The organism is Methylorubrum podarium (genome assembly GCF_040270385.1).
GTDB lineage: Bacteria > Pseudomonadota > Alphaproteobacteria > Rhizobiales > Beijerinckiaceae > Methylobacterium > Methylobacterium podarium.
The window spans coordinates 1-53,684 of the sequence record NZ_JBELQE010000131.1 but is presented as its reverse complement, the minus strand read 5'-3'; the positions used below and the strand labels follow the sequence as shown (position 1 = coordinate 53,684).

General features: G+C 70.0%; 58 protein-coding genes, 1 pseudogene and 1 riboswitch (1 of these 60 running past the window's edge). Of the genes and pseudogenes, 27 read left to right on the top strand and 32 right to left on the bottom strand.

Translation table 11 applies throughout. From position 1 onward, the window contains the following. Positions 1-698: the 3' portion of a metal ABC transporter substrate-binding protein gene (locus ABS772_RS25275; RefSeq protein ID WP_350397431.1), read on the top strand. Its footprint begins 229 nt before the window's first position; 698 of the gene's 927 nt are visible here — the last part of the coding sequence; its start codon lies off the left edge, out of view; it ends in the stop codon at positions 696-698. Positions 699-702: 4 nt separating this feature from the next. Here ABS772_RS25275 and moaD read toward each other — a convergent pair whose 3' ends face one another. From moaD to ABS772_RS25255, 4 genes are all read right to left on the bottom strand, one after another. After that, complete coding sequence (moaD, locus tag ABS772_RS25270) at positions 703-954, bottom strand: molybdopterin converting factor subunit 1 (RefSeq protein ID WP_350397430.1); 252 nt, start codon at positions 952-954, stop codon at positions 703-705. Positions 955-975: 21 nt separating this feature from the next. Then, positions 976-1,575: a CDP-diacylglycerol--glycerol-3-phosphate 3-phosphatidyltransferase gene (gene pgsA / locus ABS772_RS25265; RefSeq protein WP_238256470.1), complete on the bottom strand. Its 600-nt coding sequence runs from the start codon at positions 1,573-1,575 to the stop codon at positions 976-978. An 85-nt stretch (positions 1,576-1,660) separates the two neighbouring features. Continuing rightward, positions 1,661-3,718: an excinuclease ABC subunit UvrC gene (gene uvrC, locus ABS772_RS25260; RefSeq protein ID WP_350397429.1), complete on the bottom strand. Its 2,058-nt coding sequence runs from the start codon at positions 3,716-3,718 to the stop codon at positions 1,661-1,663. A 56-nt stretch (positions 3,719-3,774) separates the two neighbouring features. Further along, on the bottom strand, positions 3,775-4,500 hold the full coding sequence (locus tag ABS772_RS25255; RefSeq protein ID WP_350397428.1) for a protein phosphatase CheZ: 726 nt from the start codon (positions 4,498-4,500) through the stop codon (positions 3,775-3,777). Between the two features lie 228 nt (positions 4,501-4,728). Between ABS772_RS25255 and ABS772_RS25250 the strand changes: the two genes are divergently transcribed. Further along, positions 4,729-5,445, top strand: a complete 717-nt coding sequence (locus tag ABS772_RS25250) for a L,D-transpeptidase (RefSeq protein ID WP_350397427.1) — start codon at positions 4,729-4,731, stop codon at positions 5,443-5,445. 79 nt (positions 5,446-5,524) lie between these two features. Here the strand turns inward: ABS772_RS25250 and ABS772_RS25245 are convergent, their stop codons facing one another. The 5 genes from ABS772_RS25245 to lgt all read right to left on the bottom strand — a co-directional run bounded on the left by ABS772_RS25245 (position 5,525) and on the right by lgt (position 10,560). Beyond that, positions 5,525-6,271 (bottom strand): DUF2076 domain-containing protein, encoded by a 747-nt coding sequence (locus ABS772_RS25245; RefSeq protein WP_350397426.1) that lies wholly within the window; start codon positions 6,269-6,271, stop codon positions 5,525-5,527. 221 nt (positions 6,272-6,492) lie between these two features. Further along, positions 6,493-7,386, bottom strand: a complete 894-nt coding sequence (locus tag ABS772_RS25240; RefSeq protein ID WP_238256693.1) for an outer membrane protein — start codon at positions 7,384-7,386, stop codon at positions 6,493-6,495. Positions 7,387-7,783: 397 nt separating this feature from the next. Beyond that, entirely contained in the window at positions 7,784-8,551 is a 768-nt protein-coding gene (gene pgeF, locus ABS772_RS25235; RefSeq protein ID WP_350397425.1) for a peptidoglycan editing factor PgeF, read from the bottom strand. A 24-nt stretch (positions 8,552-8,575) separates the two neighbouring features. Continuing rightward, a complete protein-coding gene (locus ABS772_RS25230; protein ID WP_350397423.1) occupies positions 8,576-9,667 on the bottom strand; it encodes a class I SAM-dependent methyltransferase in 1,092 nt (363 codons plus the stop codon). Positions 9,668-9,669: 2 nt separating this feature from the next. Next, a complete protein-coding gene (lgt, locus tag ABS772_RS25225) occupies positions 9,670-10,560 on the bottom strand; it encodes a prolipoprotein diacylglyceryl transferase (RefSeq protein ID WP_238256690.1) in 891 nt (296 codons plus the stop codon). A gap of 139 nt (positions 10,561-10,699) precedes the next feature. Between lgt and ABS772_RS25220 the strand changes: the two genes are divergently transcribed. The 4 genes from ABS772_RS25220 (at position 10,700) to ABS772_RS25205 (ending at position 14,392) form a co-directional block, all read left to right on the top strand. After that, positions 10,700-11,380: an MgtC/SapB family protein gene (locus ABS772_RS25220; RefSeq protein WP_350397422.1), complete on the top strand. Its 681-nt coding sequence runs from the start codon at positions 10,700-10,702 to the stop codon at positions 11,378-11,380. A 103-nt stretch (positions 11,381-11,483) separates the two neighbouring features. Beyond that, positions 11,484-13,115 (top strand): alpha-D-glucose phosphate-specific phosphoglucomutase, encoded by a 1,632-nt coding sequence (locus ABS772_RS25215; protein WP_350397421.1) that lies wholly within the window; start codon positions 11,484-11,486, stop codon positions 13,113-13,115. Next, complete coding sequence (locus ABS772_RS25210) at positions 13,112-13,267, top strand: hypothetical protein (protein WP_350397420.1); 156 nt, start codon at positions 13,112-13,114, stop codon at positions 13,265-13,267. The genes ABS772_RS25215 and ABS772_RS25210 overlap by 4 nt, the downstream gene beginning before the upstream one ends. A 255-nt stretch (positions 13,268-13,522) precedes the next feature. Continuing rightward, complete coding sequence (locus tag ABS772_RS25205; RefSeq protein ID WP_350397419.1) at positions 13,523-14,392, top strand: hypothetical protein; 870 nt, start codon at positions 13,523-13,525, stop codon at positions 14,390-14,392. Positions 14,393-14,459: 67 nt separating this feature from the next. Here ABS772_RS25205 and ABS772_RS25200 read toward each other — a convergent pair whose 3' ends face one another. The 5 genes from ABS772_RS25200 to ABS772_RS25180 all read right to left on the bottom strand — a co-directional run bounded on the left by ABS772_RS25200 (position 14,460) and on the right by ABS772_RS25180 (position 19,766). Beyond that, positions 14,460-15,365, bottom strand: a complete 906-nt coding sequence (locus ABS772_RS25200; protein ID WP_350397418.1) for a cell wall hydrolase — start codon at positions 15,363-15,365, stop codon at positions 14,460-14,462. A 107-nt stretch (positions 15,366-15,472) separates the two neighbouring features. After that, positions 15,473-15,730 carry a hypothetical protein gene (locus ABS772_RS25195; protein ID WP_350397417.1) on the bottom strand — a complete coding sequence of 86 codons (258 nt, stop codon included), beginning with the start codon at positions 15,728-15,730 and terminating at the stop codon, positions 15,473-15,475. A 190-nt stretch (positions 15,731-15,920) separates the two neighbouring features. After that, positions 15,921-18,587 carry a pyruvate, phosphate dikinase gene (gene ppdK / locus ABS772_RS25190; protein WP_350397416.1) on the bottom strand — a complete coding sequence of 889 codons (2,667 nt, stop codon included), beginning with the start codon at positions 18,585-18,587 and terminating at the stop codon, positions 15,921-15,923. Between the two features lie 242 nt (positions 18,588-18,829). Further along, complete coding sequence (locus ABS772_RS25185; RefSeq protein ID WP_012454889.1) at positions 18,830-18,982, bottom strand: DUF3096 domain-containing protein; 153 nt, start codon at positions 18,980-18,982, stop codon at positions 18,830-18,832. A gap of 91 nt (positions 18,983-19,073) precedes the next feature. After that, complete coding sequence (locus ABS772_RS25180; RefSeq protein ID WP_350397415.1) at positions 19,074-19,766, bottom strand: L,D-transpeptidase; 693 nt, start codon at positions 19,764-19,766, stop codon at positions 19,074-19,076. Between the two features lie 189 nt (positions 19,767-19,955). Here ABS772_RS25180 and ABS772_RS25175 point away from each other — a divergent pair, with 189 nt between their 5' ends. After that, positions 19,956-20,399: a VOC family protein gene (locus ABS772_RS25175; protein WP_350397414.1), complete on the top strand. Its 444-nt coding sequence runs from the start codon at positions 19,956-19,958 to the stop codon at positions 20,397-20,399. Between the two features lie 13 nt (positions 20,400-20,412). Here the strand turns inward: ABS772_RS25175 and ABS772_RS25170 are convergent, their stop codons facing one another. Further along, complete coding sequence (locus ABS772_RS25170; protein WP_238258570.1) at positions 20,413-20,862, bottom strand: Crp/Fnr family transcriptional regulator; 450 nt, start codon at positions 20,860-20,862, stop codon at positions 20,413-20,415. A gap of 228 nt (positions 20,863-21,090) precedes the next feature. On the opposite strand from ABS772_RS25170, the gene ABS772_RS25165 reads away from it, so the two are divergent. Beyond that, on the top strand, positions 21,091-21,342 hold the full coding sequence (locus tag ABS772_RS25165; RefSeq protein WP_350397413.1) for a hypothetical protein: 252 nt from the start codon (positions 21,091-21,093) through the stop codon (positions 21,340-21,342). A gap of 13 nt (positions 21,343-21,355) precedes the next feature. Beyond that, complete coding sequence (locus ABS772_RS25160; protein ID WP_350397412.1) at positions 21,356-21,652, top strand: con-10 family general stress protein; 297 nt, start codon at positions 21,356-21,358, stop codon at positions 21,650-21,652. 117 nt (positions 21,653-21,769) lie between these two features. Here ABS772_RS25160 and ABS772_RS25155 read toward each other — a convergent pair whose 3' ends face one another. Beyond that, entirely contained in the window at positions 21,770-22,243 is a 474-nt protein-coding gene (locus ABS772_RS25155; protein ID WP_350397411.1) for a MarR family winged helix-turn-helix transcriptional regulator, read from the bottom strand. A 122-nt stretch (positions 22,244-22,365) separates the two neighbouring features. On the opposite strand from ABS772_RS25155, the gene ABS772_RS25150 reads away from it, so the two are divergent. Further along, complete coding sequence (locus ABS772_RS25150; protein ID WP_350397410.1) at positions 22,366-23,145, top strand: DUF1499 domain-containing protein; 780 nt, start codon at positions 22,366-22,368, stop codon at positions 23,143-23,145. Positions 23,146-23,175: 30 nt separating this feature from the next. Here the strand turns inward: ABS772_RS25150 and ABS772_RS25145 are convergent, their stop codons facing one another. Both ABS772_RS25145 and ABS772_RS25140 read right to left on the bottom strand, forming a co-directional pair. Then, positions 23,176-24,108 (bottom strand): MBL fold metallo-hydrolase, encoded by a 933-nt coding sequence (locus ABS772_RS25145; protein ID WP_350397409.1) that lies wholly within the window; start codon positions 24,106-24,108, stop codon positions 23,176-23,178. A gap of 87 nt (positions 24,109-24,195) precedes the next feature. Further along, positions 24,196-25,086: a DUF2865 domain-containing protein gene (locus tag ABS772_RS25140; RefSeq protein WP_350397408.1), complete on the bottom strand. Its 891-nt coding sequence runs from the start codon at positions 25,084-25,086 to the stop codon at positions 24,196-24,198. An 865-nt stretch (positions 25,087-25,951) separates the two neighbouring features. Between ABS772_RS25140 and ABS772_RS25135 the strand changes: the two genes are divergently transcribed. Then, complete coding sequence (locus ABS772_RS25135; protein WP_012454900.1) at positions 25,952-26,128, top strand: DUF1328 domain-containing protein; 177 nt, start codon at positions 25,952-25,954, stop codon at positions 26,126-26,128. A 75-nt stretch (positions 26,129-26,203) separates the two neighbouring features. Here the strand turns inward: ABS772_RS25135 and ABS772_RS25130 are convergent, their stop codons facing one another. Beyond that, entirely contained in the window at positions 26,204-26,425 is a 222-nt protein-coding gene (locus ABS772_RS25130) for a NepR family anti-sigma factor (RefSeq protein ID WP_238257899.1), read from the bottom strand. 179 nt (positions 26,426-26,604) lie between these two features. Here ABS772_RS25130 and ABS772_RS25125 point away from each other — a divergent pair, with 179 nt between their 5' ends. Beyond that, positions 26,605-27,408 (top strand): response regulator, encoded by an 804-nt coding sequence (locus ABS772_RS25125; protein ID WP_017486160.1) that lies wholly within the window; start codon positions 26,605-26,607, stop codon positions 27,406-27,408. A 417-nt stretch (positions 27,409-27,825) separates the two neighbouring features. After that, complete coding sequence (locus ABS772_RS25120) at positions 27,826-28,188, top strand: hypothetical protein (RefSeq protein ID WP_350397407.1); 363 nt, start codon at positions 27,826-27,828, stop codon at positions 28,186-28,188. Between the two features lie 65 nt (positions 28,189-28,253). Here ABS772_RS25120 and ABS772_RS25115 read toward each other — a convergent pair whose 3' ends face one another. Further along, positions 28,254-28,793, bottom strand: coding sequence for a hypothetical protein (locus ABS772_RS25115; protein ID WP_350397406.1), 540 nt, complete (start codon positions 28,791-28,793; stop codon positions 28,254-28,256). Positions 28,794-28,913: 120 nt separating this feature from the next. Here ABS772_RS25115 and ABS772_RS25110 point away from each other — a divergent pair, with 120 nt between their 5' ends. The 3 genes from ABS772_RS25110 (at position 28,914) to ABS772_RS25100 (ending at position 31,797) form a co-directional block, all read left to right on the top strand. Next, the gene (locus ABS772_RS25110) at positions 28,914-30,302 is read left to right on the top strand and encodes an aminotransferase (RefSeq protein WP_350397405.1); all 1,389 of its coding nucleotides are present in this window, start codon (positions 28,914-28,916) and stop codon (positions 30,300-30,302) included. A 331-nt stretch (positions 30,303-30,633) separates the two neighbouring features. Beyond that, positions 30,634-30,849: a hypothetical protein gene (locus ABS772_RS25105; RefSeq protein ID WP_350397404.1), complete on the top strand. Its 216-nt coding sequence runs from the start codon at positions 30,634-30,636 to the stop codon at positions 30,847-30,849. 33 nt (positions 30,850-30,882) lie between these two features. Next, complete coding sequence (locus tag ABS772_RS25100; protein WP_350397403.1) at positions 30,883-31,797, top strand: metallophosphoesterase; 915 nt, start codon at positions 30,883-30,885, stop codon at positions 31,795-31,797. A gap of 15 nt (positions 31,798-31,812) precedes the next feature. Here ABS772_RS25100 and ABS772_RS25095 read toward each other — a convergent pair whose 3' ends face one another. From ABS772_RS25095 to ABS772_RS25070, 6 genes are all read right to left on the bottom strand, one after another. After that, positions 31,813-32,031 (bottom strand): hypothetical protein, encoded by a 219-nt coding sequence (locus ABS772_RS25095; protein WP_238254918.1) that lies wholly within the window; start codon positions 32,029-32,031, stop codon positions 31,813-31,815. Between the two features lie 49 nt (positions 32,032-32,080). Then, positions 32,081-32,524 carry a GNAT family N-acetyltransferase gene (locus tag ABS772_RS25090; protein ID WP_350397454.1) on the bottom strand — a complete coding sequence of 148 codons (444 nt, stop codon included), beginning with the start codon at positions 32,522-32,524 and terminating at the stop codon, positions 32,081-32,083. A gap of 8 nt (positions 32,525-32,532) precedes the next feature. Further along, positions 32,533-33,459, bottom strand: a complete 927-nt coding sequence (locus tag ABS772_RS25085; protein WP_350397402.1) for a DNA-3-methyladenine glycosylase family protein — start codon at positions 33,457-33,459, stop codon at positions 32,533-32,535. A gap of 49 nt (positions 33,460-33,508) precedes the next feature. Further along, on the bottom strand, positions 33,509-33,796 hold the full coding sequence (locus tag ABS772_RS25080) for a hypothetical protein (protein ID WP_238254920.1): 288 nt from the start codon (positions 33,794-33,796) through the stop codon (positions 33,509-33,511). 189 nt (positions 33,797-33,985) lie between these two features. Beyond that, positions 33,986-35,137 carry a ribonuclease D gene (rnd, locus tag ABS772_RS25075; protein ID WP_350397401.1) on the bottom strand — a complete coding sequence of 384 codons (1,152 nt, stop codon included), beginning with the start codon at positions 35,135-35,137 and terminating at the stop codon, positions 33,986-33,988. A 94-nt stretch (positions 35,138-35,231) separates the two neighbouring features. Beyond that, complete coding sequence (locus ABS772_RS25070) at positions 35,232-35,621, bottom strand: hypothetical protein (protein WP_350397400.1); 390 nt, start codon at positions 35,619-35,621, stop codon at positions 35,232-35,234. A 212-nt stretch (positions 35,622-35,833) separates the two neighbouring features. Between ABS772_RS25070 and ABS772_RS25065 the strand changes: the two genes are divergently transcribed. After that, entirely contained in the window at positions 35,834-37,060 is a 1,227-nt protein-coding gene (locus tag ABS772_RS25065) for a D-alanyl-D-alanine carboxypeptidase family protein (protein ID WP_350397453.1), read from the top strand. A gap of 30 nt (positions 37,061-37,090) precedes the next feature. Here the strand turns inward: ABS772_RS25065 and ABS772_RS25060 are convergent, their stop codons facing one another. Beyond that, positions 37,091-38,992, bottom strand: a complete 1,902-nt coding sequence (locus tag ABS772_RS25060) for an AsmA family protein (protein ID WP_350397399.1) — start codon at positions 38,990-38,992, stop codon at positions 37,091-37,093. Positions 38,993-39,357: 365 nt separating this feature from the next. Here ABS772_RS25060 and ABS772_RS25055 point away from each other — a divergent pair, with 365 nt between their 5' ends. The 4 genes from ABS772_RS25055 (at position 39,358) to ABS772_RS25040 (ending at position 43,811) form a co-directional block, all read left to right on the top strand. Further along, entirely contained in the window at positions 39,358-40,095 is a 738-nt protein-coding gene (locus ABS772_RS25055; protein ID WP_238254939.1) for a CoA transferase subunit A, read from the top strand. 107 nt (positions 40,096-40,202) lie between these two features. Further along, on the top strand, positions 40,203-40,862 hold the full coding sequence (locus ABS772_RS25050; protein ID WP_238254924.1) for a 3-oxoacid CoA-transferase subunit B: 660 nt from the start codon (positions 40,203-40,205) through the stop codon (positions 40,860-40,862). Positions 40,863-41,212: 350 nt separating this feature from the next. Then, positions 41,213-43,180 (top strand): methyl-accepting chemotaxis protein, encoded by a 1,968-nt coding sequence (locus ABS772_RS25045; RefSeq protein ID WP_350397398.1) that lies wholly within the window; start codon positions 41,213-41,215, stop codon positions 43,178-43,180. Between the two features lie 250 nt (positions 43,181-43,430). Then, positions 43,431-43,811, top strand: coding sequence for a hypothetical protein (locus ABS772_RS25040; protein ID WP_238254926.1), 381 nt, complete (start codon positions 43,431-43,433; stop codon positions 43,809-43,811). A gap of 17 nt (positions 43,812-43,828) precedes the next feature. On the opposite strand, the gene ABS772_RS25035 is transcribed toward ABS772_RS25040, so the two are convergent. Beyond that, positions 43,829-44,785, bottom strand: a complete 957-nt coding sequence (locus tag ABS772_RS25035) for a DUF6925 family protein (protein ID WP_350397397.1) — start codon at positions 44,783-44,785, stop codon at positions 43,829-43,831. A gap of 37 nt (positions 44,786-44,822) precedes the next feature. After that, positions 44,823-45,021: riboswitch (cobalamin riboswitch) on the bottom strand. Between the two features lie 176 nt (positions 45,022-45,197). Here ABS772_RS25035 and ABS772_RS25030 point away from each other — a divergent pair. Both ABS772_RS25030 and ABS772_RS25025 read left to right on the top strand, forming a co-directional pair. Next, positions 45,198-45,488 (top strand): type II toxin-antitoxin system RelE/ParE family toxin, encoded by a 291-nt coding sequence (locus ABS772_RS25030; protein WP_350397396.1) that lies wholly within the window; start codon positions 45,198-45,200, stop codon positions 45,486-45,488. A 1-nt stretch (position 45,489) separates the two neighbouring features. After that, entirely contained in the window at positions 45,490-45,792 is a 303-nt protein-coding gene (locus tag ABS772_RS25025; protein WP_350397395.1) for an addiction module antidote protein, read from the top strand. Positions 45,793-45,855: 63 nt separating this feature from the next. Here the strand turns inward: ABS772_RS25025 and guaA are convergent, their stop codons facing one another. Continuing rightward, on the bottom strand, positions 45,856-47,421 hold the full coding sequence (gene guaA, locus ABS772_RS25020) for a glutamine-hydrolyzing GMP synthase (protein WP_238254929.1): 1,566 nt from the start codon (positions 47,419-47,421) through the stop codon (positions 45,856-45,858). Between the two features lie 361 nt (positions 47,422-47,782). On the opposite strand from guaA, the gene ABS772_RS25015 reads away from it, so the two are divergent. Further along, positions 47,783-48,010 carry a hypothetical protein gene (locus tag ABS772_RS25015; RefSeq protein ID WP_238254930.1) on the top strand — a complete coding sequence of 76 codons (228 nt, stop codon included), beginning with the start codon at positions 47,783-47,785 and terminating at the stop codon, positions 48,008-48,010. 55 nt (positions 48,011-48,065) lie between these two features. On the opposite strand, the gene ABS772_RS25010 is transcribed toward ABS772_RS25015, so the two are convergent. Then, positions 48,066-49,094 (bottom strand): alpha/beta hydrolase, encoded by a 1,029-nt coding sequence (locus tag ABS772_RS25010; RefSeq protein ID WP_350397452.1) that lies wholly within the window; start codon positions 49,092-49,094, stop codon positions 48,066-48,068. Positions 49,095-49,228: 134 nt separating this feature from the next. Beyond that, positions 49,229-50,521: an RsmB/NOP family class I SAM-dependent RNA methyltransferase gene (locus ABS772_RS25005; protein ID WP_350397451.1), complete on the bottom strand. Its 1,293-nt coding sequence runs from the start codon at positions 50,519-50,521 to the stop codon at positions 49,229-49,231. A gap of 164 nt (positions 50,522-50,685) precedes the next feature. Here ABS772_RS25005 and ABS772_RS25000 point away from each other — a divergent pair, with 164 nt between their 5' ends. Further along, the gene (locus ABS772_RS25000) at positions 50,686-50,853 is read left to right on the top strand and encodes a hypothetical protein (RefSeq protein ID WP_238254942.1); all 168 of its coding nucleotides are present in this window, start codon (positions 50,686-50,688) and stop codon (positions 50,851-50,853) included. A 35-nt stretch (positions 50,854-50,888) separates the two neighbouring features. On the opposite strand, the gene panE is transcribed toward ABS772_RS25000, so the two are convergent. After that, positions 50,889-51,827, bottom strand: coding sequence for a 2-dehydropantoate 2-reductase (gene panE / locus ABS772_RS24995; RefSeq protein ID WP_350397394.1), 939 nt, complete (start codon positions 51,825-51,827; stop codon positions 50,889-50,891). 207 nt (positions 51,828-52,034) lie between these two features. On the opposite strand from panE, the gene ABS772_RS24990 reads away from it, so the two are divergent. Together ABS772_RS24990 and ABS772_RS24985 are read left to right on the top strand one after the other, a co-directional pair. After that, on the top strand, positions 52,035-52,940 hold the full coding sequence (locus ABS772_RS24990) for a hypothetical protein (RefSeq protein ID WP_350397393.1): 906 nt from the start codon (positions 52,035-52,037) through the stop codon (positions 52,938-52,940). Positions 52,941-53,158: 218 nt separating this feature from the next. Then, positions 53,159-53,684 (top strand): annotated as a pseudogene (locus ABS772_RS24985) (hypothetical protein); the annotation flags it as partial.

Here is a 53,684-nt window from a genome sequence, read left to right as displayed (position 1 = left end):
TGGCCGAGGCCGACCTCGTCGTCGTCAACGGCCTCGGCTTCGAGGGCTGGCTGGAGCGCCTCATCAAGGCCTCCGGCACCAAGGCGCCGGTCATCGTCGCCTCGAAGGGCGTGAAGACCATCGCCGGCCGTCACGATCACGACGACCACGGGCATTCTCACGGCGAGGACGACCATGCCGATCCGCATGCGTGGCAGAACGTGGCGAACGCCAAGCTCTACGTCGCCAACATCCGCGACGGCCTGAGCGCCGCCGATCCGGCGCATGCGGGCCTCTACGCCGCCAACGCCGCCGCCTACACGCAGAAGCTCGACGCGCTCGACGCGGAGATCCGCGCGGCGCTGGCCAAGATCCCGGAGGAGCGGCGGCGCATCATCACCACCCACGATTCCTTCGGCTATTTCAGCGCCGCCTACGGCATGCGCTTCCTGGCGCCGCAGGGCATCTCCACGGACAGCGAGGCCGGCCCGAAGGACGTCGCCCGCATCATCCGCCAGATCCGCCGCGACCGGGTGCCGGCGGTGTTCGTGGAGTCGATCGCCGATCCGCGGCTGATGCAGCAGATCGCCCGGGAGAGCGGCGCCAAGGTCGGCGGGCGGATCTATTCCGACGCGCTGAGCGCGCCGGGCGGGCCGGCGCCGGGCTATCTGGAGATGATGCGCTCGAACCTCGACGCGTTCCGCGACGCGCTGAGCTGAGGGATCACCCGCCGGTCATCGGCGGGAAGAAGGCGATCTCCTGCGCCCCCGCGATGGCGCTGCCGGGCTTGGCGTGGACCCGGTCGATCGCCGCCCGCACCACGCCCTCGTTCTCGAAGGCGTAGGCGTATTCCTCGCCCCGCGTCCTCAGCCAGCCGATCAGGTCGGCCACGGTGGCGACGCCCTCGGGCGGGCTCACCGTCTCCTCGGGCTTGCCGACGCGCTCGCGCACCCAGGCGAAATAGACGAGCTTCATCTCACACCACTCATCGCGCCGTCAGCGCGGATCGTCGATCACGTGCCGGATCCCGGCCCTCAGATAGTCCCAGCCGGTATAGAGCGTGAGGGCGGCGGCGAGCCACAGCAGGACGATGCCGGCGGTCAGGCTGCCGGGAAGGACGCTCTCGCCGGCTGGACCGGCCACGAGGACGCCGAGCGCGATCAGCTGCACGGTGGTCTTCCACTTGGCGATGCGGCTCACCGGCAGGCCGACCTTCAGCTCCGCCAGATATTCCCGCAGGCCGGAGACCAGCACCTCGCGGCACAGGATGACGATGGCCGCCCAGAGCGACATCCCCGCGATGGTGCGGTCGGCGGCCAGCATCAGCAGGAGGGCCGAGACGAGGAGCTTGTCGGCGATCGGGTCGAGCATCCGTCCGAGCGCGGAACTCTGCGCCCAGGCGCGGGCGACGTAGCCGTCGAGATAGTCGGTGATGGCGGCGGCCACGAACACGCCGAAGGCGGCCCAGCGCGCGGCGATCTCGTCCGGCCAGAACAGCAGGACGACGACCACCGGGACCGCGACGAGGCGGCCGTAGGTGAGGCAGTTCGCGAGCGTCCAGGCCTGCGACCGGCGGCGGGGAAGGACGGCGTTCATCGGCGCGGTGAAATCACGGGCCGCAGGGGGCGTCAACTGCGTCGGGACCGCGTCGGGCACAGGCTCTGTGGGCACGGGGCTCGGCTCAAGCGTTGGCGTGGAAGAAGTCGTAGACCGCCCGCGCGGTGGCGGCGTTGACGCCCGGCGCCTTGGCGAGATCCTCCAAGGCGGCCCGCTGGATGGCCTTCACGGTGCCGAAATGGTGCAGAAGCGCGCGCTTGCGAGTGGGGCCGATGCCGGCGATCTCGTCGAGCGGGTTCCGGGTCATCTCGCGCTTGCGCCGCGCCCGGTGGGTGCCGATGGCGAAACGGTGCGCCTCGTCGCGCAGGCGCTGGACGAAGTAGAGCACGGGATCGCGCGGCGGCAGCTTGAACGGGCTGCGGCCGGGCACGAAGAAGGTCTCGCGGCCGGCATCGCGGTCGCGGCCCTTGGCGATGCCGACCAGCGGCACGTCGATCACGCCGATCTCGGCGAGCGAGGCGCGAGCGGCCTCGAGCTGCCCGGCGCCGCCGTCGATCAGCACGAGGTCGGGCCAGGCGGGGAAGGCATCGGGATCGTCCGCCATCTCCTCGGTCGCCGCCGGAACGGCCTGACCTTCGACGGCGGCCAAGGGCTCGCCGACCTCTCCCTCGCGCGGCGTGCGCGGCGCCTCCTTGGCGAGCCGCTTGAAGCGGCGGGTCAGAACCTCGCGCATCATCCCGAAATCGTCGCCCGGCGACAGCTCCTCCGACTTGATGTTGAAGGTGCGGTAATGCGTCTTCATGAAGCCGGTCGGGCCGGCGACGATCATGCCGCCGACGGCGGCGGTGCCGGAGATGTGCGAGTTGTCGTAGACCTCGACCCGGCGCGGCGGCTTGTCGAGGCCGAATGCCTGCCCGAGCGCGGTGAGAAGCTTGCCCTGCGAGGCGGTGTCCGCGAGCCGGCGGCCGAGGGCCTCCTTGGCGTTGCGCTGGGCGTAATCGACGAGGTTCTTGCGCTCGCCCCGCTGCGGCCGGTGGATCTCGACCCGGTGCTCGACCCGGCTCGACAGGGCGGCGGCCACGAGTTCGGCATCCTCGATCGCGTGGCTCACCAGCACGAGGCGCGGGGCGGGCTTGTCGTCGTAGAACTGCGAGATGAACGAGGCCAGCACCTCGTCCGCGCTCATGGAGCGGTCGGCCTTGGGGAAGTAGGCGCGGTTGCCCCAGTTCTGGAAGTTGCGGAAGAAGAACACCTCGATGCAGAACTGGCCGGCCTGCTCGTCGAGGGCGAAGACGTCGGCCTCCTCGACCCCTTGGGTGTTCACCCCTTGCGTCCCCTGGATCGCTGAGAGCGCGGCGATACGGTCGCGGAAGCGGGCGGCGCGCTCGAATTCCATCGCCTCGGAGGCGCGCTGCATTTCCTCGCGCATCCGGTCCTTCACCGCGTTCGACTTGCCCGAGAGGAAGGCGCGGGCGCTGTCGGCGAGTCCGTCGTAGTCCTCCTGGGCGATCTCGCCGGTGCAGGGGCCGGAGCAGCGCTTGATCTGGAACAGCAGGCAGGGCCGGGTGCGGTTCTCGTAGTAGCTGTCGGAGCAGGTGCGCAGCAGGAAGGCGCGCTGGAGCGCGTTCACCGTGCGGTTGACCGCCCAGACGTTGGCGAAGGGGCCGTAATAGTTGCCCTCGCGCCGCCGCGCGCCGCGGTGCTTGACGATCTGCGGCGCCGGCCCGTCGCTGGTGAGCAGGATGTAGGGAAACGACTTGTCGTCGCGCATCAGCACGTTGAAGCGGGGCTTCAACTGCTTGATGAGGTTGGCCTCCAGCAGCAGCGCTTCCGTCTCGGTCGCCGTGGTGACGAACTCCATCGCCGCCGTCTGGGCGATCATGCGGGCGATGCGGTTGGAATGCGCCTGACCGCGGGCGTAGGAGCCGACGCGGGCCTTCAGGTTCTTGGCCTTGCCGATGTAGAGGACGTCGCCCTTGTGGTCGAACATCCGGTAGACGCCGGGCGAGGTCGGCAGGGTCGTCCAGAAGCGGCGGATGATCTCGGTGCCGGCCTGGACCGCGCCGGGCTCGAAATCGAAGTCGATCTCGGGCGCCTCGTCGAGGGAGGCGGCCTCGTTCTCGTCCTCGTCGAACCCGTCGGGCGGGACGTCGTCGAAGGCGGATCGGGTCGCGCGGCTCATGAACCCGATGTAGGCCGCGGCGATTCCGGTTGAAAGAGCCGCGGCGCCGCGGAGCCTCAATCGAACAGGGCGTCGATGTCCGACTGGTCGACGTGGCCCGGATCGTCCTCGAGCTTCGGCCCGTTGAGCAGCGAGCTCTCGTCGTTCTCGTCCACCGCGGCCGTCTCGACCGCCAGCAGGTCGCGGAAGCCGTCGAGACCGCTCCAGGCCTCGATCACCCGGTCGAGGTGCTCCTCGACGAATTTCAGCACGCCGACGATCTTGCTGATGCGCTGGCCGGTCAGATCCTGGAAGTTGCAGGCCTCGTAGGCCGCGATGACGTTGTCGAGGATGCCGTCGACATTCTCCTGGGCCGCCTTTGGCAGGCGCAGGCCGCGCATCATGTTGGCGTTGGTCTCGATCTTCTCGATGCTGCCGAGGATCGTCGAGGTGGCCTGCTCGGTCGAGTCGACCACCGCGTCGAGCTCGCCCGCCACGCGCCGCATGCCCTTGCCGGTGGTCTCCGAGCGGTGAAGGCTCGCGATCTCCGACTTGGTGCGGGTGATCGCCTCCTTCATCACTTCGAGCTCGTGGCGCATGGCGAAGGCCTCGCCGAGCTCGCGGCGGCAGGCTTCGATGGTCTCGCCGGCGCTGGCTTGGGTGATGCGGCGCAGATCGTTGATCGCCGTCAGGATCTCGTCGAGACGCGGGTTGGGTGCCGTCTCCGGGGCCGCCGCCGAGAGGCCGGCCGCCGGAACGGGCAAGCCCAGGCTTTCCTCGATGCGGTAGCGCTTGGTGATCATCGTTCGGACGGGCCTTCGGGGACGGATCTCGTCCGTCACAATCCCGCGCAGTGGTTTCGATTTGCTGAAAGTTTTCGGGAGGACGGAGCCATTTACCGCCCGTTGACGACGAGTCGGAGTTTGCGGGGGCCGGGCCGACGGCGACCGTGATTCACCACGTTCATTCATCACCCGAACGGAAAAAGCCGGAAAACTTTCCGCATCGCGTGGGCAAGGCGGGAGTTCGGGATGCGGGCGAAGTGGAGCGTGGCGCTGGCGGCGCTCGCCATGGCGGGATCGGGCGGGACGGCGATGGCTCAAGCCGGGCCGGGCCGCTACGGCGGCGGCTTCATCGAGTTCCTGATGACCGGGGATGCCCAGGGTCCGGCGCGGCGCCCCGCCGTCGACGGCTACGGTGCTCTGGGCGAGCCGCGTCCGGCCGCCGTCGCGCAGCCGCGCGCCCGGTTCGCGGCGCTGCCGACCGGGCCGGCGCCCGAGGAGGGCGCGATCGCCAGAACGGTCGATCCCCGCTTCGCCCGGCAGGTCGTGGCCTATGACGGTCCGGGGCGCAGCGGCCAGATCGTGATCGATACGAACGCGAAGTATCTCTACCTGATCCAGCCGGGCGGACAGGCGATCCGCTACGGCATCGGCGTCGGGCGGCCGGGTTTCGTCTGGACCGGTGCGAAGACGATCTCCGCCAAGCGGGAATGGCCCGATTGGACGCCTCCCGCCGAGATGCTGCGCCGCCGCCCCGACCTGCCGCGCCACATGGCCGGCGGCCCGGAAAATCCGCTCGGGGCGCGGGCGATGTATCTCGGCACCTCGCTCTACCGCATCCACGGCACCAACGAGCCGCACACGATCGGGCAGAACGTATCCTCGGGCTGCATCCGCATGATGAACGAGGACGTGATCGATCTCTACGAGCGCACGCCGGTCGGAACCCGCGTCGAGGTGATCTGACGGCATCCCCCGAACGAGGAAGCCCGGCGCCGGGGGACCGGCGCCGGGCTTCTCGCTGTCTCAATCCGGACGGACGGGATCAGGCCCAGTCGTCGTCCCCGCCATCGCCGAGGTCGCCGCCGAAATCGTCGCCGCCACCGCCGCCGAAGGACGCGTCCTGGAAGCCGCCGTCGCTGCCGCCGAGCGCCGAGCCGAGATCCTGGTCGCCGCCGCTACCGAAGACGCCGCCGCCCGCGTCACCGCCGGTCAGGCCGGCCGCCGAGGCGCTGCCGAGCGCGGAATGACCGCCCGCGAAGGCGTTGGAGAGGGCGCTCCCGAGCAGCATGCCGCCCGCCGCACCGGCCGCCATCGGCAGGGCGGTGGCGAGGAAGCCGCCGCCGCGGGACGGCTGCTGAGGCTGTCCGCCCCAGGGTCCGCCCTGCTGGGGACCGCCGTAGCCCGGCTGGCCGTAGCCCTGCTGCGGGCCTCCCTGCGGGCCGCCGTAGCCGCCCTGCTGACCGTAGCCGCCCTGCTGCCCCCAGGCCTGACCGGCCGGACGCTGCGGCTCGGAGCGCTGGCCGCCGCCGAAGATGCTCGACAGGAAGCCGCCGCCGCCACCGGAGGGCTGGGACTGCGCCTCGGCGCGGGCCTGCTCCAGCTGCTGGTTGAGGCTCTTGATCGCCTCCTCCTGCACGTAGATCAGCTGAGCCATCGCGTAGGGCGCGTAGGGCTGGTTGCGCAGCTTCTCGGCGATGAAACGTTCGGCATCGGCGTCCCGCGGCTGGCCGGACGCCTGCTCGAGGCGCTGGAAGATGCCGTTGATGATGTCGCGTTCTTCGCTGTTCATGGAGACGTCCTCCTGAAGGCGACGACGGTCTCGTCGCCGCGCGGCGGCTAGGAGATGGGGGCCGGTCGAGCTTTTGTCAGGGGGCCGGGCGTCGATTGTCCGCATGGTGCCGAAGGCAGACGCGCGCATGGCCGTCTCCGAAACAGAAAAAGCCCGGCACGAGGCCGGGCTTTTCCGAAGAAGTCCGGCGATCCGGTGAGGGATCGCCGAGTCTTCCGATCTTAGTACGAGCCGAACTTGTAGTTCAGGCCGGCGCGGACGACGGCGAACTCGGTCTCGCGCTGACGGGCGACGTTGCCGGAGGCGAGCACGACGCCCGGGCTGTTCGTGTAGACGAGGCCGCCGGCCGGGGTGGCACCGAAGGCGCCGTTCAGGCGGTTGCCGCGGTCGAGGTTCACGTAGAGACCTTCGACCTTCAGCGTGACGGCCGAGGACTTGAAGAAGTTCAGGAACGAGTCGGTCGGGAGAGCGTACTCGATACCACCACCGGCGGCCCAGCCGGTGCGGAAGTCGTCGGACGAACCGCCCGGCAGACCGAAGTCGGAGCCGCCGCCGGCGCCGTAGGCGAAGCCGCCGGTGCCGTACACGAGGGTGCGGTCGAAGGCGTAGCCGAGGCGACCGCGGACGGTGCCGAAGAAGTCGAGGCCGGACAGACCGTTCGGGTTGAAGATCTGCGAGCCGGCCAGGAACGGCGAGGAGCCCGGGGCGACCGAGAAGCGGTTCCGGTCACGGCCGAAGTCGACGTACTGGGCGTCGGCCTCGATACCGATCACGACACCGGAGCCCGGGGTGAACTGGTAGTTGTAGCCGATCTGACCACCGCCGACGAAGCCTTCGTCGCTGCGACGGTTGTTGAAGGCGATGGCAGCGGTGCCGCCCGGAGCGACGAGGCCGCTGGCGGGGCCGACGCCGATCACGGTCGCGGCGTTGTTGTCGTCACCGGTGCCGAAGCCGTAACCGGCGTTGAAACCGGCGTAGAAGCCCGTCCAGGTGAAGACCGGCACCGGCTGGAACACCGGCGGCGGAGCGGCGCGGCGCGGCAGGTCGGCAGCGAGCGCCGAACCGGCGAAGGCGATGCCGGCGATGGCCGTACCGGCGCGAAGGAAGGATTTCATTACTCTGGTCCTCTCTGACTGTGCCGGTGCTTCCGGGGAAGCGAGGCGGCACGGTGCCCCGTTATCTATGCCAGCATCCCGGAAGATGCTGTTGCGGCTTGACCACGCCGACCGTCCCGAAGGCGGCCCCTTTGTGGCAGTGGTCTTGGTCTGCCGTCGTTCCATCCGAGAAACGCCACCGAACGGCCAAGGTTCACGAACGGCCGAGCTTTTTTTGGTGATGGTTCCCGACAGATTGTCGCAGGGATGCAACCACGGCGTTCCGCGACGCCGCAAGGCTTACGATGGATGCAGCGCGACATGCGAGTGCTACAGCGCACAAAAGCCTGGCCGTGGGCACCCTTGCCGCCGGCGTTGCATCGTTACAACGACTTTTGTGAGGACCCTGAGAATATAATCACGGAGTGAGTGCAATCGCCGATATCAGCCGGCCGTAATCCGCCTCGCCGCGGTGCGTCGTGCGCCGGAAGCTATAGAATCGGTCGGGGTCGGCGTAGGTGCACAGGCCGAGCGACGTCGCCTCGCCGACACCGATCTCGGCCAACCGTTCGAGGATGAAAGCCGGCAGGTCGAACTGAGCGTGACCCGGCCGTCCCTCGGCGAAGAACCTTTCGCTGCCGGGCCGCTCGGTACGAAAACGCTCCATGAAGTCGAGCCCGACCTCGTAAGACGCTTGCGCGATCGTGGGCCCCAGCACGGCGACGATGCGCTCGCGCTCGGCGCCGAGCGCCTCCATGGCGGCGACCGTCGCGGCGATGACGCCGCCGAGCGCCCCCTTCCAGCCGGCATGGGCCGCGCCGACGACGCGGTTCTCCGGGTCGGCGAACAGGATCGGGCCGCAATCGGCCGTGGCGATGCCGAGCGCGAGACCGGGTACCCGGGTCACCATGGCGTCCGCCTTCGGGCGATCCGCGAGAGGGAAGGGCGCCTCGACGGTCACGACCTCGGCCGAGTGGACCTGGTAGAGGCTGACGAGATTGTCGCGCGGGAGCCCGAGCTGCGCGCACATCCGCGCCCGGTTCTCGGCGACGCGCGCCGGCTCGTCGTTCGAGCCGATCCCGCCGTTCAGCGAGGCGTAGAGCCCTTCGGAGACGCCGCCTTGCCGGGTAAAGAAGGCGTGCCGGATGTAAGAATGCGAGCTCAGCTCGGGCGCTTCGATGAACATGGTCTCGCGGACTCTCCGATGGACTCAGGCGGGGGGCGGAAGCGCCGGCAATGGTCCGAGGGCCGGGTGGCCGGCGCAGAGCACCTTGAACAGGGCACCCATGCCGCGCGGGTCCGGATCGGTCAGGCGGAAGGCAGCGGCGTCGATCGCCCGCGCCTGATCCGGCGTGGCGCGGGCCTTCAGCCGCTCGGCGCGGGCCGCGAGGCCGAGCGCCAGCAGGAAGTCGCGCTGCGTCACGGGTCCGTGCACGGCCAGGCCCTCGGCGCCCGCCGCGCGGGCCAGCGCCCCGAAATCGACGTGCAGCGTCAGGTCCGCCTCTCCGGGCCGGCTCAGCGGATCGGCGAAGCGGTGACCCGCCACTGCCTGGAAGGTGTCGCCGAAGCCGGGCCGGTCGTGACCGTAATCGATGACGAGGAGGGCGCCGCCCCTCGCGACCAGGCGCCGGCCGAGATCGCGCATCACCGCGAGCCCCTGGCTCGGCAGGGTCAGCAACGCGCCCTCGGGCGCCGGCGCCGTGAGACGCGGATCGGGTTCCGGGTCGAGGCCGAAGGCCAGGGCGTCGCCCGCATCCGTCAGGCCGACGCGGCGCTCGCACCAGCCGCGATCCGTCCGCACGAACTGGCGGGCCGGCAGGGCATCGAAGAACTCGTTGGCGAGGACGAGCAGCGGCGCGTCGGGCAGGCTCGCCACGGAATCGTGGAAGGTTGGCGCGGCCTCAGCGAGCCGTTCCGCCTGGATCCGGCGCAAGCTCGGACTGGTCTCGACGAGGTGCAGGTCGAAGGCGGCGCCGGACGCGCGCAGGACCCGCAGGGCGTCGGCCATCAGCGTGCCGCGGCCCGGCCCGAGCTCGACGAGGCAGGGCCGTTCGCCCGAAGTCGACGCCGACATCAGCGACAGCACCGCCGCCGCCCAGGCGCCGACCAGCTCGCCGAACATCTGGCTGATCTCCGGCGCGGTGACGAAGTCGCCGCCCCGGCCGAAGGGGTCGCGGCCGGTATAGTAACCGTGCAGCGGATGTCCGAGGCAGAGCGCCATGTAGCGGTCGAGGCCGATCGGCCCGTCCGCGCGGATCTCCCGCGCCAGGATCGCCAGCAGCGGCGTCGCCTCGGCCGTCACGCTCAGATCTGTCCCGCTTCGGCCTGGATCTCCGGCCCCTTTGGGCGCGGGCGCGTCACCCCGCGGGCGGCGAGCACGATGTAGACGAGGCCGACCAGCGCCATCGGCACGCAGAGCAGCATCCCCATGGTCACGCCGCCGCCGAGCGCGTTGACATCCTGGCCGAACAGGAAGCCGAGCTGCCGGTCCGGCTCGCGGAAGAACTCGCAGAAGGTCCGCGCCAGGGCGTAGCCGAGCACGAAGATGCCGCCGAGCAGGCCCGGCTTGCGGAAGCCGAAGCGGCGCACGGCCCAGGCCATCACGACGAACAGCAGCAGCCCCTCGGTGGCGGCTTCGAACAGCTGGCTCGGGTAGCGCGGCACGTCGCCCCCGGTGGGGAAGACGACGGCGTAGGGGAAATCGGGGGCGGGGCGACCCCAGAGCTCGCCGTTCACGAAGTTGGCGATGCGCCCGAAGAACAGGCCGACCGGCACCACTACCGCGGCGATGTCGAGCATGGTGTAGCCGTTGAGCCCACGCCCGCGGGCGAAGAGCAGCAGCGCCAGGATCGCACCCAGGAACCCGCCGTGGAACGACATGCCGCCGTTGCGGATCGCCAGGATCTCCAGCGGATGCTCCAGGTAGAGCGGCAGGTTGTAGAACAGCACGTAGCCGATCCGCCCCCCGAGCACGACGCCGAGGGCAACCCAGACGATCAGGTCGTCGATGTCGGTGAGCGTCGGACGCTTGACCACGCCCCAGAGCGAGTCGGCCGCGACCAGACGGCGCGCGTAGAACCAGCCGCCGAGGAGGCCGGCGATGTAGGACAGGGCGTACCACTTGATCTCGACGGGTCCGATCGAGACGGCGACCGGATCGATGGCCGGGAAGGGGAGGGCGAGAAGCGGCGGCATCGACGGCCCACGAGCGGCTGGCGGTTTCGGAAGGCGCGCCGCATTGGACCCGCGCCCCGCGAGGCGTCAAGGCGCAGGATCGTTGCGCGTCGCAAGCCGGCGGCGCACTCTGAGCCGCACGAACTGCGCGGGAAAGCTGATGCTCGGCAACGGAGAGATGGTTGCGCGCCTGGTGCTCGCCGGCGCCATGGGCAGCGTGATCGGCTTCGAGCGGGAACGGTTGCTCTGGGCCGCAGGCCTGCGTACGCACATGCTGGTCTGCGTCGGCGCCTGCCTGTTCATGATCGTGTCGGCCTTCGGCTTCTCCGACGTGCTCGGGCAGAAGGACGTGGTGCTCGATCCCTCCCGCGTGGCCGCGCAGGTCGTCTCCGGCATCGGCTTCCTGGGGGCGGGCACCATTCTCCTGCGCGGTGAGGTCGTGAAGGGTCTCACCACTGCCGCGAGCCTGTGGGCGGTGGCGGCGATCGGACTTGCCGTCGGCGGCGGCCTCTACCTTGCGGCGATCGCCGCCACGGTGCTCGTCGTCGGCATCCTGGCGGGCCTGAAGCCGATCGAGGAGCGGTGGCGCGACCGGCTGCACAGCCGCGCGCTCCATCTCACCGTCGCGGCCGGCAGCCTGTCGATCGAAACCCTGCAAGAGGTCACCGGCGAGCGCGCCTCGCGGGTGCGTCAGTTCGTGGTGCGCCCAGGCGATGACGCGGGTGTCGAGGAGGTCACCATCGCCTTCGTCCGGCTGTCGCAGACGAGCGTTGCGGCCATCGCCGAGCGGCTGAGGCAGAATCCGTCGGTCCTCAGCGTACGCCTCGGCGCGGAGGGGTAACGGAAGCGCCATCCATCGCGAATTTTTGCACCGCCGCACTACATCGGGCCGCAAACCGCACTACGACGTGCGAACCGTATCCTTGGCGAGAATCGAGCGAACCATGGCGTCGAAGCGGGTTCCCACCAGCCCCTATCCGGACCAGAAGCCCGGCACCTCGGGGCTCCGCAAGAAGGTGCCCGTCTTCCGGCAGCCCCATTACGTCCAGAACTTCGTTCAGGCGATCATCGATTGCATCCCCGACCGCAAGGGCGCGACCCTGGTCATCGGCGGCGACGGGCGCTTCTTCAACGAGCAGGTCGTGCAGATCGCTCTGAAGATCGCCGCCGCCAACGGTTTCGGCCGGGTGCTGGTGGGGCAGAACGGCCTTCTCTCGACGCCGGCCGCCTCCTGCGTCATCCGCAAAGCTGAGGCGGTCGGCGGCATCGTGCTCTCGGCGAGCCACAATCCCGGCGGGCCGGAGGGCGATTTCGGCATCAAGTTCAACGGCAGCAACGGCGGGCCGGCGCCGGAGAGCGTCACGGCGGCGATCTTCGAGCGCACCAAGGCCATCGGCGATTACCGCATCTCCGACGCCCCCGATCTCGACCTCGGCCGGATCGGCACCACCGAGATCGACGGGATGACGGTCGAGGTGATCGATCCGGTCGCCGACTACGCCGAGCTGATGCGCACGCTGTTCGACTTCGAGGCGCTCGCGAAGATGTTCGCCTCCGGCTTCCGGATGCGCTTCGACGCGCTCTCGGCGGTCACCGGCCCCTACGCCAAGGCGATCCTGGAGGGCGCGTTGGGCGCGGCGCCCGGTACGGTCGTCAACGGCGAGCCCAAGCCCGATTTCGGCGGGCACCATCCCGACCCGAACCCGGTCCACGCCCACGAGCTGTTCGACCTCATGCACGGGGCCGACGCCCCCGACTTCGGCGCGGCCTCCGACGGCGACGGCGACCGCAACATGATCGTGGCGCCGGGCCTGTTCGTCACACCGAGCGACAGCCTCGCCATCCTCGCTGCCCACGCCCACCGGGCGCCGGGCTACGCGGGCGGTCTCGCCGGCGTCGCCCGCTCGATGCCGACGAGCCGCGCCGTGGATCGCGTCGCCGCCGCACTGAAGATCGAGGCGTTCGAGACCCCGACCGGCTGGAAGTTCTTCGGCAACCTGCTGGATGCCGGCCGCATCACCCTCTGCGGCGAGGAGAGCGCCGGCACCGGCTCGAACCACGTGCGCGAGAAGGATGGTCTCTGGGCGGTGCTGCTCTGGCTCAACATCCTGGCCGCGACGGGCAAGCCGGCGCAGGAGCTGGTGCGGGCGCACTGGGCCGAGTACGGGCGCGACTACTACACCCGCCACGACTACGAGGAGATCGATGCGGGCGCCGCCAACCGGCTGATGGAGGGGCTGCGCGGCAAGCTCGGCGCTCTGCCGGGCACCAGGATCGGCGGCCTCACCGTCAAGGCGGCGGACGATTTCCGCTACGTCGATCCGGTCGATGGTTCGGTGACGGAGGCGCAGGGCGTGCGGGTCACCTTCGAGGAGGATGCGCGCATCGTCTACCGCCTCTCGGGCACCGGCACCGCCGGGGCGACGCTGCGGGTCTATATCGAGCGCTACGAGGCGGCGCGGGACCGGCTCGAACTGCCGGTGGCCGAGGTCCTCGCGCCCGTCGTGTCGGTGGCGCGGGAGCTGGCCGACATCGAGAGGCTCACCGGCCGCGCGGAGCCGAGCGTCGTGACGTGACGGGCGCGCGCTGGCGCCGGAGGGCGGGGGGCACCTCGGCCGTCCTCGCTCTCCTCCTCGCGACCGGGCAGCCGGCCCGGCCGGCGGAGACGGCGCTCGGCAGCGCCCGGTTCGACCTGCCCGCCGCCTTCGAGGACTGGACGCGGCGCTAGGCGAATGACGGCCTCCTGTTCCAGCGCGTCTACGAGCCGGCCGGCCCGCGCGGACGCGAGGGCATCGCGATCCTGCTGGTCGCCAAGCCCAGGCCGGCCTCCGGCGCCTTCGACACCGCCTTCACGCAGTTCGTCCGCGGCTTCAAACAGGTCCCGACCGAGGGCAAGCCGCTCACCGCGAAAGCCGGCGAGACCCTCGACGGCCATCCCATCCGGATCGAGCAGCGCTGCTGCCGGTCGAGCGACGGACTGCGCATGAACGCGTGGTTCGTCGGGATCGCGGCGGGAGGGAGCGAGCATTACCTGATGCTCCTCACGCTCCAGCTCGAGCGGGATGCCGAGAAACCGGTCCGCGAGGGATTCGAGGCTTTGGTTCGCGCCTACCGTCCGACCAAGGACGACCGCGGCCTCGTCCTCGCGCCGAGATCCGGCGACGGGGGAATGGACGGGCTCTACGCGCGCACCGAGACGCGGCTGATGCCCAACGCCTTCGGCGGCCTGGATTTCACCGCCGACCAAGCGACCCTGCTGTTCGACAAGGGCGGACTCTTCACCACCGAACTGCCCCGCGACGGCGACATCGCCGGCCATTGCCGCACGGAGGTCGCGACCTGCGGCACCTACGCGCTGAAGGGCGGCTGGCTCTCGGCCAACCGCATCGACCGGGTCGAGATCGAGAACGCGTTCGGCCTCGTGACCCGTTCGAGCGACGCCTTCACCCGCACCAAGGACGGCATCAAGATCGGCGACAAGACCTACGCGACGATGCCACCCTTCGCCGACGGGCATCGCTTCTCCGGCACCTGGAGCCACACCTTCGGATCGAGCGGGCCGACAGGCTCGGTCGGCGGCGCGCGCACGCTCACGCTCAGTCCCGACGGACGCTTCACCCGCGAGGGCAGCACCGGCTTCTCCTCCACCGGCGGCGCCATCGACGGCGGCACAACGGTAGCCGGGCACAGCCGCCGGCCGGTGCAGAGCGGGCGCTACGCGGTCTCGGGCTTCCGGATCACGCTGACGGACGACGCGGGCGGGGCGGAGTCGCTCAGCCTGTTCGCGCCCGACCGGGATAAGGACAAGCTTCTGGTGATCGGCGGAGCGAACTACCTCAAGCAGGGGAAGTAGCCGCGGTCACGGACACCGCTCGTCCGTCATCGCGAGGCGGAGCCGAAGCGATCGCGCGGGCGGCGGATCAGGTCTGGTTCGGCTTCAACTGGTAGAAGATGTGCCGGCCGATCATGTCCTTGCGCTTGAGCCGGCGGGACCAGCCGGGGCGGACGTAGTCGGCGTGGTAGTGAGTTGCGCCACCGACCTCGCTGACATAGGTCCGGCCCTCGATCACCGCGCTGGCGACGCGAGTCGCGCTGCGCCACGATTCCGCGTCGGTGATGCGCAGTGACTTGCCCTCGCAGGCAAACGAGAACTGGCAGCCCATGAAGCGGTGGCGGTTCTGGTAGACGACGCCGCAGACCGAGGAGGGGTAGAGCCCGCTCTTGACGCGGTTCAGCACCACCTGCGCGACGGCGGCCTGTCCCTCCTCGGGCTCGCTGCGGGCCTCGAAATAGACGGCCTCGGCGAGGCAGCGCTGCTCGCGGTCCATCGCGTCCGGGTTGATCAGCTCGGCGTAGTGGGACTTGGCCTCCGGCGCCGCCATCTGCGGATCAAGCACCGACGGGCCACGGTCGAGGCGGGCCGAGAAGCCGGGAAGGGCGAGGCTCGACGCGGCGACCTCGATCGGGGTCGCGTCGGCGGGCGCCGGCGTCACCGAGGAAAGGGCGACGGCGCGAGGCGTGGCGGGGGTGGCACCGTCGGAATCGGCGAGGGCGGGGAGGCCATCCTCCCCCGGCTCGGCTTCGTGAGGAGCGCCGGGCGTCACGAGACCGGCATCGATCACGTCCGGGCTCCACGAGGTGGACGCCACCAGCGCACCCGTCACCGCGACGTCCCGCTCCGAGAGTCGGTCCGGCCGGAGCGTGGCATCGGTGCCGGCGGTGGCGGTGAAGGAAACCAGCAGGCCGCTCGCCAGCATCCACGGCACCACGGCCGAGACGATCCAGCGGGGGCCGAGCCCCAGACCTCGAACGCGCCTCGTACGCAACGCCGACACTCCACGCTCACGAGCGGCCGGAAGCCCCAGCCTAGCGCAAGCGGGAGCGACCGTTCCTCACGGGCAGGAGTTTAATCGCGAACGTGGTTGCCGGACGGTTAAGGGGTCGGGCGGCCGTGACGCTGGGCCATGCCGTGCACCAGCGCGGCGACGTAGCCGCTGCCGTCCTGCGAGGCAATGATCATCCGGCCCGCCTCGCGCCCGTTGCGGTCGGCCTCGAAATAGACGAGCCCGACCACACCGGCCGCGGCGGCCAATGTCGCGAGAACCCCGAGATAGGCGGCCTGCATCGCCCGGTGGCCGGGAACGATGGCGCGATGATCCAGGAGGGCAGAGGGAGAGTCGGGATTCGACATGGCTGGAAGTCCCGCGGGTGCCCTGGCCAGAAGACCAATCGGCGCTCGCCGCGCAGGGTCTTCCGCTAGCAGGTAACGTGCCTGGGCGACACGGGTTCAGGGGTCTGTCCGCAAAATTATTGCGAAGCTTGCCCCGCCATCCCTGAACCCCCCGCGGACCGTGGGCCCGCGGGGTCGTTCATCGAGCGTTTCAGGCGTCCTTGCCGAGCGCTGCCTGCGCCGCGGCGAGGCGGGCGATCGGCACCCGGAAGGGCGAACAGGACACGTAGTCGAGGCCGACCTCCTGGCAGAAGCCGATCGAGGCCGGGTCGCCGCCATGCTCGCCGCAGATTCCGAGCTTGAGCCCGTCGCGGGTGGCGCGGCCGCGCTCGGCGCCGATCTTCACGAGTTCGCCCACGCCCTCCTGATCGATCGACACGAACGGATCGACCGAGAGGATACCCTTCTGGGTGTAGGGCCCGAGGAAGGTGGCGGCGTCGTCGCGGGAGATGCCGAGCGCCGTCTGGGTGAGATCGTTAGTGCCGAAGGAGAAGAACTCCGCGGTCTCGGCGATCTCGCCGGCCTTGAGCGCCGCCCGCGGCAGCTCGATCATCGTGCCGACCTGGTATTCGAGCTTCGCCCCCGTCTCCTCCGTCACGGCCTTGGCCATGGCGTCGATCCGGGCCTTGACGATGTCGAACTCCATCCGCGTGAAGACGAGCGGCACCATCACCTCCGGCGTCACCGGGGCGCCGGTATCCTTGGCGGCCTGCACCGCCGCCTCGAAGATCGCGCGGGCCTGCATCTCGGCGATCTCGGGGAAGGCGATGGCGAGCCGGCAGCCGCGGAAGCCGAGCATCGGGTTGTGCTCGGAGAGTTCCCGGATGCGGTTGCGGATCTTGTCCTCCGGGATACCGGTCGCGGCCTGGACTTCGCTGATTTCCTCGTCCGTGTGCGGCAGGAACTCGTGCAGCGGCGGATCGAGCAGGCGGATCGTGACCGGCAGGCCCGACATGATCGTGAACAGCTCCGCGAAGTCCTGGCGCTGGTAGGGCAGGATCTTCGCGAGCGCGCTGCGACGGCCCTCGGCATCGTCGGAGAGGATCATCTCGCGCACCGCGACGATGCGGTCGCCCTCGAAGAACATGTGCTCGGTCCGGCACAGGCCGATGCCTTCCGCGCCGAACTTGCGAGCGGCGCGGGCGTCGGCCGGGGTGTCGGCGTTGGTGCGCACCTTCATGGTGCGGACCGCGTCCGCCCACTCCATCAGCGCGGCGAAGTCGCCCGACAGCTCCGGCTGGAGCATCTTGACCTCGCCCTCGATCACCTGGCCGGTCGAGCCGTCGATGGTGATGACGTCGCCCGCCTTCAGGGTCACGCCGCCGACGGTGAGCGTCTGCGCCTTGTAGTCGATCCGGATCGAGCCGACGCCGGAGACGCAGGGCTTGCCCATGCCGCGGGCGACGACGGCCGCGTGGCTGGTCATGCCGCCGCGCGTCGTGAGGATGCCCTCGGCGGCGTGCATGCCGTGGATGTCCTCGGGCGAGGTCTCGATGCGCACGAGGATGCAGCGGCGCTCGGCCTTCTTGGCGGCTTCCGCCGCCTCCGAGTTGAACACGATCTCGCCGACGGCGGCGCCGGGGGAGGCCGGCAGGCCGGTGGCGATGACCTTGCGCTCGGCATCCGGGTCGATGGTCGGGTGCAGGAGCTGGTCCAGCGCGCCGGGCTCGATACGCTTGATCGCCTCCTCCTTCGAGATCAGGCCCTCGCCCGCGAGCTCCACGGCGATGCGCAGGGCCGCCTTGGCGGTGCGCTTGCCATTGCGGGTCTGGAGCATCCAGAGCTTACCCCGCTCGATGGTGAACTCCATGTCCTGCATGTCGCGGTAGTGCTTTTCCAGAATCCCGTAGATGCGGGTCAATTCGGAAAAACTCTCGGGCATCGCCTTCTCCATCGAAGGCTTTTCGCTCTTTGCCTCGATGCGGGCCTTCTCGGTGATGTCCTGCGGGGTGCGGATGCCCGCCACCACGTCCTCTCCCTGTGCGTTGATGAGGAACTCGCCGTAGAGCGCGCTCTCGCCGGTGGAGGGGTTGCGGGTGAAGGCGACGCCGGTGGCCGAGGTGTCGCCCATGTTGCCGAACACCATGGCCTGGACGTTGACCGCCGTGCCCCAGCTCTCGGGGATGTTGTTCAGCTCGCGGTACTTCTTGGCCCGCGGGATCATCCAGGAATCGAACACCGCGCCGATCGCGCCCCAGAGCTGGTCCTCGGGCTTTTGCGGGAAGTCGGAGCCGTGCTCGTCGCGGACGATCTTCTTGTAGACGCCGATCAGGTGCTTCCAGTCGTCGGCCTTCAGCTCGGTGTCGAGGTTGAGGCCCTTCTCGTCCTTGTAGTGCTCTAGCGCCTCCTCGAAGGCGTGATGCTCCACGCCGAGCACGACGTTCGAGTACATCGTGATGAAGCGCCGATAGGAATCGTAGGCGAAGCGCTCGTCCTCGGCGTCCTTCGCCATCGCCTCGACGGTGGTGTCGTTGAGGCCGAGATTGAGCACGGTGTCCATCATGCCCGGCATCGAGGCGCGGGCGCCGGAGCGGACCGAGACGAGCAGGGGTTTCTCGGCGTCGCCGAAGCGGCGGCCGGTGAGCGCACCGACCTTGTCGAGAGCGGCCTTCACCTCGTCGGCGAGTTCCGCCGGGTAGGTCTCGCCGTTCTGGTAGTAGTAGGTGCAAACTTCCGTGGTGATGGTGAAGCCGGGGGGCACCGGAAGGCCGAGGTTCGACATCTCGGCGAGGTTGGCGCCCTTGCCGCCGAGGAGATTGCGCATCGACGCCTCGCCCTCGGCCTTGCCGTCACCGAAGGAATAGACCCATTTCGTCATCAGTCTCTCCGCTGGACGGATCTGGCGACCAAGCGCCGCTCACGCGGGCGTGGCGCATCTCATGTCGCAGTGCAAGGATAAGCTTCACGTCGCTCCGCCACGAGGAGTGACGATGTGGGGGCTCTGTCAGAGCTTAGTGCGCGCATCCCAAAAGGGGAGTGCGCCCCGGCGCGGAAGGGCGCGGGACGGCAAAGGTTGCGCTGCAAAAGAGAGGCCGGGCCACCGCTTCCCGCTTCCCCCTTTCAGGAGAAGTGGCGAAGGACGCCCAGCCCGATCAGCCCGACGACGATCAGATAGATCGCCACGATGTAGTTCAGCAGCCGCGGCGCGATCAGGATCAGGATGCCCGCCAGGATCGCGACGATCGGCTGGAGATGCGAAAGGGTGATGGTCATGGCCAGGTGTTCGAACGCGATCCCACGGCCAAGCTTGGCCGCAGAGCAACGACGCTCGGGGAACGCAAAAGGTTCCCCGAACCCGGCCGGATCAGACGCGGTACTTGCCGTTGCGCTTCACCACGACGCGGGCGCCGACGGGGACGCGCTCGTAGAGATCGACGATGTCCTCGTTGAGCATGCGCACGCAGCCCGAGGACATCTGCTCGCCGATGCTCCAGGGCTCGTTGGTGCCGTGGATGCGAAACAGCGTGTCGCGGTTGCCGTTGTAGAGATACAGGGCGCGGGCGCCGAGCGGGTTGTCGATGCCGCCCTTGCGCGACCGCTCGATGCTCGGATTGAGCGAGACCATCGTCGTGGTCGGGCTCCAATCCGGCCACACGCCCTTGCGGCCGACCCGTGCGTCGCCCTTCCACGAGAAGCCGGCCTTGCCGACCCCGACGCCGTATTGCAGCGCCGTGCCGCCCTCCTGAACCAGGGCGAGCTGACGCTTGTCGATGTCGACAACGATGGTGCCCGGCGCCTCCGGGCCGGCATAGGCGACCTCCTGGCGGCGGTACTTCGGATCGATCCGAGACCGGTCGACCAGCGGCACGTCGAACGGCTTGTCGGGCATCGTACCGATGTACCAGGCCGCATCGTCGCCGCCGCCCGCCATCGGGCCCGGCTTGGACGATTGGCAGGCCGCGAGCGGGACGAGGCAGAAGGCGGCGAGCATCACGCGGCGGGTCGCCGTCCGGGCCGCGATGGAGGCGGCCGTGCCGGCGGTCTTGGGGGCGGCCATAGCGGCTCCTGTCACCGCCGCGGGCGGCGGGTTGGCGTTGCAATTCATTCGCCATGACTACCCGCCCCGGGGCCGATCGGGTGTGACTTAGGGGCCGCATCGGCCGAGGAACGTTGCCGTGAGGCAGTCTCGCCCCGGGAGCGGACCGCGTTATCTGCAGCGCAAAATCGCGTGAGCCGGAGGGGAAGGATGCCCGAGACCGAGACCCAGCTCGTCGAGGAGGCGGGGACCGATATCGCGACGCTCGCGCCGGCGATCCACCTCGACCATTGCGTCATCCACGTCTCCGACTGGGAGCGCGCGACCGCGTTCTACCGGGACGTGCTGCGGGCCGAGGTGATCCCGTTCGGCAAGGGCGTGGTGTTCCGCTTCGGCGGCGTCCAGCTCAACGTCCACGGTCCGGGCCAGATCGGCACGCCGCGCGCCCGCGAGCCGGTGATGCCCGGCGGCAGCGACCTCTGCTTCCGGTGGTCGGGCTCGATCGAGGAGGCGATGGCGCATCTCGCCGTCCACGGCGTCGCGGTCGAGTTGGGACCGGTCGAGCGCCACGGCGCGGCCGGGAAGGGCGTGAGCGTCTACTTCCGCGATCCGGACGGGTCACTCATGGAGTTCATCACCTATTCGACGCCGTGAGGCAGCGCGCCGGTCAGGCGTTGCCGACGCGCTCGGCCAGCCGCTGGTTGGTCTGCTCCAGGCGGAGGGCGAGTTCGCGCATGACGGCGATGCCGATCTGCGGGAACTGCGCGAGCAATTCGATGAAGACGTCGCGGTCGATCCGCAGAGCCGTCGTCGCCGTGTCGGCGGTCACCGTCGCCGAGCGCGGCTGATCGGCCAGGATGCCCATCTCGCCGACGAGGGCGTTGGGGCCGAGCAGGGCGAGGCGGACGGGACCGAACGGCCCGTCGATGGAGACCGCGGCTGATCCTTCGAGGATGAGATAGGCCGCGTCCGCCGCCTCGCCGCGGGCGAAGAAGGCTTGGCCCGCCTCGAAATGCACGCGCTCGCTGGTAAACGCGAGGAGCTTGAGGCGTGACGGCTCGACCTCGCGGAACAGCGGCACCTGCCGCAGGGACATCACCTCGTTGTCGAGGGTCATGGACACACTCCGATGCGCCTCCAGGGCGGCAGGCGGAAAGGCCCGCGGGTAGACGCAGCGGCGGGTCGTGTCAAAGCAGCCCTGCCGTCAGACGGTCGAGACCCGACGGGTGACACCGGCAAAGCCACCAGCCGCCCCGTCCCCTCACGCATCGGCACTATCTTGCCTGATGGTCACCCCTTGCGGTCCGTCGACAATCCGAGGTTGCCGGGGCCCGGCGGGTTCCGCTTGGCGCTGGCATTCGGCTGGGGCGAGTCGATCGGTTCCTCGTCCGTCGTCGGCGTCGGGCTGTCTTCCGGCGCCGGCATCGGCGGCAACGGTGTCCTGTTCGGCTCGGGGCGACCAGGGGCCGCGGAAGCCGAGTCGGACTTGGCCGCGAGCGAAGGCTTCACCATATGTCGGTTCGTCATCCCGGCTCCTCATGGGTGTGGACCGGCCTGTGGAGACCTGTTCACAACTCCGCGCAACGCGCTGGTGTGAGCACGCCTAACGTTTGGACGAAACAGGGGTTTCCCAAAGCTCGGCCGTCGATACAGCCAAGGAACAATCGAAAGGGATGATGGTTGAGGAGGGTGTGAAGAGTTGGCCTGAGGAGGCGCTGATGGCATCTGGTAATTCCACCTCGAAGCGAGGTTTCGCTTCCATGAATATCGAGCGGCAGCGCGAGATCGCCAGTAAGGGCGGTCGATCGGTCCCGGCTGAGAAGCGCTCCTTCTCGCAGGATCGTGAGCTGGCCTCATCCGCCGGCCGCAAGGGCGGTCAATCGACCGGCCGCACCGGCGAGGCTTAAACCGGCTGAGGCGGTACCGGGCGCGTCACCCGCGCTCGACCGCCCAGCCTTCCAAAAAACAGAAATATATTTCCAACTACGGGCGCCGCGGGCGTCTGTTTCTTTTTGTACCGGCTGTCAGATCGATGCGTCGGCGCGTGCCAGTTCGCGCCATTTGACCACGAGGTCCTCGAAGGCGCGGAGATCGGCGTCGTCGAGCCGCCCCAAGGTTCGCGCGACGTAGGCGGCCTGCGCCGCGATCCCGCGCGCCGCGACCTCGGCGCCCGCGCCGGTGAGATGGAGCGCGTGGGAGCGACGATCGCCGGGGATCGAACGGCGCTCGACCAGTCCGGCTTCGACGAGGCGGTCGATCAGGCCCGACACGTTGCCCTTGGTGACGTAGAGCCGCGCGGCCAGTTCCTGCTGCGTCAGCCCCTCGCGCTCGCTCAAGGTCGACAATACGTCGAATTGCGGGATCGACAGGCCGAGCTCCCGCAGTTCCGCGGCGACGGCGGCCGTGACGCGCCGGCTGAGGCGGATGAACCGAAACCAGACCCGCAGGGGATCGACAGGTTCGGCGTTCGACGCGGGACGGGCTTGACGCTCGGACATGTCCGTCCAGCTTGTAGCAGAGGGATCCGCGCCGGGTAGCCGAGTGGCGCAGTCCACCCCCAGCCTGTAGACTGCGCGGCGATTTATCCACGCCTCACATCCTTTCATCCGTTTCCGGGACCATGCGTCGTCAGCTTCTCGATGAACCGGTGACGCGGGCGGGCCGCTACGCGCGGACGCTCGCCCTGTTCTCCCTGATCGTCACCGCCATGGCGGTGCTGATCGTGCGCAGCCCGTCGGCCGAGCCGGCGCCGGCTCTCGCCGTGCTCGGGAGCGGGATCGCCCTCTCCGTCGTCGCGGTGGCGCTGGCGGTGTTCGCGATGGTGCGGGTGTGGCGCGAGGGCGCGGGCGGCCTCGGGGCGGCCATCGGCGGCCTGTTCCTGGCCAGCCTCGTCCTGGCCTATCCGGCCTATGCCGCACTCAAGGGCGTGCGCCTGCCGACGCTCACCGATGTCTCGACGGATACCGAGCGCCCGCCCGCCTTCTCGCGCTCGCGCCTCGCCTTCGCCGCCCGCGACGGCCGCTACCCTCCTGAGCCGGGACAGGCGACGCGGGAGGCGCAGCGGGCGGCCTATCCGCAGATCGCGCCGCTGACCCTCGACGTCGAGGCCGACGAGGCGTTTGAGCTGGCGCGCAAGGCGGCGGTGAACCGCAAGTGGCAGATCGTCGAGGCGATCCGGCCCGGCGGGCGGATCGGCAACGGCCGCATCGAGGCGGTGGCCCATACCCGGATCCTGAACCTGCCCGCCGACATCACCGTGCGGGTGCATCCGCGGGCCGACGGCGCGCGCATCGACGTGCGCTCGGCCTCCCGGATCGGCGACCGCGATTTCGGCGACAATGCCGACCGGATCCGCTCCTACCTCGACGAGGTCGCCAACCTCGCCATCGCCCTGAAGTAAGGTGGGCGGTGCGGCGCCGTCGGGCGTTGCTCAGGCGGGCCGGAACGTTCCACCGAGCAGGGGCGGGCCGTCGGTGACGGCGAGGCCCCGCTCCACCAGATCTTCCAGATGGGCGAAGACGGAGAGCGCCGCCGCGCCGCGCAGGTGCGGTGCGAGGCCCTGATAGACGGTGCCGACGATGGCCGCGATGTCGCGGTCGCCCGCCTCGAGCCGGGCACGGATCGCCGCCTCGCGCTGACGGCGGTGGGCGGCAAGCCCGCGCACGAAGCGGCGGGGATCGCGGACGGGTCCGCCATGGCCCGGCCAGTACAGCGTCTCGCTCCGATCGCGCAGGCGCTCCAGCGAGTCCATGTAGGCCCGCATCGATCCGTCCGGCGGCGCGACGACCGAAGTCGACCACGCCATCACATGGTCGCCGGAGAACAGCACGTTCTCCTCGGGCAGGGCGAAGGCGAGATGGTTCATGGTGTGGCCGGGGGTCGCCAAAGCGGTCAGCGTCCAGCCGTCGCCGGTCAGGCTCTCTCCCTCCGCCAGCTCCCGGTCGGGCCGGTGCTCGCGGTCCGCGCTGGCATCGAGGGCGGGCAGCTCGTTCTCGGCGAGCTGCCGGGCGGCCCGGTGCGGGCCGCAGCCGACGATCGGCGCGCCGGTTCGCTCCTGCAGCAGGCGAGCGCCCGGTGAATGGTCGCGGTGGGTGTGGGTGACGACGATGGCCTCGACCTGCTCGCCATCGAGCGAGGCCAGCAATCCGTCGATGTGCCCGGAATCCGCCGGACCCGGATCGATCACCGCGACACGGCCGCGCCCGACGATGTAGCTGCAGGTCCCGCTCGCGGTGAAGGGACCGCCATTGGGGCAGATCCGCCGCCGCACCAGCGGGCTCATCGTCTCGGTCCGCCCGGGCGCGGGCAGAGCGCTCTCGAAATCGGGCGAGGGGCCTTTCGCGTCCGCGGACGGTTCACTCATGATGACGGCTTCAAACGACGACGGTGCCGCCCGCCTACGACAGCCCGGCCGTTTCGCCAACTCGGGCGCCGGCCGGACGCGATCCGATCACTGCCCGAACGGGGAGGGCGACACGATGCGGACCGGCGCGAAGCCTTCGCCGCGCGAGGCGACCGGCGCGAAGTCCGCCGCGGCCATGTCGACCCGCAGCTTCATGGTCTGCGCTTCCGCGACGCGCACCCGGCGGGATCCCGACCGCGCGGCGCGCAGGACCTCCTGGAACGCCGCACCGGCCGCGTCACGACGCAGGGCGCCGACCCTTTCCTCGATGATGCCGCGGCCGCGCCGGCTCAGGGCCGCGACCCGGTAATCGACGAGCGTCGGCCCGGCGCGGGAGAGGCCGGCGACGAGGTCGGCTCCCTCGTCCGAGGCGACGACGTCGCCCGGCCGAAGGGTGCGGTCGTCGGCGAGCGGCATCAGCGGCCCCGCGACACCCGTCGGTTGGCAGGAGCAGTTCTCGACGCGGGTGCGGCGATAGACGTTGGCCGAGGCGGTGCGGAGATAGGGGCGGCCGTCGAGACCGACCGACTGCTCGAACTCGGACCGACCCGGCGCCAGGGTGAACAGGTCCGTCTGCGCGTTCGGGCAGGCGGCGGCGCAGGCCGCGGCGTGAACGGGCAGATCCGCCCGTGCCTGCAAACGGCCGAGGGGAAATGCGAATCCGTCGCAGCGGCGCACGCAGACGGTCCGCGTTCCGGCTGCGAAGGAAGCCGGTGCGACGGCCCGCTCGCGCCGGCCGGGCGGCACCGTGCGCGCTTCGAGGCGCGGCGTCCGTTGCACCAGACGGTTTCCCGCGCTGCGACGCGGCTCGGGGAGCGATGCGTAGCGCCGGGGCGCTCTCGGGATCGGCTTCGCGACGACGGCGGGTGCGGGGCTCGCTGCGCCGAAGATCGTCTCGAACAGCCCGTTGAGCAGGCCCCGTTCGGAAGCACGCACCATCGTCGTCGCACTCGTCAGGCCGAGGCCGATCAGCAAGCCGAGGAGAGCTGTCGTGACAAGTCGGCGGCGCGGCGCCGCAACCGGTTCAGCCGGGCTTCTCGCTGCCCATGCTCCGGGCGCACGCTTGCCGAAACCCATCCCCGCCACCCCCCGTCACCCCGGCGCCTGCGGCCTATCCGCCATCGAGGCGGACCGGCTGACCGTATCGCTCGGGCGTCAGCTAGGCCGCCGAGCAAAGCGGTGACAATTTGGGAAGACCACGCAGAAGCGGACCCGAACCGGCCTTTCGAGCGATGAAACGAGTGTTTCCGGTCGGAACGCTCGGCGGCCCATCGTTGTTCGGCGCGGACCGTGATCGGTTTTTCGCTCCAAGCGGGCGCAAAGCTGTGGAAAGATCGACGCCACGAAAAAAGCGCCGCCCGGGGGGACGGCGCTCGATGGGATCACCTTGCGGCGACCGAATAAGGGTCGAAAGGCTGCCGTCTGTCTCAGCGACGACGGGCGGATTTCACGCGGACCGGAATGGGCTGCAGAACCGGCTGCGGCGCGAGCGCCGACACGAGCCGGGCTGTGGCCTCCAAGGCGGCCTTCACCTGAGCGATACCGGGAACTAAGGGCTTTTTCTGTGCGGGCACGCCAGAGGCCTCCTTCACATCGACAAGTCTGGTCGTCGTCTTGCGGAGAGATGGTGACGAACGGCCGGATTTGCCAGTCGGTTCCGAGACCCTGCGACGGTCGCACGCGGTTCGTAATAAACTCTTCACGGCGCCGCGGCCGCGAAAAGGAACTCCCGGCGAAAACTTGGCGTTATTGCTTCCAAGAGGCGGCGGCACGGGCCGCGCCAGTTGTTGGAAGGAAGTTGGACATGCTCGGGTGGGCTGTTACGTTCCTGGTGGTTGCCCTCGTCGCGGCCCTGCTGGGCTTCGGCGGCATCGCCGGCACGGCCATGGAGGCCGCCAAGCTCGTGTTTTTCGTCGCGATCGTCCTGTTCGCGATCTCGGCCGTGATCGGCCTGATGCGCGGTCGCTCGACGACGTTGTGACGATGGCCTGACAAGCGAGCCGCACCCGACTTCCGGGGGCGGCTCGCGCCATTCGGGATCAGTCTGAAAGGGAATTCAGGGACCGACCGGCCCCTCCGGCTTCGGTCCGTCATCCTCGAGGCGTGCGATCAGATCTCGGAAACGGTCCGGTATCGGCTGTTGCACGACGGAATCGTAGAGTGCGCGCAGATGGGTGCCGATGCGCCTCTGCGTCTGGTCATTCAAACCGTTCTCGGCACGCAATCGAGTGGGCCGGTCCCCGGTCGGGAACGCACCGGCCGGCTCGTCCTCGTTCATGCTTTCAAGATCCCCTTGGCGCCACATCTGCCGCGATTGTCTTGCAGCTTGACATGAGTCATGGCTGCAGCAGCAACGCGGCCATGCGGCTTGGGTTCCGCATGGGCCAGGAACGGACGTCGAGCCCCCGCGTTAGGGGCGCATCGATAAGCGAAGAGCGAAGAGGCTCAGGGGAACTCATGTCGACAGCACAACTGGTCGTGCAGCACCTGCCGTACCTGCGCCGTTACGCGCGCGCGCTCACGGGCAGTCAGGTGGCGGGCGACGCCTACGTCGCCGCCACGCTCGAGACGCTGGTCAACGAGCCCGAGACCCTGGGCCGCAGCACGAACGTCAAGGCGGACCTCTTCCGCGTCTTCACGCGGATCTGGAACTCGCTCTCGGTCAACGGCCACAGCGATCAGGTGCAGCACGACCTTCCGGCCGAAGTCCGGCTCGGCCAGATCACCCCGCTGCCCCGGCAGGCCTTCCTGCTCTCCTGCCTCGAAGGCTTCTCCGAGGAGGATGCCGGCGTGATCCTGGACGTGGACGTGAACAAGGTGCGCGACCTGGTGGACGAGGCGGGCCGTGAGCTCGCCGCCGACATGGCGACCGAGATCCTGATCATCGAGGACGAGCCGCTCATCGCCATGGATCTCGAAGCCCTGGTGGAAGGGCTCGGCCACAACGTCATCGGCGTGGCGCGGACCCGCAGCGAGGCGGTCAAGATCGCGTCCGAGAGCAAGCGCCCCGGCCTGATCCTCGCCGACATCCAGCTCGCCGACGGCTCGTCGGGCCTGGATGCGGTCAACGACCTCCTGAAGACCTTCGAGGTGCCGGTGATCTTCATCACCGCCTATCCGGAGCGCTTCCTCACCGGCGAGCGGCCGGAGCCGGCCTTCCTCATCGCCAAGCCGTTCCAGCCCGCCAACGTCTCGGCCGTGATCAGCCAGGCGCTGTTCTTCCAGCAGAGCGCCCGCCGCCGCGAGGCGCACAACGCCTGAACCGACGCACCGGACGAGAACCGAGGGCGCTGGCCAGCGAGGCCGGCGCCCTTTTTCGTGGCCGGAAGCCTGGGACGGAGACCGGGCACGAAAAAACGGGCCGGACCATTGTCCGACCCGTGAAGAGGTTCCGGCCGATGCACAAGGGGAATGCGGGGAGGACCAGGTGGCCGGGTGCTTCCTCAACGGTTAGCCGTCGGCGAGGTTCCGAAATTCGCTCACCGGCGCCGATTTTCTGTCCACAGATGTCTTTTTGCCACGTCCCACCGAGTCGAATCGGTGCGCGGGCCGGGCCGGCGAGGCCGCGAATCGGGGTTGGAATACTGACTTGATCCGAAGCGGGACAGTGAAGGAACCGGTGATCCGAAAGCAGCGTTGTGATGACAACCTGTCAAGCTCCCATCGGAGATCGCAAAGATGCTTCGGACCGGCCTCGTCCTCGGTGTGAGTGTTCCCGCTGCGATCCTGACCCTGCTGCTGCTGCCGGTCGTCCGGCAGGAGGCCGACGCCATGGGGGGCCCGACGGGTCCGCGCGTCGCCTACGAGGCGCCCGCCACGCCGCTGCCGGGCATGCGCCCCTACTCGACGGCCCTCAGCCCGGTTCATGTGGCGACCGCACCGCGCCCCGCCACGCGCACGGAGTCGGTGCCGACCCGCTCGGCTCAGGAAGAGCTGCCGGCCAAGCCCCGTCGCCTGACCCGTGAAGGCTGCGAGGCTCCCCTGAGCTCGCTCGTCGGGCCTGAGGCGCGCCGCATGGTGCCCGGCCGCTGCATGACCTGAGCGGTCCCGGCCGGAGCGGATGCCGCGACGGTCGAGCGAAGGGGCCCAAGGCAGGCGGTCCGAGATCAGGCCGGCTGTGAGATCTTCTCCACATCCGCGGTCATTCCCGCCGGCCCCATCCGCTCGCGGGCCACGAGCCGGTCGCCGGGCGCGAAGGTGCCGAGCGGCACGTCCCGATCCGGCAGGACGACGGTCGTCATCGCGTTGGCGTGGACCAGCACGTAGCGCTGCAGCGGCAGGGAGGCCGCCGCCCAGCGCCGCAGCTGATCGTGATAGGGCGCCCGCTTCCAGGCTCCAGCCTGGCCGGGATCGACCTGCACGTTGAGGAAGCGCGTCACGGGATCGAGACTGAGCACCATCTTCGCCCGGTCCGGCCGCCATTCCGGCCCGATCCAGGCCTCCGTCATCCAGAGGCAGTGGAACGCGCGGCAATGGTCCGGCCGCTCCGCATGGATGCCGCATCCGCCGCCCGAGCGGACATGCCGGCACCAGCGCCCCGCTGGACTCTCGACCGCGGGCACCTCGTAGACCTTGCAGCAGAGCGTGCAGGGGCCGCAGCTGCGGCCGGGGGCGGGCGTGGCGACGATGGTGGCCGGATCGAGCATCACGAGCGGTCGTTGCGTCTTCGAGGCAGGCGGACTCCGCCTTCCTGACCGAGATTGCGGCCGTTAGTGTGGCGGCGCTGCCGGCGCATCCTGTCGGCGTAGTCTTCCGGCTGCCGCATCATGCTGTCGAACATCGCCGCCCGCGACGTCGAGACCCTGATCCACCCCTACACCAACCTCGCCACCTTCCGGGAGACCGGTCCGCTGGTGCTGGAGCGGGGCCACGGCGTCTGGGTCTACGACACCGACGGCCGTCCTTACCTCGAAGGCATGGCCGGGCTGTGGTGCACGGCTCTCGGCTACGGCAACGAGGAGCTGGTCGAGGCCGCCGCCGAGCAGATGGGCCGGCTTCCCTTCGCGCACCTGTTCTCGGGCCGCAGCCACGATCCGGCGATCGAGCTGGCCGAGACGCTGAAGGAGCTGATGCCGGTCCCGACCTCGAAGATCTTCTTCACCTCGTCGGGTTCGGAGGCCAACGACGCACAGGTCAAGCTGCTCTGGTACATGAACAACGCGCTCGGGCGCCCGCGCAAGAAAAAGATCATCGCCCGCCGGAAGGGCTATCACGGCGTGACGGTGGCCACCGCCTCGCTCACCGGGCTTCCCGCCAACCACGCCGATTGGGACCTGCCGCTCGACGGCTTCCTGCACGCCGCCTGTCCGCACCATTACCGCGGCGCGGAGGCGGGTGAGAGCGAGGAGGCGTATTCGCAGCGCCTCGCGGCGGAACTCGAGGCGCAGATCCTCGCCGAGGACCCGGACACCGTCGCGGCCTTCTTCGCCGAGCCGGTGATGGGAGCGGGCGGCGCCATCGTTCCCCCTGCCGGCTATTTCCCGGCGATCCAGGCGGTGCTCGACCGCTACGACGTTCGCCTCGTCGCCGACGAGGTGATCTGCGGCTTCGGCCGGCTCGGCACGTGGTTCGGCGGCGAAACCCTCGGCATGCGTCCGCACACCCTGTCCTTCGCCAAGGCGCTCACCTCCGGCTACCTGCCGCTCGGGGGCATCAGCATCGACGAGCCGCTCTACCGCGCGATGCTGGACGAGAGCGTCAAGCTCGGCGGCTTCGGCCACGGCACCACCTATTCCGGGCACCCCGTCGCCTGCGCCGTCGCGAACCGGGTGCTCCACATCTACCGGCGCGACCGCATCGTCGAGCGGGCCGCCGAGCGGGCGCCGCACTTCCAGGCCGCCCTGGCGCGGCTGGCCGATCACCCGCTCGTCGGCGAGGCCCGGGGGCTGGGGATGATCGGCGGCATCGAGATCGTGGCGGACAAGCCGTCGAAGCGCCAGTTCGAGCCGAAGGCGGGGGTGGCGGCGCGCTGCGTCGCCTTCGCCCAGGACGAGGGGCTGATCGTGCGCTTCCTCGCCGGCGACCGGATCGCCGTCTGCCCGCCGCTGGTGATCGAGCCGGACGAGATCCACACCCTGTTCGAGCGCCTCGGCCGCGCCCTCGACCGCACGGCGGCCTGGATCGCGCATGAGGATTTGAAGCCCATGCCCGCGTGAGGGATCGGCCCCGGCCTAAATCAAGTCGCCGACGCTTCGGGTGTAAATCTCCTGAGGGCATTGCAAGATGGACCGCGCTGCGCTGCACTATCGCGTGGCCGAAAAGTGACGATGCGCCGTGCTCGATATGTCGCCTTGCTCGAATTTGCCGCAAGCCGGATGCCTTAAGCTTCCGTTCATGTCGGCGGATCGATCAAAGCGGAGGCGGCATCTTCGCAATCTTGCCACGACGAGGGTGTGTAAAGGTCGTCCTCGCCCCACAAGCGAGGTGTGAGACCAAGCCGCCGCGGCCGCGCTCCGGCCGCCCCGAAGCGCAAACAGGACAGGAATCATGTACGCCCCCAGCCGAACCCCGACCTTCGCGGCAGAGTCGGGCAGCACCGCCTCGGCGACCGTGGCCGGGGATCGCGAGAACTTCCGCCCCGTCGCCCTGCCGGCGCTCGCCGCCGCCGTCCATGTCAGCCGCAACGCCGTCAAGGCGGCCCGCGCCAAGGCGGAAGCCCGGAACAGCGTCCGCTTCGTCCACGAGGACGAGCCCGTCGACTGAGGCTGACGCCGCCGACCCGCCGGCTTCGGCGGCATGCTCCTCCTCCCGACCCGCAGGCAGGTTCTGGGCGGGTTCGGTGCTTCGGCGCTGACGCTCGGCTCGGGGGGTGCCTACGCTTTCGTCGTCGAGCCGCGCTTTCGGCTCGCGCTGACACGCTACGGCCTGACCCCGCCGGGATGGAACCCGGACCTCCGCCTGCGCATCGCCGTGCTCGCCGACATCCATGTCTGCGAGCCCTACATGCCGCTCGACCGCGTCGCGGAGATCGTCGCGGCGGCGAACGCGCTCGCGCCTGACCTGATCCTCCTGCTCGGCGACTACCCGGCGGGACGGAAGGTGACGTGGCACCGGGTTCCGCTTTCCGATTTCGCGCAGCTCGCCGAGGGTCTTCGCGCTCCGCTCGGCACCTACGCCATCCTCGGCAACCACGATTGGTGGGACGACCGCGAGGCGATGCGGGCCGGCAAGGGTCCGGTCGAGGTTCGCCGCCTACTCGAAGCGCGCGGCATACCGGTTCTGGAGAACGACGCGGTGCGGCTCGTCCAGGGCGGCCATCCGTTCTGGGTCGCCGGCCTCGCGGATCAGGAGCCGTTCCTGCCGATCGGCAGCCGCCGCAGCCTCGCCGACCTTCCGGCCACGCTCGCTCAGGTGACGGATACGGCGCCCGTGATCCTGATGGCGCACGAGCCCGACATCTTCGTGAAGGTGCCCGCCCGCGTCTCGCTCACGCTGTCGGGCCATACCCATGGCGGCCAGATCCGCGTGCTCGGCTACTCGCCGGTGCTGCCCTCCCGCTACGGCCAGCGCTTCGCCTACGGCCACGTGGTCGAGGACGGCCGCCACCTGATCGTCTCCGGCGGACTCGGCGTCAGCGGGATGGGCATCCGGTTCGGCGTGCCGCCGGAGATCGTGCTGATCGAACTGGGCGGCAAGACACCCGCCGCCTGACGGCGCTACTCCCGCTCACCCCTTCCGCGGCACGGTCGCGCCGACATGCAGGAAGCTGCGCTCACCGGTCGCGGCTTCCGCGACGTGCTGGATCGTGTCCAGAAGCTGGGCGATCGGCCGCGGGCCCGGCTGCGGGACCAGCGCGTCCGGGGCAACCCGGCGGCCGGCGGTGCGCCCGGCCACGAGCTGCGCCTCGCTGAGGACATCGAAACTACGGCCGACTCGTCGGTTCATGGCTCTCTCCTCTGAACCCGACCGTGATGCGGCCATGGTAAACGAGGCGTTAACGATCGAGAACGAGCCGGTAGCGGCAGAAATCGTCGGCCGCAACGAAGCGGTCGTAGAGCCGCCGCGCCTGCGCGTTCCCCGTCTGCGTATGCCAGGTGAGCCGCGACCAGCCCCGCATTTTCCCGAGCTCGATGAGGTCGGCGATGAGCGCCCGGCCGAGCCCGGCGCCGCGCGCTTCGGGCGCGACGAAGAGATCCTCCAAGTAACAGATCGGCGCCGCGGTCCAGGTCCCCTCGTGCAGGACGTTGACCGTCATGCCCACCACCGTCCCGTCCCGCTGCGCGAGCCGCGCGAAGACCGGCGAGGCAGCATCGAGGATGCGCCGCCACGTCGCGGCGGTGACCGACTCGGCCAGATCTTCTCCGTAGAAGGCGAGGTAGCCGGCCCAGAGCCGGCGCCAATCGGCCTCGTCCGCGGCGGCGGGATCACGGATCGTCATGGCTGGCATCATGGCGTCCTCCGCGCAGCGTCCTCGGCCCAAAGATGGATCGCGGCGTAGGCGCGCCAGGGCCGCCAGGCCGCGGCCCGGTCGAGAAGCGCGGCCCGGCCCGGCCGCCCGGCGCCGGTGTCGAGGGCGCGCATCAGACCGACATCGCCCGCCGGGAAGGCATCGGCCTGAGCCAGGGCGCGCATGGCGACGTACTGGGCCGTCCACTCGCCGATGCCGGGCAGGGCCTTGAGCCGCGCGACCCGGTCGTCGAGATCGCCGCCGGGGGCGAACAGATCGGGCGTCGCCAGCATCGCCGCCGCGAGCCCCTGGATCGCCCGGCCGCGGGCGCGGGGCATGTTGAGCACGAGGGAAATCTCGGCGTCCAGAAGCTGTTCGGGCGTGGGGAAGAGGTGAGTGAGGCCCGGCTCCCCGTCGCCCTCGTCAGGGGCGAGCGGCGTGCCGAAAAAAGCCACGAGGCGGCCGGCGAGGCGCGTGGCGGCGGCCACCGAGACCTGCTGCCCGAGGATCGCCCGCACCGCCAGCTCGAATCCCTCGAAGGCGCCCGGCATGCGCAGGCCGGGACGACGGGCGACGAGGGCGGCGGTGAGCGGATCGCGGCCGAGACCGTCGGCGATCGCCCGCGGGTCGATGTCGAGATCGAACATCGCCCGCACCCGCCCCAGGATCGTTCCGTAAGCCTCGTCGGAGTCGAGACCGCGAATGCGCACCGACAGGGCCTCCGCTTCCGGCGTGACCGAGAGCGTGCCGCGTCGGTCGCCGAGGACGAAGCTGCGCGCGTAGCGGCCGGGCGTCACGTGCTCGACGCCGGGACTCGCATGATCGGCGAAGAAGCGCTCGAGATGCGCCCAGTCGTAGGGCGGCCGGATGGCCAGCAGAAAGCGGGCGCCGTCCGCGAGGGCCGTGGGCGAAGGGGCGAGGGTCATCAATCAGGCGGGGCGCGGCAAGGAGGTCGCGGCCACTCTCCGGCGGGCTTCAGCCCGGCGCAACCGGTTCGGTGCTCTCGAACTCGGCGGTGTCGCCCACGAGATCGGTCAGGGAGACGGCCAGGCGCCGTGCATCCTTCAGATGCAGCGTCGCATCCGGCGTGAGCCAGAGCGGGTGAAGGGCGCTGTGCCGGCCCGTCAGGCTGCCATGGGCGCGCACGATGCCGTCACGGCGCTCGACGACGAGCTTGTAGCGGACCTTGACCGGGTCGATCCCCTCGGCGGAGACGGCACCGCGGCCGCTCAGAACCTGAAGAACTTCGTTCGGCTCGAACATGAGGCGGGAACAGCGACCGGGAACGAGAGGCAAAAAGATTTGCCACTTAATCCCGAACTACGTCACCCGAGTTCCGCCGCCAAGATCCCGCGATGACACTCGCCCGCTTCTCCCACGCCTTCTCTGCCGACGACGGCACCGGGAAGGGGAGACGGAGCCCGCGATCCGGATCATCGCAGGCCGAAGCGTCTAGGGCAGTTCGCGTACGGTCACCCGGCCGCGCTCCACCGACAGCGCCATCCGCCCGTGCTTCAGCGCAAGCGCCTTGTCGCCGAACAGGCTCCGGCGCCAGCCCTGGAGCACGGCGACGTCCGCCGCGTCGTCGTCGGCCAAGGCTTCGAGATCGTCCACGGTGGCGATAATCTTGGGCGCGACGCCCTCGGCCTCGGCCACCGCCTTGAGCAGCACCTTGAGGAGATCGACCAACGCCCCGTTGCCGCCGCGGGAGCGGCTGCGCTCGGGCATGGCGATCTGCGACGGGTCGCGGGCGAAGCCCCGCTCGACCGCGGCGAGGATCTCGGCGCCGGTGCGCGAGCGCTCGAAGCCGGCGGGGATGGTGCGCAGCCGCCCCAGCGCCTCGACGCTGCGGGGGCCGGCGGTGGCGATGTCGATCACCGCCTCGTCCTTGAGGATGCGTCCGCGGGGCACGTTGCGGCTCTGCGCCTCCGCCTCTCGCCAGCCGGCCACCTCCATCAGCACCGCGATCTCGCGCGGCTTGCGCATCCGCCCGGCGAGCCGGCGCCAAGCCTGGGCGGGGTCGGCCTGATAGGTCTCCGGCGAAGTGAGGACCGCCATCTCCTCGTCGAGCCAGAGGCCGCGGTCGGTGCTCAGCAGTTCGGCCGCCAGCACCTGATAGATCGTCACGAGATGGGTGACGTCCGACAGGGCGTAGGCGAGCTGCGCCTCCGAAAGGGGACGGCGCGACCAGTCGGTGAAGCGGGAGGACTTGTCGATGCGCGCCTTGGCGACGTCGTTGACGAGCTGCTCGTAGGACACCGAGTCGCCGTAGCCGCAGACCATGGCCGCGACCTGCGTATCGAAGAACGGGTGCGGCAGGAGCCCGCCGAGGAGCCAGATGATCTCCAGATCCTGTCGGGCCGAATGGAACACCTTCACGGTGCCCTCGTCGGCCATCAGGTCGAAGAACGGCTTGAGATCGAGATCCTTCGCAAGCGGATCGACGAGGCAGGCGAACCCGTCCGGACCCGCCATCTGGATCAGGCACAGTTTCGGATAATAGGTCGTCTCGCGCATGAACTCCGTATCGACGGTGACGAAGGGCTGCGCGGCGAGACGGGCACAGGCGTCGGACAGAGCCTGCGTTGCGGAGATCAGTTCCATGAACCGGCTATACCGAAGGTCGCGCGCTATCGCGAGCCGACGGAAGGCCTCTTGTCCCCACGCGATTGCTCCGAGCCGAGAAAAGTTTGCCCGCTCACGCCGCCCGGCGGGGGTGACGCCCGCCGCGCCCCTTCCGCTGCGCCTCCGCACGGGCGAGGAGCCAGTCGAGGATGCCGGTCTCGATGCGCGTGCCGGAGGCGGGCTCGGTCAGCCGGCGGATGCGGTCGGCGCGCAGGCCGCGATAGAGGCCGTGCGCCCGGTCGGTCCCTCCGAGCAGGGTGCGGCCGGGCCCGAGCTTCAGCTCGCGCGCATCGAGCGTGCGGGTCGTCCAGGCGCCGCGCGCGTCCTCGTAGACGACCTCGAACGTCCCTTCGAGGGGCAGGGTCCGCCAGGGCCCCTGGTCCTCGCCGGTGGCGGCCGGCGCGGCCCGGCGACCGGAGCGGAGGCCGGGCGCCTTCATGGGGTGAAAGTCTCGAAATTGCATGGGCTTGATATGGGATCCGGCCCGGTTTTCCACAAGCGCGCAAGCGGGTTTCTGGGGCGGTCATGACGCGGTGCGAAAACGAACTTTGCCTTCGAAACCGCATTGTATTCGGGCTAAGGTTACGCTTGGCGGGGACGGGCGACGAGCGGGTTCGCGGGAGAGGCGGGATGAGTACGATTCGGTTCCGAGCGGCGCGCTGGGCGCTCGCGGGGATGCTGGCTGCGGTCGTCGGCGCCTTCCTCCATCCGGCGCCCTCGCGCGCCCAGTCCTTCCAGACGGCGGCCGTCCACGCGATCCTGATCGATGCCGAATCCGGCTCGGTGCTGTTCGAGAAGGGCGCCGACGAGCCGTTCTCGCCGGCGAGCATGGCCAAGCTGATGACGGCGGAGATCGTGTTCCGCGCCATCAAGGAGGGCCGCCTCTCCATGGACACCGAATTCACGGTGACGGAGGACGCGTGGCGCCGCGGCGGGGCCGGCGGCGGCGGCTCGTCGATGTTCGCGCAGGTGAACAGCCGCATCAAGCTCTCCGACCTGCTGCGCGGCCTGATCGTGCAGTCGGGCAACGACGCGGCGATCACCATCGCCGAGAACATGGCGGGCACCGAGGAGGCGTTCGCCGGGATGATGAACCAGCGCGCCAAGGAGATCGGCCTGACGCGTTCGACCTTCCGCAACGCGACCGGCTACTCGGCCCCCGACCAAAAGGTGACCGCCCGCGACATGGCGCGGATTGCGCAATACATCATCGACACCTACCCCGAGTTCTACAAGATCTATTCCGAGCGCGAGTTCACCTGGAACAAGATCAAGCAGCAGAACCGCAACCCGCTCCTGACCCTGGATATCGGCGCGGACGGCCTGAAGACCGGCTACCTCGAAGAATCCGGCTACGCGCTGACCGGCTCGGCGGTGCAGAACGGCCAGCGCCTCATCATGGTGGTCTCCGGCCTGAAGACCGCGCGGGACCGCGCGGCGGAGGCCCGCAAGATGATGGAGTGGGGGTTCCGCGCCTTCGAGCCGCGCCAGGTCTTCGCCGCGAACGAGACCGTGGCCGACGTCTCCGTCTTCGGGGGTGAGAAGGGCTCGGTGCCGGTCGTGGCCAAGAAGCCGGTGCGCCTGCTGCTGCCCCGCGGCGCCACGGATCGCGTCACGGCCAAGGTCGTCTATCAGGGTCCGCTGGTCGCGCCGGTGGAGCAGGGCCGCGAGGTCGCCCGTCTGCGCGTCACCCGCGGCGACGCCGTCGCCCTGGAGCAGCCGCTCTATGCCGGGGAGACGGTGGAGGCCGGCACCCTGTCGCAGCGGGCGCTCGACGCGGCGCTGGAGGTCGGCACCGATCTCGTCCGCCGCGCCTTCGAGAAGGCCAAGGGCGGCAACGGTTCGAGCGGAAACGGCTCCGGCGGGGCTTCCGCCAGCGGCGCGGCGAGCGGCAATTCCTGAGGCTCCGCGCCGGTCCCGGACCTGACCGGGTCAGGGAGCGGAGGAAGCGTTGCCGGGGGCGTAGGCGCGGATCCCGAGCGGCAGGTCCGCTCCGGGCCGTCGGAAGGACTCGGGCACAGCCCCCTGGCGCGCATCGCCCCCCGCTGGAAGGGGTCCTGCGCTCGCCCGGACGCTCACGGCGTCCCAGGGTCCTGCGATCTCGAACAGCGTAGCCGTCGGCGGCGTTCCGTCAGCGGCGCTCGCGCGGGCCTGGAGCTCGGCCCGCGCTTGGAAGCGGCGGTCAGCCAGGGCGACACGCCCGTTCAACGAGGCGCCGAGGGTGCGCGAGGCGAGCCGGCCCTCGACGATCTCGCCGACGCCGTCGGCGAAGAGCAGCGTGACGGCCGCGTGCTCGAACGGCGTCCGGCCGTTGCGCCGCGCCAGCGCGCCCGGCGCCAGCGCCCCGCCGCGGTGTATCACGTCGGCGAGGTCGAGACCCGACAGGGCGCCGTCCTCGCTCTCCAGGGCGACCCGGCCCGAGACGGAACGGGTTAGCGCCCCGACATCGTATCCGGCTCCCTCCAGGGCGAGGCTGCCGCGCGTCGCCCCGAGCATCCAACGGCTCTGCCCGAGATCGTTCAGCAGGGCGCCGAGATCGAGCCTGTCGAAGCTGCCCTGGGCCTTCACCCGCGTCAGCGCCGCGTCCCCCTCGTCGGAGGCGAACGAGACGCGCCCCTTGATCATCCCGCCGCGGAGGTTGGCGCGGCCGACCGAGGCTTCGATGCCGCTCTCGCGGACGAGAATGCTGGAGGCGAGATCCGTGATCTGCACCGGCCCGATCCGGGCATTGCCGGCGGAAATCCGCAGATCGAGATCGCCGCCGGTGAACGGCCGCAGATCGAGGGATTGCCCGCGCCACGCCGCGTCGTCGGCATGATCGAGGCCGGTCAGACGCAGCACGCCGGCGAAGAGGGGCGAGAGGTTGAGATTCTCGGCGGCCAAGGTGGCCTGGACCGCGGTACGCCGCGGGCCGAAGGTGGCCGAGCCTGCTCCTTCGAGGACGTTGCCGTCGCTGCGGACGGTGACGCTGGGGAACTGGACCTGACCCGAGCCGGCCTCGAAGCTACCCTCGACCGAGAAGTCCTCGACGAAGGGGGACAGGGCGAGGCCGCCGCCGGTGAGGGCCAGCGTCCGGTGCAGGGAGCGGGTCTGGAGGCGGCCGGTGCCGGAGGCCTTGAGACCGTCGCGCACGCTGCCGCTGCCGTCGGCGTTCAGCGAGCCGGTCGGCCACGTTACGGCGGCGGAGAACGGGCTCTCACCGCCGGAGAGGAGCGCGTAGGGGCGCAGGCCCGTGAGCGTGATCCGGGCGTTGCCGTCGTCCCAGCGGAAGCCTCCGGTCAGAGCGAGGCTCTCGCTCCAGGCCGGCCAGGAGACGGTGAGATCGACGTCGCGGGCCGTCCGCAACGTGCCGTCCCGCGGATCGAGACCCGTCACCGAGCAGCGCGCCAGGATGACCCGCCGCGGCCGGTCCCCGACCTCGCCGGCGATGCTGTGGGTCAGCCGCTCGGCGGCGCCGGACCAGCGGGTATCCCCCGCATCCTGCGCCAGCACCACCTCGGCGCCGTCGAGGGTCAGGGAATCGACTTCGACCCGGCCGGTGAGCAGGGCGGCGAGACCGAGCTGAAGCGAGAGGTTCCCGCCCGAGGCCAGCACCGGCCCGGCCGCATCGCCCCCGGTGAGGCGAATATCCTGGAACACGATCCGCGGGAGGGGGAGCAGCACCACCTCCGTGCGCCCCCAGGCCGCGAGGGCCACGCCCCAGTTCTCCTGGAGGCCCTGGCTCACGAAGCGCGCCGCGCCGGGCGCCTCGACCGACCAGGGCAGGCAGGCAGCCACCGACGCCGTGGCGAGAAGCCCGAGGCCGAGAGCGGAAAGGGTGCGGCGCAGCGACATTGCACTCCGTGGGCGGGCGATGCGGATCGGATCATGCCGAACCGCACCGGCGTGACGCGCCGTGCGATCCGACTGCTTAGCCGGTTCCGGTCCTTCTGTCCCGCGGCCGAGGGGAAACCGACCCGCAATGCGGTGGATGGCGCGGCCGGTCCTGTGGAGAAGGACCGGCGCAGCCCCTGCGACTCTGCGGGCGGTTACGGCGCGGGATTTTTGCATCGCGCGCAAATGCGTCGCCGGTTTGACGAAGACGGTCCTGCGTTGCACACCCGATCGCCATCGATCGGGAGGGCGGCCGGCCGCCGAGTCGGGAAGCCCGAAGCTTGGCCAAGCCCGCCCCGGCGGAAGACAAGGAAGGGACGCTGTCGATGAAGAAGGTCTACCCGGATCCGAAGGCCGCGCTCGCCGGCCTCCTGCGCGACGGCATGACGATCATGGCCGGCGGCTTCGGCCTGTGCGGCATCCCGGACGAGCTGATCGACGCGATTCAGGCCTCGGGCGTGAAGGACCTGACCGTCATCTCCAACAATGCTGGCATCGACGGCGTGGGGCTGGGCAAGCTGCTCGACACCCGCCAGGTCAAGAAGATGATCTCGTCCTATGTCGGCGAGAACAAGGAATTCGCCCGCCAGTATCTCGGCGGCGAACTGGAGATCGAGTTCAACCCGCAAGGGACGCTGGCCGAGCGCATCCGCGCCGGGGGCGCCGGCATCCCGGCCTTCTTCACCAAGACCGGCGTTGGCACCAAGGTCGCCGAGGGCAAGGAGGTGCGCGAGTTCGACGGCGAGAGCTACGTGATGGAGCGCGGACTGTTCGCGGATCTGGCCATCGTCCACGCCTGGAAGGGCGATACCGAGGGCAACCTCGTCTACCGGAGGACGGCGCGCAACTTCAATCCGATGATGGCCACCGCCGCGGAGGTCACGGTCGCCCAGGTCGAGCACCTCGTCGAGCCCGGCGAGATCGACCCCGACCACATCCACACGCCTGGCATCTTCATCGGCCGCATCCTCCACGTGCCGGTGCGCGAGAAGCGCATCGAGCAGCGCACCGTGCGCAAGCGCAAGGAGCCGGAAGCGGCGGCGGCCGGCGGCGGCCAGATCTGACGTCTCGACACACGGCCGCGAGGCCGCAAGCGCGACGGCGCGTCGCCGCCCGGGCGGCGGACGGCGCATCGTCGCTCCCGAGGATGCGCCCAGCAAGGAACTGAAAGATGGCCTGGACCCGTGAACAGATGGCGGAGCGCGCCGCGAAGGAGCTGGAGGACGGCTTCTACGTCAATCTCGGCATCGGCATCCCGACCCTGGTGTCGAACTACATTCCGGACGGCATGTCGGTGCAGCTGCAGTCGGAGAACGGCATGCTCGGCATGGGCCCGTTCCCCTACGAGGGCGAGGAGGATCCCGACCTCATCAATGCCGGCAAGCAGACCATCACCGCTCTGCCGACAACGAGCTACTTCTCCTCGGCCGACTCGTTCGGGATGATCCGCGGCGGCCATATCGACCTGTCGATTCTCGGCGCGATGCAGGTCGCCCAGAACGGCGACCTCGCCAACTGGATGATCCCCGGCAAGATGGTGAAGGGGATGGGCGGGGCGATGGATCTCGTCGCCGGCGTCAAGAAGGTCGTCGTGGTGATGGAGCACGTCGCCAAGGGCAAGGACGGCTCCGAGAGCCCGAAGCTCCTGAAGGCCTGCGACCTGCCGCTCACGGGCACGCAGGTGGTCGACATGGTGATCACCGATCTCGGCGTCTTCACCATCGATAAGAAGGGCGAGGGCGGCATGACCCTGGTCGAACTCGCCGACGGCGTCACCGAGGACGAGATCCGCGCCAAGACCGAGGGTGAGTTCACCGTCGCCCTGGCCTGAGCCCTTCGCCCGCAGGGCCTGCCCTGCGGCGGCTCGATGGATGAGAGAAAGGACGGTCGGCTCCGGCAGACGCCGACCCTCGAACCGCGAAAACAGGTTGACCGGACGCGCTGGTGGGAGGCCGCGCCGTTTTCCAGCCACCCGGCACTCCGTCCTTCCGGGTTCGCCGCCGGTGTCCGAGAATGGCGCCGGGCGAGGGCGGGCGGCTCGACAAGGTGTCCTTTAGGTCCGATGTCCGCAATCAGGGCGCCGAGACTTGGGACGACCCGAAAATTCAATCGTCGCATCGCTTAATAGAAATTTAGTCGGCGATCTTCAAATCTCGGATTCGTACGGTTCGAGATTTTTCAATGGCGATCCAATTACGGCGGGCCGGCCTGCGCGCTCAGATCGCGGTTCTGGGGGTGAGCGGCGCGCTCCTCCTCGGGCTGATCTACGCCGACGGTGCCCGCACCCAGGCGGCGTTGCAGCAGGTCGCCGACGGCAGTGCCCAACTGCACCTCGCAATGATCACCGTCGATCGCGCCCTAGCGGTCGCCCGTCAGGCCGAGACGGACTTTCTCATCCATCGCCGCGAGGCGCTGATCGAAACCCGGGAGCGGGCGCTGGCCGAGGCGGGTGAGGCGCTGACCCAGGTCGAGCAGCGCGCCGCCGAGGTGCCCTCCGATGACCCGCTGCGCCGGGCGGACGCGATCCGGCCGAGCCTGAACCTCTACGCGACGCGGTTCCAGAACGTCGCCGCGGCCCAGCGGACGCTCGGATTCAACGAAACGCAGGGGCTCCAGGGGCGCCTGAGGGACGCTGTTCATCAGGTCGAGGCGCGGCTCGCGCAATCCGACCTACTTCCGCTGAACGCCCTCATGCTGACGATGCGCCGGCACGAGAAGGATTTCATGCTGCGCGGCGGCGACAAGTATGTCGATGCCCTGCGCGAGAGCGTCGATGCCTTCGAGCAGGCCTTGAAGGGAGCGCCCCTGGCCGAGACGACACGGGCCGAGTTGCGCGAGCGGATCAGGACCTACGAACAGGGCTTCCTCGCCTATGCGGCCGGCGCCGACACGCTGAAGGAGGAGGCGGCCGACCTCGATACCATCGTCCAGCGCCTGCAGCCGCTGACGACCGAGGTTCGCCGGACCATCGAATCGCTCAATGCGCAAGCGCAGAGCGCGATCGCCGCCTCGCGCGAGACGACGACGCGGCGGATGCTGTGGGCGATCGCCCTGACGGTGCTCTGCACCGGCCTCCTCTCCCTCTGGGTCGGACAGCGGATTTCCCGTCCGCTGCGGATGATGGCGCGGGCCATGGAGGCCCTGGCCGGCGGCGATCTCGCCGTGACGGTGCCGACGCTGCGGCGGCGCGACGAACTCGGTGCGATCGCGGCGGCCTTCGCCGTGTTCCACGCCAAAATGGTCGAGAACCGCGATCTGACGGCGGAGCGGCTGGCCGAGCGCCTCCGGAGCGAGGCCGAGCGCCGGCAGGCCATGCTGGCCCTCGCCGACCGCCTGGAGACGGAAGTCGGCGGCGCGACCCGCGACCTCGCCGAGGCGGCCGCCCGGATGCAGCACGAGGCGCAGGTCGTCTCGGGCGCCGTGGCGCAGACAGGCGAGCGCGCCGTCTCCGTCGCGGCCACCTCCGAACAGACCTCGGCAAACGTGCATCAAGTCTCCGCCGCCACGGAGGAATTGACCGCCTCGATCGGCGAGATCTCGGCACAGGTCACGCTCTCGGCCCAGGCCACCCGCGTCGCCCTTCAGGAAGCGGGCCGCACCGGCACTGCCGTGCGGGACCTCGCGGAGACGATGGACCGGGTCGGCGAGGTCGTCGGCCTGATCGCCGGGATCGCGGACCAGACCAACCTCCTGGCGCTCAACGCGACGATCGAGGCGGCGCGGGCCGGGGAATCCGGGCGCGGCTTCGCCGTCGTCGCGACCGAGGTCAAAGCCCTGGCCGGGCAGACGGCACGGGCGACCGGCGACATCCGCGATCAGATCGCGGCGATCCGCGACGCGATGGCGGAAGCGATCGATGCCGCCTCCGGCATCGAACACCGCGTCGGCGAGATGAGCACCATCGCGGAGGCGATCGCGGCGACGATGGAGCAGCAGAGCGCGGCGGTTCGGGACATTGCAGGCCACGTCGTCCGGGCCGCGACGGGCACGCAGCTGGTCTCCGGCACGATCGCCGGCGTCAGCAGCGACGTCGACCGCGCCGCCGGTGCGGCGAGCGGCGTCTCCGCGGCCGCGCGGAGCGTGGCCGACCGCTCCCGCGTTCTGGCCGACGACGTGTCGCGCTTCCTGGTTCACGTCAGGGCCGCCTGAGCGCCGCCAGGAGGACGCTCACGGCCGACCCGGTCCCGCCGGGCCGAACGAAATCTCCGCCTGCGGCCGTGATCTCAAGCATCTGACATCGCAACGTTATTTTCGAGTATCGGCCGTGATCGGCCCGTCTCGTGCCGCAGCGCTAATCGGGCGTTAAGCCGATTCGTCGAAATTTCCGCAACTGCCGCGCGGGGCGCCGTGAAGCACCACCCGGCAGCGGGACCGAGACGACACGAGAGGCAGTTTGCGTATGCGTAGCGTTGCGGACAACGTCATTCCCTTCCGCCGGCCGGCTCCCTCTCCGGCCATCTATCGGGACGACAACCGGAGCCGGTCGCGGGCGGATCAGCGCAGCCTGATGGATGCGGTCTACGCCACCGGAACGCTCCCCGTGGCGGCCGGCGACCGCGAGACAAAGCTGATCGCCTCGCGCCTCCAAGTCTACGGCTTCCTCACCATCGAGGAGATGGACGAGGACGGCACCCTGCGCCGCCTGCGCCCGTCGGAGGCCATCCGCGCCCGTTCCGAGCGGCCCTGGCGCCTGTCGAAGGCCGGCTACGGCGCGGGCCTGCCGGTGACGATCCCCTCCGTCGACGATTTCCTGTTCGAGCCCGAAGGTCTGCCGGCCTGATCGGCGCGCCGGATGGCTCAGGCGTGGCCGTCGGCGGTCTCGTCCTCGTCGCCCGCCATCGCCGCCACGCTCTCGCCGCGGAGGAAGCGGGCCTGAAGGTCGGCGACGCGGCGGGCCGATTGCGCGTGTTTCGCCGAGACCTCCTTCGAAGGCGCCATCCCGCGCTTGACCGCCAGAAGATCGGGGTCGCCCCAGCGCTCAAGCAAGGTCTGAAAGGCCGCGTGGCGGGCGGGATCGAAGGGGAGGCGGCGTCCCATCCCGTCCTTGTAGGGATGGGGCGGGTGGATTCCGGCGCAGGGCACGAAGCCGTCGGGGATCGGCGTCGTCGCCGCATGGGTGCGCCCGGCCCGCAGAAGCTTCGGCAGCACGTGGGTGTGCGGCCCTTCGGGACTCATCTCGCCCGGACCGGGGATCGGCGCGCAGACCTCGATCCGGCCGATGCGCGCGCAGAAGACCCGGTGCGGGCTCATCGCCACGAGCCGCGGGCCGATGGGATTGTCGGGAGCGAAGACCGGCCGGCCGACACCCGCGCGCAGGCAGGCCACGGCCTCCGGATCGCTCGCGCGCACGCACGCATCGACGGCCAGCAGCCCGAGCCCGAGATCGAACAGGATCGCCTCGCGGTCCTCCTCCCGCGCCGCCGCCCGGTCGGGGCCGAGTTCGGTGACGACGCTGCGCCCGTTCATGGCGCAGGCGGAGACGGGCAGGCACAGCGCTAAAGCGTGATTGTAGCCGCCGGTGAAGCCGGTCTCGTAGGCGACCGGCCGCAGATCGGCGCCCGGCGTCAGGGCGATGGCGCCGCGGGCGGTGGCGAGGCCCAGCCGCGCGTCGGATAAGGCACGCACCGGCTCGTCCTCGTCGCGCATGAACTCGGCGATGGCGCCGAAGCTGCCGAGGCTCCAGGCGGTGCCGGGATCGGCGAGAGCGTCGCGCAGCAGCGTTTCGACGGCGGAGGGGGCGGGGATCGGCGGCATCTCTCGTCTCCTTCGCGGCTGCGCGGGCTCAGGGCCGGATGTGACGCGACGGACGGCAGGTCTCGTCGCTCACGGGTCACGGCCTACTTGCCGCCTTCCCGGATGAGGTCCGTCCAGTGATGTCGGTGGCGAGCAAGCTTACTGCTTACACTTGGGGGCAACCGCAGCACGGGCTCGCGGACCCGAACCGCGTTCCCTTTCGATCTTCGAAGGGGGCCGCCGGCTTCGGGGAGTGCGGGAGAGTCGGGAGAGGGTCAACCGGAACCCTTTGCACGACCGAACATCAGCGTGGAATTTCTCTGAGATCAAATCGATCGATGGAGCATGGCTGCCGTCCTTCACACTCGGGCAATGTTGGAGAATCGGCGTAGGCTCCGGCTTGATTTTCGTAGTTTAAAGACCACAATCTCCTATGCCGACGATCCGTCGCACAATCGTTTTTCAAAGTTGGATCGACGGTTTGCGGGACGTTCGCGCCGTCGCGCGCATAGCCAAGCGGATCGATCGGTTGGCGCTCGGCAATCCGGGCGACGTCAAACCGGTTGGAGACGGCGTCAGCGAGATGCGGATCGACTACGGACCCGGCTACCGGGTCTACTTCACCACTCAAGGCAGGCAGATCGTCATTCTGCTCTGCGGCGGAGACAAGAGCTCTCAGGAGCGGGACATTCGTGCAGCGAAGGCGCTTGCGAAGGATCTATGACATGGCCCTCGAAACCCATCCCTACGACAGTGCCGAACACCTGAAGACGCCCGAGCACATCGCGGCCTATCTCGATGCCGTGCTGGAAGATAACGATCTGGCTTTGCTTGCTCACGCACTGGGTGTCATCGCTCGAGCCCGCGGGATGACGCAGATCGCTCAGGATGTCGGCCGGTCGCGAGAGCAGCTCTATCGAACGCTCTCCGAGAAAGGGAACCCGCAGCTCGACACGCTCATGGGTGTGTTGAAGTCGCTGGGCCTGCGCCTCAGTGTGCATCCGATCGACGCGGAACGGTCGGCCTGAGAAAGGGCTTCACGAATCGCAGCTCGATCTTACAGCCGGGCCGGAGGCGTTCGCGGCCTCCTCTCACTCCCACTCGATCGTGCCGGGCGGCTTCGAGGTGATGTCGTAGGTCACCCGGTTGATGCCCTTCACCTCGTTGATGATCCGCGTCGCGACGCGGCCGAGGAAGGCCATGTCGAAGGGGTAGAAGTCGGCGGTCATGCCGTCGACCGAGGTGACGGCGCGCAGGGCGCAGACGTGGTCGTAGGTGCGCCCGTCGCCCATCACGCCGACCGTCTTCACCGGCAGGATCACCGCAAACGCCTGCCAGATCGTGTCGTAGAGGCCGGCCTGCCGGATCTCGTCGAGATAGATCGCGTCGGCCTTGCGCAGGGCCTCCAGTTTTTCGCGCGTGATCACGCCGGGGCAGCGGATGGCCAGCCCCGGGCCGGGGAAGGGGTGACGGCCCACGAAAGCCTCGGGCAGGCCGAGTTCCTTGCCGAGCAACCGAACCTCGTCCTTGAACAGCTCGCGCAGGGGCTCCACGAGCCGCATGTTCATGCGCTCGGGCAAGCCGCCGACATTGTGGTGGCTCTTGATCGTCACCGAGGGGCCGCCGGAGAACGAGACGCTCTCGATCACGTCCGGGTAGAGCGTGCCCTGGGCGAGGAAGGCGGCACCGCCGATCTTGTTCGCCTCGGCCTCGAACACATCGATGAACAGGCGGCCGATCGTCTTGCGCTTCACCTCGGGGTCGTCGACGCCTTCGAGCGCGCCGATGAACAGGTCCTGCGCCTGCACGTGGACGAGGGGGATGTTGTAGTGGTCGCGGAAGAGCCGGACGACCTCGTCGCCCTCGCCGAGGCGCATCAGGCCGTGATCGACGAAGACGCAGGTGAGCTGGTCGCCGATCGCCTCGTGGATCAGCACCGCCGCGACCGAGGAATCGACGCCGCCGGAGAGGCCGCAGATCACCTTCTCCTTGCCGACCTGCTCGCGGATTTTGGCGATCGCCTCCTCGCGGTAGGTGCCCATGGTCCAGTCGCCGGAGCAGCCGGCGATGTCGCGCACGAAGTTGCGGATCAGCAGCGCGCCGTGGGGGGTGTGGTGCACCTCCGGATGGAACTGGACGGCGTAGTAGCGCCGCGCCTCGTCGGCCACGGCGGCGAAGGGCGCGTTGCGCGACATCGCGATGGTGCTGAAGCCGTCCGGCAGCTTGGTGACCCGGTCGCCGTGGCTCATCCAGACCGGGTACTTCTCACCCGTGTGCCAGACGCCCCGGAACAGCGGCGACTCGGACACGATCTCCACCTCGGCGCGGCCGAACTCGGCATGGTGGCCGCCCTCGACCTCGCCGCCGAGCTGGGCCGCCATGGTCTGCTGGCCGTAGCAGATGCCGAAGACCGGCACGCCGGATTCGAAGATTTTCTGGGGGGCGCGCGGCGACAGGTCCGTCGTGACCGATTCCGGGCCGCCCGACAGGATCACGCCCTTGGGCCGGTGCTCGTCGAAGGCGGCGTCCGCCTTGGTGAACGGCACGATCTCGCAATAGACGCCCTCCTCGCGCACGCGGCGGGCGATGAGCTGCGTCACCTGGGAGCCGAAATCGACGATCAGGATCTTGTCGTGGTGGGACGTGTCGATGGTCATGCTGCCTCGGGCCTTCTGCGATACCGGTTAGACGAGGCCTCGGGACGGCGCAACGCGTGTGACGCCGCCGGCACGGCGATCGATCGAAGCGGCCTCAGCGATCTCGCGACACGACGAGCGCGCGGCGGAGCGTGTTCAGGACAGGCCGAGGCTTCTGTCGCAACAAATGCATCGGCCGCCCGAGACCTTCGCGGGGGCAGCGGCCGTTCATTTCGGATCGCGAACCATCAAATGAATGAATCGAACCGTCATCTCGTGCTGCGAGACCGATGTGATGGCTCCAGTGTGCCGCCGTTAATCTGACGTTCACGATTCGAGGGCGACACGGCAGCCCCTCGAAACGGACAGGAGCCATCCGACCATGAGAGCTGCCCTCTTCGGAATCGCCGTCACGATCGCAGGTTTCGGCGCCGCCGCGCCGGCCCAGGCCCTCCCCCTCTCCGGCGCCGCTCCGCTGTCGGAAGGACTCTTCCAACAGGCTCAGTACAGCCGCCGGGTCATCCGCGGCCCGCGCTGCAAGACCGTCGTCACCAAGCGCCGCGGCCGGTTCGGCCGGGTGGTCGTCGTCCGCGAGCGCCGCTGCTTCTGATCCGGCACGCCTGACGAAGCGCGATGAGCGGCCCCCGGCGACGGGGGCCGTTTTTTTACGACTTCAGCAGGCCGTGGCCGCGCATCCAGGCCATGAACAGGGCGGGCCATGTGGCCGCCGGGCTGCCCGGCACGCCGAGCCCGAAGCCGTGGCCGCCGCGCTCGAACAGGTGCATCTCCGCGGGCACCTTCGCCGCCCGGAGCGCCGCGTACATGAGGAGCGGGTGGTCGGTGACCGCAATCCGGTCGTCGGAGGCCTGAACCATGAAGACCGGCGGCGTGCGGGCGTTGACCTGGACCTCCACCGAGTAGGCCCGCCGCCGCGCGTCGGGCGGGTCGTCGCCGACGAGCACCCGGCGGCTCGACATGGTGCGGTCGAACGGCGCCCGCATGGTGATGATCGGGTAGATCAGCCCGGCGAAGGAGGGGCGGGCGCTCAGGCCGTCCGCGTCGTCCATGTCGTCGTAGAGATCCTGCTCGGCATCGGTCGCGGTCACGCCCATCAGGTGGCCGCCCGCGGAGAAGCCGAGCACGCCGACCCGGTCCGGATCGAGGCCGTATTCCTCCGCCTTCCAGCGGATGAGGCGCATGGCCCGCTGCGCGTCCTGCCGCGGCGCGTCGGGGCCGTCGCGCCACTCCTCGCTCGGAAGCCGGTAGACCAGCACGAAGGCGGTGATGCCACCGCGCGCCAGCCACTGCCCGACCGGGAGTCCCTCATTGCCGATGTCGATGCGCAGGTAGCCGCCGCCCGCGGCGATCAGGACGCCGGCGCCGTTCGGGCGCTCGGGACGGATGACGAGGAGGCAGGGTCGCGCCACCGCGGTGATCACGCCGGTCAGGGTCTCGTCGAAGCGGTATTCCGAGCGGAACGGGCCGCCGCCGCCCGGCGGCAGGTCCGGCCACAGATCGATGACCTCAAGGTCGGAGCCGGGCGCGGCATGCGGCAGGGGCTGGACGACCTCGCCGCTCTGCGGACGCACCGGAAGCCGTACCGCCGGCTGCGCGTCCGGCTGCTGCGTCCGCGCCTCGGCCCCGGTCAGCAGTACCGCCGTCCCCGCGAGCAGGGCTCGCCGGTGGAGCGTCATGGTCTCGGCCTCGCCGTCATCGAAACTCCCGTTGCGCCGCCGCAAAGGAATCTCGTCCGTGGCGGCCGCCCCCGCGTGGTCCCACGCGGCTCCCGTGGACAACGGGGAAGGCGCGCGAGCGATCCGGCCTCGGTTCAGCTTTTGCGTGTCATCGTCGCGACATAGAAGCCGTCGGTGCCGGTCAGAGCCGGGCTCATCTGGATGCCGCGCGCCGTCCGGCGGATGTTTCCGTCGAGGCCGGGAACGGCGCCGAGATCGGTCGGCACCGCCTGGATCGCACCGCCGCAACGGCGAAGCAGGCCGTCCACGGCGGCATCGTTCTCCTCGGGCAAGAGCGAGCAGGTGACGTAGACGAGCGTCCCGCCGGGCCGCAGAAGCGCGGCCGCCCGGTCGAGCACCTCGGCCTGCTCGGCGATCCGGCCGGCGAGGCTGCCCGGCCGCAGGCGCCACTTGGCGTCGGGGTTGCGCCGCCACGTGCCCGTACCGGTGCAGGGCGCATCGACCAAGACCCGGTCGACCGTGCCGTCGAGATCGGCCAGCACGTCGGCGCGCGCCTTGCCCGTGCGCGGCGTGCGCACCTCGACCTCGGCGCCCGAGCGGCGCAGGCGCTCGTGGATCGGGGCGAGCCGGCGCGGGTCGGCATCGGTGGCGATGAGGCGGGCGGCATTGCCGGTGATCGCGGCGAGCGCCAGCGACTTGCCGCCGCCGCCCGCGCAGAGATCGACGATTGTCTCGCCCGGACGCGCTCCGGCGAGCAGGCTCGCGATCTGCGAGCCCTCGTCCTGGATCTCGAACCCGCCCTCCAGGAACAGCGGATCGACGTGCAGGGCCGGGCCGCGCCCGTCCTCGCCCAGCGGAATGCGCAGGCCCAGTGGCGAGAGCGGCGTCGCCTCGGGCGAGAGGTCGGCGAGCGCCTCCAGGGCCGCGTCGCGACTCTGCTTCAGGGTGTTGGCGCGGATGTCGAGCGGCGCCCGGCGACCGAGCGCCCGCAACTCGGTCAGGAGCGCGTCGCCGAACAGCTCGGTCAGCGAGGGCAGGACGAAGGCGGGCGCATCGCCCGCCACCTCGGGCGGCGCGTCGGCGAGGCTTCCCTCCGCCAGCCGCCTGCGCTCGTCGTCGGTGAGGGGAGGGGGGGCGAAGCGCGCGCCGTCGAACAGCGACGCGATGCTCGGCTCGGCCAGGCCGCGCTGCAGGCGCAGCATGCCGATGAGGATGGCGCGACCGGTCTCCTCGCCCATGATCCAGGCGGCGGAGGCCCGGCGGCGCAGCCCGTCATAGACGAGGCTCGCGATCGCGGCGCGGTCGCCGGAGCCGGCGAAGCGGTGGGCGAGGCCCCAATCCTTGAGGGCGTCGGCCGCTGGCCGGCGGCGCGCGGCGATGTCGTCCAGGATCTCGATGGCGGCGGAGAGGCGGGCGGAGGGGGTCAGGATCGGCTCCGGAAACGTTTCGTTAAACTTGCCACCGTGCGGCCACGCTTGGACCCGCGGCCCGACACGATACGGCCGAGCTTCCGGCTCTTTGGCCGTCCAGAACGGCACGATGGCCCCGTCCGTCAAGGACATGTGAGGAAAGGACCCCCGGGATGCCGTCCGTGAAGCCGATCATTTGCGCGAGCCTGCTCGCGCTCACCCTTGCCGCCTGCTCCACCGCGCCGGCCGCGCCGAGCCTCGATCCGGTGCCTCCGCCCGCCCGTCGGCCCGACGCCAAGACGCAGCTCGAATACGGCAACCCGCCTCCGCCGCCGCCCGGCCGTTACTGACGGCCGATCCCGACGAACGGCGAAACCGGGGCGGCTCAGGCCGCCTCGCGGACGCGCCGGTGCTCGTAGGCCTTGAGATGCGTCAGCACGCGGTCGAGCACCGGCGTCTCCACGCCCTTGGCCCGGCCGCGCTCGATCAGGTCGCCGACGATGTGGTCGGCCTCGATGCGGGCGCCGCCCTCGATGTCGCGCAGCATCGACGCCGTCATCGCCGAGCCCTCCGCCGTCAGCATCTTGCGCGCGCCGGCGAAGACCTTGTCGCGGGCGGCGTTGCCGTTGGCTGCGGCCACCGCCTGGCACTCATCGTGCAGCGCCTCGATGAAGGCCTTGCCGCCGGGCGCCGCGATGATGTCGCCCAGAGCCGCCCGCATCAGCGTGGTCGCCCCCGCGAGCGTCGCGAGGAAGACCCACTTCTCCCACATCTCCAGAAGCATCCTGTCGCTGGCGCGGGCCTGGAAGCGCACGCCCTCCATCTGTGCCTCGATCCGCTCCATCCGCTCGGACCGTGACCCGTCGCGCTCGCCGTAGGTGAAGGTGTGCAGGTCGGTCATCTGCCGGATCGCGCCGTCGCGCGTCAGCGTCGCGACGATGCCGCAGCTTCCGCCCAGCACCCGCTCGGCGCCGAAGGCCCGGTCCAGCACGTCGAGATGGCGCAGACCGTTGAGGATCGGCAGCACCGCGGTGCCGGGCCCGACGGCGGGGGCGACGTCCGCCACCGCCGGATCGAGGTCGTAGGCCTTGGCGGAGAGGAGAACGAGGTCGAAGGGACCCGCTCCGGCGAGACGGTCGGCCGTCACCGTCTGCGGCGCCGGAATGTGCAAGTCTCCCACCGGGCTCAGCACCCGCAGGCCGTCCGCCGCCAGCTTCTCGGCCCGCGCCGGACGCACGAGGAAGGTCACGTCCCGTCCGACTTCCGCCAGCCGCGCGCCGAAATAGCCGCCGGTCGCACCGGCTCCGACCACGAGAATCCGCATCGTCCGTCCCTTTCGTTGCCCCTCCCATACCGCGAAGCCTCGCGCCCCGCACCCCGCGGGTTCGCGATCCGGTAATCAGTTCATTCGATGGCGCGATACGCTCCCCGCAGCGACCTGGAAACGCGAGCGCACTGCGGCTAAGCTTGGTTTCACCAGACGGCCCCTGCATTCCGCACCGGCGATTGCTGGCTTTCGCGGATTTCGTCCATGCGCCCCCTCTCGACCCTCGCCGTTCTGGCCGCGGGGATTCTTCCCGTCCTCGCCTCTCAGCCCGCCGCCGCGGTCGAACGGCAGCCGTTCGAAGTCGTGAAAGGCTGGGAGGTCGAGCGCACGATCGGCGATACCAGCGCCAATCCTTGCCTGATGACCCATGCCTACGAGGACAAGGACGACAACAACGCCGCGAATGCCGTGGTCTTCGCGCTTCGGGGCTCCTCGGTCGCGCTGGTGCTGGTCTATCAGGGCTGGGACTTCGACAAGGAGGAAGCCGTCAAGGTGCCCCTCTTCCTCGACAAGAAGGCGATCAAGGTGAAGACGACCTGGATCGGCGACGGGAAGACCCTGCGCACCCAGCTGCCCGACAGCGTCGTCCCGGACCTCCTCGCGGCCAAGACGGTGATCCTGCGCTTCGAGGACAGCGACGCGGATTTCCGCATCCCGGATTTCGCGGCGGGCTACGAGTCGCTGCGCCGCTGCGATGCCACGCCGGCCAATGTGGCCGCCGCTCAGCCGCGGGCACCCGGAGCCGCGGCGCTCCAGGCCGGCCCGGCACAGCCCACCCTGCCGCCGCAGCAGCGGATCGCGGCCTACGCGATCGGCCTGTCGCTGCAGCGCGTGCTGAAGGAATGCGACGTGTCCTCGACCGGCAAGCAGCGCGCCGCCGTGGACGCCCGGATGGCCGCCCTCCAGCCGGAGATGGTCCCGCTCGACGCACAGCTGCGCAGCGAATTGAAGCGCAACGGCGAGAGTTGCCCTCCGGCGGACAAGCAGGCGGACTTTCAGGAGATCCTGCGCAAGTTCATCGATCTGAGCCCGGAAGACCTGGTCGCCGCCCTGGAAAAGCAGCCCGCGGCGGAGAAGGCCCCGGAAGCGGCGCCCGGTCCGAAGCTCTGAGGCTTCCCGGCGGCGGAGACGCCGCCCGATCCGCGACGGGTGACGGCCGGACCATCGGGAAGGGCGGAGCTCCTCGCTCCGCTACCTCGTAAAACCCTGTGCGGGATGTGCGCTTCGAGGCTGGTTGCGCTGGCGGGCTGCGGCTAGGCTTCCTCAGCCGGCTGGCCATCTCGCATTCCGCGGGCGGCTCGGTGCGGCCGTCCTCGCGGAGATGTCGCGTGCGCCTCTCACCCGTCACGGCAGCGATGCTGGCGACGCTCCTCGGCGGCCCGGTCGCCGCCGCCGACCGCGCACCGTTCGAGACCGTCGGCGGTTGGGCGATCGAGCGCCGTGGCGGCCAGACCGACGCACCCGCCTGCCGGATGACCCGCAGCGAGAAGGACGCGCAGGGCGAGATCACCGGCCTCGTGATCGTCTCCCTCGATCGCGGCGGGCTGACCTTGGCGGTGGCCGACCGGAACTGGGATTTCCCGGCGGGCGAACGCTTCACCGTGCCGATGCTCCTCGACGGGAAGCCCGCCGGGACGACGCTGATCTGGACCGGCGACGGCCAGATCCTGCGCACGGCACTGCCCGAGACGCTCGTGCCGGATCTGCTGGCCGCGCGGGCGCTGGCGCTCCGCTTCGCCGACGGCGACATGCCGGTCGCCGTCCCCGACCTCGCGGCGGCCGTCGCCGCCCTGCGGCGCTGCGCGACCGGATCGTCGAGCAAGCCCGCGGTCGCGGTGGAGCCCCCCCTCCCGC

Coding starts and splice junctions, on each gene's coding strand:
- moaD (WP_350397430.1), bottom strand. CDS start 954: ATGAAGCTCGTCTATTTCGCCTGGGTGCGCGAGCGCGTCGGCAAGCCC.
- pgsA (WP_238256470.1), bottom strand. CDS start 1,575: ATGAACGCCGTCCTTCCCCGCCGCCGGTCGCAGGCCTGGACGCTCGCG.
- uvrC (WP_350397429.1), bottom strand. CDS start 3,718: ATGAGCCGCGCGACCCGATCCGCCTTCGACGACGTCCCGCCCGACGGG.
- ABS772_RS25255 (WP_350397428.1), bottom strand. CDS start 4,500: ATGATCACCAAGCGCTACCGCATCGAGGAAAGCCTGGGCTTGCCCGTT.
- ABS772_RS25250 (WP_350397427.1), top strand. CDS start 4,729: ATGCGGGCGAAGTGGAGCGTGGCGCTGGCGGCGCTCGCCATGGCGGGA.
- ABS772_RS25245 (WP_350397426.1), bottom strand. CDS start 6,271: ATGAACAGCGAAGAACGCGACATCATCAACGGCATCTTCCAGCGCCTC.
- ABS772_RS25240 (WP_238256693.1), bottom strand. CDS start 7,386: ATGAAATCCTTCCTTCGCGCCGGTACGGCCATCGCCGGCATCGCCTTC.
- pgeF (WP_350397425.1), bottom strand. CDS start 8,551: ATGTTCATCGAAGCGCCCGAGCTGAGCTCGCATTCTTACATCCGGCAC.
- lgt (WP_238256690.1), bottom strand. CDS start 10,560: ATGCCGCCGCTTCTCGCCCTCCCCTTCCCGGCCATCGATCCGGTCGCC.
- ABS772_RS25220 (WP_350397422.1), top strand. CDS start 10,700: ATGCTCGGCAACGGAGAGATGGTTGCGCGCCTGGTGCTCGCCGGCGCC.
- ABS772_RS25215 (WP_350397421.1), top strand. CDS start 11,484: ATGGCGTCGAAGCGGGTTCCCACCAGCCCCTATCCGGACCAGAAGCCC.
- ABS772_RS25205 (WP_350397419.1), top strand. CDS start 13,523: ATGAACGCGTGGTTCGTCGGGATCGCGGCGGGAGGGAGCGAGCATTAC.
- ABS772_RS25195 (WP_350397417.1), bottom strand. CDS start 15,730: ATGTCGAATCCCGACTCTCCCTCTGCCCTCCTGGATCATCGCGCCATC.
- ppdK (WP_350397416.1), bottom strand. CDS start 18,587: ATGACGAAATGGGTCTATTCCTTCGGTGACGGCAAGGCCGAGGGCGAG.
- ABS772_RS25185 (WP_012454889.1), bottom strand. CDS start 18,982: ATGACCATCACCCTTTCGCATCTCCAGCCGATCGTCGCGATCCTGGCG.
- ABS772_RS25180 (WP_350397415.1), bottom strand. CDS start 19,766: ATGGCCGCCCCCAAGACCGCCGGCACGGCCGCCTCCATCGCGGCCCGG.
- ABS772_RS25175 (WP_350397414.1), top strand. CDS start 19,956: ATGCCCGAGACCGAGACCCAGCTCGTCGAGGAGGCGGGGACCGATATC.
- ABS772_RS25170 (WP_238258570.1), bottom strand. CDS start 20,862: ATGACCCTCGACAACGAGGTGATGTCCCTGCGGCAGGTGCCGCTGTTC.
- ABS772_RS25155 (WP_350397411.1), bottom strand. CDS start 22,243: ATGTCCGAGCGTCAAGCCCGTCCCGCGTCGAACGCCGAACCTGTCGAT.
- ABS772_RS25150 (WP_350397410.1), top strand. CDS start 22,366: ATGCGTCGTCAGCTTCTCGATGAACCGGTGACGCGGGCGGGCCGCTAC.
- ABS772_RS25145 (WP_350397409.1), bottom strand. CDS start 24,108: ATGAGTGAACCGTCCGCGGACGCGAAAGGCCCCTCGCCCGATTTCGAG.
- ABS772_RS25140 (WP_350397408.1), bottom strand. CDS start 25,086: ATGGTGCGTGCTTCCGAACGGGGCCTGCTCAACGGGCTGTTCGAGACG.
- ABS772_RS25135 (WP_012454900.1), top strand. CDS start 25,952: ATGCTCGGGTGGGCTGTTACGTTCCTGGTGGTTGCCCTCGTCGCGGCC.
- ABS772_RS25130 (WP_238257899.1), bottom strand. CDS start 26,425: ATGAACGAGGACGAGCCGGCCGGTGCGTTCCCGACCGGGGACCGGCCC.
- ABS772_RS25125 (WP_017486160.1), top strand. CDS start 26,605: ATGTCGACAGCACAACTGGTCGTGCAGCACCTGCCGTACCTGCGCCGT.
- ABS772_RS25120 (WP_350397407.1), top strand. CDS start 27,826: ATGCTTCGGACCGGCCTCGTCCTCGGTGTGAGTGTTCCCGCTGCGATC.
- ABS772_RS25115 (WP_350397406.1), bottom strand. CDS start 28,793: ATGCTCGATCCGGCCACCATCGTCGCCACGCCCGCCCCCGGCCGCAGC.
- ABS772_RS25110 (WP_350397405.1), top strand. CDS start 28,914: ATGCTGTCGAACATCGCCGCCCGCGACGTCGAGACCCTGATCCACCCC.
- ABS772_RS25105 (WP_350397404.1), top strand. CDS start 30,634: ATGTACGCCCCCAGCCGAACCCCGACCTTCGCGGCAGAGTCGGGCAGC.
- ABS772_RS25100 (WP_350397403.1), top strand. CDS start 30,883: ATGCTCCTCCTCCCGACCCGCAGGCAGGTTCTGGGCGGGTTCGGTGCT.
- ABS772_RS25095 (WP_238254918.1), bottom strand. CDS start 32,031: ATGAACCGACGAGTCGGCCGTAGTTTCGATGTCCTCAGCGAGGCGCAG.
- ABS772_RS25090 (WP_350397454.1), bottom strand. CDS start 32,524: ATGACGATCCGTGATCCCGCCGCCGCGGACGAGGCCGATTGGCGCCGG.
- ABS772_RS25085 (WP_350397402.1), bottom strand. CDS start 33,459: ATGACCCTCGCCCCTTCGCCCACGGCCCTCGCGGACGGCGCCCGCTTT.
- ABS772_RS25080 (WP_238254920.1), bottom strand. CDS start 33,796: ATGTTCGAGCCGAACGAAGTTCTTCAGGTTCTGAGCGGCCGCGGTGCC.
- rnd (WP_350397401.1), bottom strand. CDS start 35,137: ATGGAACTGATCTCCGCAACGCAGGCTCTGTCCGACGCCTGTGCCCGT.
- ABS772_RS25070 (WP_350397400.1), bottom strand. CDS start 35,621: ATGCAATTTCGAGACTTTCACCCCATGAAGGCGCCCGGCCTCCGCTCC.
- ABS772_RS25065 (WP_350397453.1), top strand. CDS start 35,834: ATGCTGGCTGCGGTCGTCGGCGCCTTCCTCCATCCGGCGCCCTCGCGC.
- ABS772_RS25060 (WP_350397399.1), bottom strand. CDS start 38,992: ATGTCGCTGCGCCGCACCCTTTCCGCTCTCGGCCTCGGGCTTCTCGCC.
- ABS772_RS25055 (WP_238254939.1), top strand. CDS start 39,358: ATGAAGAAGGTCTACCCGGATCCGAAGGCCGCGCTCGCCGGCCTCCTG.
- ABS772_RS25050 (WP_238254924.1), top strand. CDS start 40,203: ATGGCCTGGACCCGTGAACAGATGGCGGAGCGCGCCGCGAAGGAGCTG.
- ABS772_RS25045 (WP_350397398.1), top strand. CDS start 41,213: ATGGCGATCCAATTACGGCGGGCCGGCCTGCGCGCTCAGATCGCGGTT.
- ABS772_RS25040 (WP_238254926.1), top strand. CDS start 43,431: ATGCGTAGCGTTGCGGACAACGTCATTCCCTTCCGCCGGCCGGCTCCC.
- ABS772_RS25035 (WP_350397397.1), bottom strand. CDS start 44,785: ATGCCGCCGATCCCCGCCCCCTCCGCCGTCGAAACGCTGCTGCGCGAC.
- ABS772_RS25030 (WP_350397396.1), top strand. CDS start 45,198: ATGCCGACGATCCGTCGCACAATCGTTTTTCAAAGTTGGATCGACGGT.
- ABS772_RS25025 (WP_350397395.1), top strand. CDS start 45,490: ATGGCCCTCGAAACCCATCCCTACGACAGTGCCGAACACCTGAAGACG.
- guaA (WP_238254929.1), bottom strand. CDS start 47,421: ATGACCATCGACACGTCCCACCACGACAAGATCCTGATCGTCGATTTC.
- ABS772_RS25015 (WP_238254930.1), top strand. CDS start 47,783: ATGAGAGCTGCCCTCTTCGGAATCGCCGTCACGATCGCAGGTTTCGGC.
- ABS772_RS25010 (WP_350397452.1), bottom strand. CDS start 49,094: ATGACGCTCCACCGGCGAGCCCTGCTCGCGGGGACGGCGGTACTGCTG.
- panE (WP_350397394.1), bottom strand. CDS start 51,827: ATGCGGATTCTCGTGGTCGGAGCCGGTGCGACCGGCGGCTATTTCGGC.
- ABS772_RS24990 (WP_350397393.1), top strand. CDS start 52,035: ATGCGCCCCCTCTCGACCCTCGCCGTTCTGGCCGCGGGGATTCTTCCC.